Source organism: Sphingopyxis yananensis (assembly GCF_020687785.1).
Classification (GTDB): Bacteria; Pseudomonadota; Alphaproteobacteria; order Sphingomonadales; family Sphingomonadaceae; genus Sphingopyxis; species Sphingopyxis yananensis.
This window is the reverse complement of record NZ_JAJEWI010000009.1, coordinates 52,826-110,496: the sequence shown is the minus strand read 5'-3', so window position 1 is coordinate 110,496 and position 57,671 is coordinate 52,826. Positions and strand designations below refer to the sequence as shown.

Below are 57,671 nucleotides of genomic sequence, written 5' to 3'. Positions count from 1 at the left end.
CGGCACAAGGCATTGATATCGATCGTTCGACACTGGCCGGATGGGCCGGACAAGCCTCCCGCCTGCTGGACCCCATTGTCACCCGCATCCGCGAAGAAGGGCTGAAGGCGGCAAAGCTCCATACGGATGATACGCCTGTGCCTATGCTGGCGCCCGGCAAAGGGAAAACCGCGCAGGCCAGATTATGGGTTTATGCCGCCGATGACCGGGCATCGGGCGCTACATCACCGGCCATGGTCTGGTATAAATTTACCCCTGATCGCAGCGGTGTTCATCCACAGACGGAACTCAAAGATTTTGCCGGCCTGCTGCAAGCCGATGGCTATGCCGGATATGAAAAGCTCTACAGGGACCAGCGGATCAAAGAGGTCGCTTGCTGGGCGCATTTCCGGCGCAAGATATTTGAGCAACATCAGGCCAGTCCGACACCGCTCAGCACGGATCTGCTGCAACGCATTGCCGAACTCTATCGGGCCGAAGAGGATGTGCGGGGGCAGCCACCGGATATCCGCCGTCAGCACCGGCAGGACCATAGCAAAGCGCAAGTCGAAGCCCTGCGCAGCGTGATCGATAATGCACTGCGCCGATTGTCGCCCAAATCTGCGATGGCGAAGGCGCTGATCTATGGCCGCAAGCGCTGGGATGCGCTGACACTGTTCCTCGATGAAGGAATGGCGGAAATGGACAATAACATCGCTGAACGCGCGATGCGTCCGGTAGCGGTGGGCCGTAAGAACTGGCTTTTTGCGGGTTCAAAGGCCGGCGGCGAACACGCGGCTGCCATTTATTCCGTCATCGAGACCTGCAAGCTCAACGCTGTCGAACCACAGGCCTATATTGCTGATGTCATGGAAAAAATCGCTGGAGACTGGCCCGCCTCCCGCTGGGATGAACTCATGCCGTGGAACTGGAAACCCGAACCGAAAACTACGCGTCAAGCCGCATAACCGCGGCTTCCAGAATACGCTTACGGCTCCTGTCAGATCCGGTCGTTCGCGCTATCACGGGGGAACGGTGATACCTGGTCGGCAGCCGACGCCGCGTGAGCGTCTGCTATCCCCGCGATCAGGCTCCAATCTGGACATTCGCCTATCGGCCCAACAGCAGAATGTAATTACCTGCGGAGCTCACTTTGATCGTAGGGGCGTAGTTCTGAAATAGATTAAATTTCTCGGGTTCTGTCTGAAGAGATGGTTGGGATTATGGGCTGCCATGGTGATCCAAAAATCACGCAAAAAATATCTTGCTCAAGACGAATCAGTAGTGTTTAAGGAGTCTCAGATTCCCTGTTTAGGTGTCGAACCGCACCCATAAATGGTCGTCGGGGCTGGTGTCGGGGCTACATTTTCTTAAAAATTTAAGAAATTTTTTCCATTTCAATTCATAGCTTTAGAGCCGGTATTCCCGCTACCCGCTCCAATATTGTGTCCACTATCGTTCATTAACGTCAGGACACTTCCCCAAAATTGCAGATAATAAAGCATGGAGCGGCCGTAGCTGTTCGCGCTCGCTTGCTTACCGTTAGATCCTTCTGGGGGAAGCTTTGGCACCTCAAATATTGAGTGGATGGTAGAGAAACATTGATGCCGAGCGGGCGCTATCCTGATGCCAGTTTAAGCTACGCTCGACGGATGCGGGATGAAGCGTGCGCAGGTCTGGTGTGAGCAAAGACCCTTACTAGGAAAGGCAGCGCGCGAAGCCTTGTGCCCAAGCAGAAGGCCGCAGACAGCTTTTCTGCAATCACTGAAGAATATTGCATCAAGCGGAAGCAGATGGTGCAAAAACGCGGGCGGTCGCAACGGCGGGCAGCGAATATATTCTTGCGTTGGTAGCAGTCCGTATCGGCAAAATGGCGACCGCAGACATGGAAGGCGCAAAACCGTTACAAGTCTTTATATGAATGCCGAGGGGCGGAGGTCTTTATTTGGTGGTCCGTCCCAATGGTTCAAAGTTGTCGTCTTTCAAATATCGGTTGGCAGCGAAGGACAAGCTTTTTGCCATTGGGCGATAAGCTGATGTGGGGGTGGCGGATTGGTGCCGAGCACGAGATGACGCCCGGCGCCAAGGCCCAAATGATTGGGATGCGGCTTCTAAAAGAAAATAGGAGGCACCGGTGGGCACGGATCGGGATGCAAACGGCTTTGTCTATATTGCCCGCGAATAGATGGGCACACAGCTCAGCGACTTTATGGCGGTTTGCCTTTGCGTGGCGGCTCAAGATACTCAGGGCCTCACGCCGTGTAATGCATCACCACTCAGACGCTACTATCCCGCGAGAAGGGCCAGTGGGTTTTCTAGCAGACTTCGCAATTCCTGAATGAATTGGGCCGCATCATAACCGTCGACGACGCGGTGATCGAAAGAGGATGAAATATTCATCATTTTTCGAAGTTCCACGCTGCCAGCGCGTGCTATTGGGCGTTCGACGATCCGGTTAGGGCCGATAATGGCAACCTCCGGCGCATTGATAACCGGCGTGGTTGCGAGTCCGCCAAGCGTTCCGAGGCTGGTGATGGTGATGCTTGATCCTCCAAGTTCCTCCTTGCGAGCCTGTCCGTTCCGGGTGGCAGAGGCAAGACGGGAGATTTCTTCTGCCATATCCCAAATGCTAAGCTTTTCGGCATTTTTGAGCACGGGAACGATCAGGCCGTTGTCCGTTTGCGTTGCGATTCCGACGTGCAGCGGGGCATGATAGCGAACAATGCCGCTTTCATCATTATAGGTGGCGTTGATCTGTTCATAGCGCGGCAGGATTTGCGCCATGGCTCGGATCAGAAATGGCAGGAATGTAAGCTTCGGGCGGGAGCCATTATAGCGTGTGTTGAGGGATAGGCGTACATCTTCAAGCTCCGTTACATCCACTTCTTCGATATAAGCGAAATGTGGAATAGTGCGGCTTGATATTTCCATCTTCTCTGCAATTTTTCTCCGCAATCCTGTAAGCTTCACTTCGCGATAATCGAGCGTAGAAGAGGCTGTGGTGGCTGATGGAGGTAGGGCCGCAGGTGAGGGTTGCCCGACTTTGCGGCTTTCGCCGTTCAGATAGGCATCAAGATCGGCCTGACGGATGCGTCCTTGCGGACCGCTGCCGCGAATATCTGCCAGATTGACACCGGCTTTAGCGGCACGAGCGCGAACCGCTGGCGTGGTTTTGGGACGTGTCGCCGCTGGATCAACGGGGTTGGATTTTTCTTGATGGGATATAGCAACGGGAATGGCCGCAATTGTCGTTGCCCCCTCATCGGTAGCATCCCGTGTTGGCAAGCCTGCCGATGCGGCAACGGGTTGTGAAATTTCTGTTTCTGCAGTCGCTTCTGTTTCAAATTCGATTAAAGGCGATCCGACCTGCGATGGTTCCCCCAACGTTCCATGGAGAGCCAAAATGCGGCCGCTCACTGGTGCCGTCAATTCGACGGTGGCTTTGTCTGTCATCACATCGGCGACAGGCTGATCTTCTTCTACCAGATCGCCGATGGTGACATGCCATGCGACCAGTTCTGCCTCGGCTGTTCCTTCGCCAATATCTGGCAGCTTAAAAATGTGATGCGCCATGATCAGACCTCCACCACGCGTTTCAAAGCTTCGCCAACCCGAGCGGGGCCCGGAAAATATTCCCATTCAAACGCATGGGGATAGGGTGTGTCCCAACCCGTCACCCGTTCCAGCGGGGCTTCCAGATCATAAAAGCAATGTTCCTGCACCAGCGCGACCAGTTCAGCGCCAAAGCCGCAGGTGCGTGTCGCTTCATGAACAATCACGCAGCGGCCGGTTTTAAGAACAGATTGCGTAATGCTTTCCAGATCAAGTGGAACCAGCGTGCGCAGATCAATGATTTCTGCGTCAATGCCGGTGTCCGCGGCGGCGGCAAGGGCGACATGCACCATAGTGCCATAAGCCAGCACGGTTACGGCCCGGCCAGCACGGACGATTTTCGCCTTGCCCAACGGCACGGTATAATGGCCATCGGGCACTTCGCTGTCCGCGTGCCCAGCCCAAGATTGCACAGGCCGGTCATGATGACCATCAAAAGGACCGTTGTAGAGGCGCTTCGGTTCGAAAAACAGCACCGGGTCATCATCTTCAATCGCAGCGATTAACAGTCCTTTCGCATCATAAGGATTAGAGGGAATTACCGTTTTTAAACCAGCTACATGCGTGAACACGCCTTCTGGGGACTGGCTGTGTGTCTGGCCGCCATAGATACCGCCGCCATAGGGACTGCGAACGGTAATCGGGGACCACCATTCGCCAGCCGTGCGATAGCGCATACGGGCCGCTTCTGAAATCAACTGATCTGCAGCAGGATAAATATAGTCAGCAAACTGAATTTCGACCACCGGCCGCTTGCCATAGGCCCCCATTCCAACGGCCACCGCAACAATACCGCCTTCGGATATGGGCGCATCGAAAACGCGTGCGGCGCCATGGGTGCGTTGCAGGCCGTCGGTGGCTCGGAAAACACCGCCAAAATAGCCGACATCCTGACCGAATATGATAACAGCAGGATCGTGATGTAACGCAACATCCATCGCGCTGTTGATGGCTTCGATCATATTTTTATGTGCCATGATTTAATATCCTGCCTGTTTGCGCTGCGCTTCCAGATGCGGCGGCATAATTTTATAAACATCATCGAACATGCTGGATGGCGGCAGACGCTCACCTTCCTTCAGCGTGCCATGGCTTTCTGAGGCTTTGCCTGCTGCGCGCACCTCTGTTTCCAGTTGTTTTTGCAGCGCATCATGGGCTGCTATGCTCCAGGCACCGCGAGAGATCAGATGGGCTTTCAGTCGTTCAATCGGATCGCCAAGCGGCCAAGCGTTCGGTTCCTCCATAGGGCGATATTTCCCTGGATCATCTGATGTGGAATGCCCCTCTGCCCGATACGTGAAATGCTCTATCACCGTTGGGCCCATTCCGGCCCGCGCTCGCTCTGCGGCCCATGCGGTGGCTGCGAAAACGGCCAGAAAATCATTACCGTCCACGCGTAGGGAAGGAATGCCAAAGCCAAGTCCGCGGGCTGCAAATGTGGTGCGTTCACCGCCTGCTATTCCGGCGAAGGAGGAAATGGCCCACTGATTATTGACGATGTTGAGGATAACCGGCGCCTGATAAACACTGGCAAAGGTGAGGGCGTAATGAAAATCGCCTTCTGCCGTCGCTCCATCACCGATCCACGCGGCGGCGATCCGGCGATCCTGATCTGCCGCAGCAGCCATCGCCCATCCGACAGCCTGACTATATTGTGTGCCAAGATTGCCAGAGATGGAGAAAAAGCCAGCTTCCCGGCTGGAATAGAAAACCGGCATCTGGCGACCCTTCAGCCGATCTCGGCTGTTGGAATAGACCTGATTCATCATATCTTCGAGTGGCCATTCACGCGCGATCAGCAGACCCTGCTGGCGGTAGGTTGGAAAACACATGTCGGCTTTTTCAAGTGCCAGCGCTGCCGCAACGGCCACGGCTTCTTCACCGGTGCATTTCATATAGAAACTGCTTTTGCCTTGGCGCTGAACCCGCAGCATACGGGCATCATATGCGCGCGTCAGCATCATCGCGCGCAGGCCCCTGATCAGAAAATCGCTATCGAGCAGCGGGTTCCAAGGACCGATGGCCTGATGATCATCGTTCATAACGCGGATCAGTGCATAAGCCAGATCGCGGATATGATCGGGGTGAATATCCACTGGAGGTCGCTCGACCGTGCCTGCAAGCGGGATGGGTAGATCTGAAAAACTGGGATGATCGCCGGGGCGGAAAAGGGGTTCCGGCACATAAAGTCCGCTGCTGTTTTGAAGCATGGTCAGCAATCCTGTTCGGAAAAATAAATCAGTTATTTGTGGAAACTTCCACGCGATCGACCATCACGCTGGAACGGATTATTTCGGCTATGCTGGCCGCGACATTGGCGGAAAGGCACGACTGGATAATGACCACCACCATCTAGCCTGCTTCTGTTTGACATGTGATCGTCGAAGGAATCAGGTTGCGCTGCGCAAAATGATTGACCAGTCGCAATAAGATATGTGGGGATATCGCGGTGCGGATGACAAATTGATGGAAGTGCATCAGCTTGCCGCTGCCATCCGCCTTTCCGCAATAATCTGTTGGGCCATTCTGTCAGCCACCACATGAGGTGGCGTATGCTCATCCGCCGCGATTTGGAGGATGCGAGCCAGACGATTGCCGATTTGCAATACCCTGTTTTCCACCTGGTCGTCGCTTTCGCCCAGATATTCTGCTGCGACGTTGATGATGCCGCCGGCATTGACGACATAATCTGGTGCATAGCTGATGGCGCGTTGCATCAGGGCTTCGCCGTCTGCTTCGGTTGCTAGCTGGTTGTTGGCAGCGCCACAAATCAGTCCGACCCGGAGAGTGGGAATCGTTTTTTCATTCAGCACAGCGCCCAATGCACAGGGCGCGAAAATCTCTGCATCCACCCTTAGAATTTCATCGACGTTGAGGTGATGGGCACCCAGTTCTTCGGCGAGAGCTGCAGCCTTTTCGGTGTCAATATCGGCGATGATTAGTTTCGCGCCTGCCCGATGAAGGAGACGGCACAGGCCCGCACCGACATTGCCGACGCCCTGCACGGCCACTCTCAGCCCTTTCAGATCCGAACCGAAACGAATCCGAGCGGCTATTTTCATGGCTTCAAAAACGCCGAGCGAGGTCCATGGCGATGGGTCTCCGCCCGCGCGGCCGCCGTGCTGCTCTAATCCCGCGACATAATATGTCTGCTGCCGGACTGTGCGCATATCGGAGATGCCAGTGCCGACATCTTCTGCCGTGATATATTCGCCCTGTAGTTCTTCGACCGAGCGACCAAAAAGGCGAAAAAGAGCTGTCCGGTCAAATGGTTCGTCGGGTTTGCGTAAGACGGCTTTGCCGCCACCAAAGGGTAGTCCCGCCAAGGCATTTTTATAGCTCATCCCACGGGCCAGACGCACTGCATCTTCAATCATATTCTGATCAGAAGCATAATGCCAAAGGCGGCATCCGCCTGCGGCGGGACCCAATGCTGTGGAATGGATGGCGATAACGCCGCAGATGTCAGAATTGTCATCCCTGATCAGGTGAAGGCGTTCCTGCAGGTCGGACATTTTATGCGGATCATGTACCAATTTCTCTCTCCTGTTACGAAAAGAGATACCATGGGATGTTTTGATAAAAATTGCTTTTTTACGCTCGATATTGATATATCTGGCATTGATAATCTACTTTATAGGTAAAATGAGAATTATTAATGCCAGATTTTTTAGATGCCATAGATAAGAAAATCCTGATGCTGTTGCAGCGGGATTCCTCACGGCCGATGACCGAAATAGCGGAGGAGATTGGCTTGTCGCAGGCGCCATGCTGGCGCCGTGTTCAGCGAATAAAGGATGCAGGATATATAAAAGCGCAGGTCAGCCTGCTGGATCGCAGAAAGATCGGGCTGAAGACGCATGTGTTTGCACAGGTGAAGCTGACGACAGTGGGGCGTAGCAATCTGTCGGATTTCACTGATGCAATCAAAGAGTTTCCCGAGGTGATGGACTGTTTTGTTCTGATGGGATCGGTGGATTTTATGCTGCGCATCATTACAGAAGATATCGAAGCCTATGAGCGCTTCTTCTTTGAACGCCTCTCTCGTGTGCCGGGTGTGCAGGAAATTAATTCGATGGTCGCCCTATCTGAAATTAAGTCGACCACGGAGCTGCCCTTGCTTTGGTGAGTGGTGGCTGAGCATCGCTGTGGCGGGGCGAGAATGAATTTCATCCTCTCTTCCCAATATCCCCCCTTTGGTTGGGCTGTCAGGCACTATGTTGCCGTGCAGTTTAATGATGATCAATGGTTTAAGGGATATTTTCTATGGCTGCTTCCGTCCTGTTTGTTTTAACCTCGCATGCAGACCTTGGCGACACTGGGCAAAAAACCGGAACATGGCTGGAGGAACTGGCTGCAGCTTATTATGTGCTGGTCGATGCCGGTTATACGGTGCAACTGGCGTCAGTGAACGGCGGTGCTGCACCTCTGGACCCCGCCAGCTTGGATGATCCTTGGCTGACGGATGCTGGCAAACGTTTTCAGGCTGACGAGGCGGCCTCTTCAGCTTTGGCATCGACGCCTCGTCTTGCCGATATTACGGCGGATGGTTTCGCTGCTGTCTATTATGTCGGTGGGGCCGGTGCGGCCTGGGATTTTCCTGTCGATGCCGATGTACGCCGTCTAGCCGAAGCCATTGACCGTGCAGGAGGTATCGTGTCCGGCGTGTGTCATGGGGTTTTGGGGCTGACCAGCGCTCAGGCGGCAGACGGGTCGCCACTGGTTGCTGGCCGCGCAGTGACGGCTGTCAGTAACAAAGAAGAAGAATTGACAACATTTGATAAGGTTGTGCCCGTTCTGCCCGAAAGTCGACTGGTTGAACTGGGCGGAAAATATAGCTCTGCGGCGGAGCCTTTCGGTGCCCATGTGGCGTCGGATGGCAATCTGATAACAGGACAAAATCCTGCATCTGCGCCGCTGGTAGCGCGCTTGGTGATGGCACGGCTGCGGGAAGATGTACCGGCCTGATATAGTCTGCAGAAAAGACGTTTGCCGCTTTTTGCAGGCGTGACATATTCTTTACTAAACGGAATAAAAGGTAGGCGTAGCGTAGGGGGGAAGACTATGACAAGGCAGACGGCTATCCCCGATCCAGTATCGGCATCCGCCCTTATCGCGGATAATCCTATGTCGTCTGCCTTGTTCCGACCTCCCCGGCTGAAGGGCTCCGCGGTAGAGGTGGAGCGCATCCGTGTGCTTCTTGATGATCATGCAGATTCCGTGAATTTGCTGTTGGGGCCGCCAGGCTGCGGGAAATCCACCGCCATGCTTCAGCATTATCAAAGGCTGGAAAAGCGTGGGCTGAACGTCCTTTGGATTAGTTTAACTGATCAGGACAATGAAACAGATAGTTTGATCGCGAAGCTGGCTATGGCTGTGTCAGGAGTTGGCCGCGACCCCCGAACGGTCGGATCAGGGGGGTGGCCGTTCAAGCGGGCATTGGATCTTTCCGAACTGCCCAACCTGCCGACAGGCACACATATATTTCTGGATGGGTTTGAACGGATATCCAATGCGGCGGCGCGAACGCTGATTGAAACCTTCATCCTTGCCATAGCCGAAGACAGTGGTTGCTATATTACGGCCCATTCTGTGCGCAGCGGAATGCTGCATGATGCAAGGCTGCGCGGTGTGGTGCACTGCGTGACCCATGATAATTTTCGCTTCACTGATGATGCGGCTGGGCAACTGCTGGGGGATGAATGGCCCAGAGCTCAGGTTAATCAGATCAATCGTATCGTAGATGGCTGGGCAGCCGGTCTTCGTTTTCTGGCGCAGGATAGCGATGCGACCCGGCGTATGCTGGAACAGGGAGCAAAAGGGCCGATCCCAGTTGCAATGGCGCATTATTATGATGATGTGGTCTGTGCTGCCATTCCACCCGTAACATTAGATGCCCTGATGGACGCCAGCGTATTGAATCGTTTCAATCCGCAGGCTTTTGCCAGTATCCCCGATCAGAGCTGCGGCTGGCAGGTCATAGAAGATCAGCTGAGGGCGGGACATTTTCTTCACCATCTGGATAGTGCTCGGCAATGGGTAGTTTTCCATCCTACATTTGGCCAGCATCTGCGTGATCGTTTACGCTGCGCTGATGGGCGACGGTTTGAACAGTTGCAGCGTTTCGCGGCAATCTGGTTTCGCGACAATGGTTTTCCGATGGAAGCCATGCGTCATGCTGGTCGTTTGACAGATGGAACGCTGGCGACCCGTATCATCGAAGATGCCGGAGGCATATTGGCGGAGTTGGGACGCGGGCCATTTATTGATTTCGAGCAGCCAGTCGGGCCAGGTCAGGCTATTGAACTGCCGATGGTTTTCCTAAGTCAGGTGTATTTGCAAGTACGAACTGGGCATGTCGTGCAAGCCCGACAGGCCTTTGAGCTTTTCCGTACACAGACGGAAGGCTTCACAGTGTTGAACAGCAATGTGGACGCCAATATGGCTCGTACATTCGCTCAGATCGTCGAAAATGTTATCGATATAACGGAAGATCATCCGGTTGACGCTGATCGCATCGTAACACTCGAAACGTTGATGGCGGATCATCTCGGTTCGGATCCGGTGATCGCTGCCAGCATCGCCTCTTTGCTTTCGATGGCTTATATCGAACTATCGCGTTTTGCAGAGGCCTCGACAATCTGTGACATTGGTTTCCATGCGCTGCGACAGGTTGGCCCAACCAAAGTGGCAATTTTCCTGCGTATTCAGCAAGCCAATATTGCACTGGCTCACGATACTGTCGGCAAGGCTGTACTTTGTATTGAAGATGGTTTGCGGCTTGCCCGGCTGGAGGGAGATTTTGGCCTTTATGAGGTTGTGGCGACCCAAATTTTGAGGGCCGAACTTCATTATGAGGCAAACGAACTGGAGGCTGCGCATGCTTTAATGGATGCCTCCATGGCACAGATCACGCAGGTTGGCAGTTGGATGGCTTTATGCGTTACTGGCTATACAATTGCGGCGGCGGTTGCCGGTATCCATAAGAATTATGACGCGGCTAATGAATTTTTGGTTGCGGCAGAAGCCGTGGCACGCCGTCGCGGTCTGCCGCGTCTGGCGCAATCCATGGCCATTGCTCGGATGCGGGAATTGATACGCGCGCGTATGTGGAAAGAAGCGGCATTATGGTTCGACGACCCGCTCTTTTCTGATCTGATCAGACGGGATTGCGGCAGTCTGCCTGAATTGCGTCTTCAGGCACAGGCTTTGATGGAAGCCGCCCGTTTCTCTTTGGATATGGGGCGTCCGGCAGAGGCGCTGGGTTGGCTGGAGCGGGTGAATAAAGATTATCTGGATGATAGCGATGTTCGCCATCGCTTCACTTTCCGTATGCTGACCATGCGCGCGGCTTTTGCGTTGCGGCGCTATAATGCGGCAGTGGATCATATGCTGGTAGCCATTGGATTGGCTATGCAATCTGGCCTGATGCGACGGGCCGTGACGAACCGGCGGGCTTTAATCGAGGTTTTTGACTGGTCCATTCGCAATGGGCGGCATGTGCCAAAGGCGATAGCGGCCTTTGTGAACGAAGTGCTGCGCTCGGCGGGCGAACTGGATGAAGCTGATGATCTGTTAAGAAGGCGTCCGCGACGCGGCCCTGCGGTGGTGACACCGAACTTTGCCCTCAGTCCCAGAGAAACAGAGATTATGGCTTTGATTGCAGAAGGGCTCCTGACCAAAGAAATAGCGGTGCGTTTGCAGATTTCCGAAGGCACGGTGAAGAGCCATCGCAAGAAAATTCATGAAAAGCTGGGTGTCATCAGCAAATCGCAGGCGATATCCCGTGCTCGTGAGTTGTTGATTATATAGGAAATATTCATTCCGTTTTTGATGAAATGGTGGTGACGGGGAGCCGGTTTTCGGATCGTCGAGACTATACATGCCTGCAATTAAAAGATCCGGTTGCATCCTGCACAACATCCCCCTTTTTGAGGGCTAGGGGACAGGGTGCAGCCATGGTTTGAAGGTCCAAGAACAGGTTACATCTCCTGCATCGGGGGAGTGATCGGGTATAGGGCAAGGCGCAGATCTTGTTCGACCCGGCCGCGCGGAGGAACACGCGTGTTACAAAGGAGGGATCGATGAAGAAATTTGTTATGATGTCATCGCTTTTGGCATTGGCTGCTGGCGGCAATGAAGTGGCGCTGATTCAGAATGCGTCGGCTGCGGAAGCGAACCGCGGTGATTCAGGCTTTGGCGATATTGTCGTGACGGCGCGTCGCCAGAGCGAAAGCCTGCGGGATATTCCGGATGCGATTCAGGCTTTCGGCAGCGAAGCGCTGGAGCAGGCGGGCGTGACTTCGGTGAATGACCTTTCTAGTTTGGTTTCGGGCTTTCACGTCGTGGAAGCGCAGCAGCCGGGTGTTTCGATGATCAATATTCGCGGGATCGGTCAGAGCCGCTTTGGAGAACCGCCTATCGCCGTTGTTATCGATGGTGTGCAGCAGGTTTCTGCAAACCAGCTGACACAGGACTTGTTTGATATTGAACAAATCGAGTTTTTAAAAGGTCCGCAAGGAGCGCTTTATGGGCGTAATGCGTTGGGGGGAGCGATCAATATCGTAACGCGCAAACCGGGCGACCATTTTGAAGGCAGCCTGCAGGCCAGCTATGCAGAAGGTGATGATTATAAAATTGGTGCTTTTGTTTCTACACCGATAGGGGAAATGGCTGGCCTGCGACTGGCAGCAAGCTATCGCAATCGTGATGGCCAGATTTATAATCAGACGCTGGATGACTATGTTGATTATGATGAAACCTATACGGTGCGTGGCTCGCTGCTGCTGCGCCCTACGGATAGGGTGGAAATCGACTTTTCTGGCAGCTATCTCGATCAGAAAGGCGGAGCGGCTTATTATGTGCCTGGGCCGCCCAATGCGACCCGTGAACCGGTACAAGGCAATCTGATGGGCCTTGGAAAGCGCAAGCTCGGCGATGCGTCAGTCAAATTTAAACTGGATGCCGGGGATGTGACGCTTCAATCTGTCACGGCCTATTCTTCGGTGCAGTCCTATATTTTTGAGGATCTGGAGTGGTTGCCTGATGACCTGCTGAGTGCGACGCAGGACATTCGGGTGAAGGCCATGACACAGGAACTGCGCCTTTCTTCCAACAATTCTGCGGCGCGCCTGCGCTGGGTTGCTGGCCTTTATTATCTTCATATTGACCAGCGGATTGAAACCAATGTTTTCCTGCGCCCAGATCTGACCGGCCTTGCGGATCCGCTGCTTGGTTCCCGTATTTCTACCAAAGATGATAATAATGCTTATGCCATATTCGGACAGCTGGTTTATTCTTTGACGGACCGGTTCGAGGTAACGGCGGCTCTGCGTTACGACATTGATGATCGACGACAGACGGATTATACCACGCTATCCGGCGATCCGGTCATCTATGATGCGACATTCCGATCTTTGCAGCCCAAAGTGTCGCTTGCATATAAATTTGACAGCGGCGATCTTCTTTATGCCACTGTGGCCAAGGGTTTCCGCAGCGGCGGTTTCAACAATAATTCGGCGATTACGCGCAAGTTTAATCCGGAAGAATTGTGGAATTATGAGCTAGGTTTCAAAACTGTGCTGGCTGACCGCAAATTATTTGTGAACGGAGCAGCATTTTATACGCCGATCACGGATCGTCAGGTTTATGGGATTGATCTGCGCACCGGTGCCGATCAATTCATCGTTAATCCTATTCCCAAATCTCATATCGTCGGTGCCGAACTCGAAGTAACCGCGATGCCCGTGCATGGCCTGACTCTCAGCTTTGGCGGAACGGTGCTGCGGACCAAGATCGACGAATATGATCCAAGCATTTTGTCCGTGACGAGCATGAACGGCGATTATCGCGGCAATCGGCTCAATCAGGTGCCAGAGTGGAGCGTGAATGCGGCCATTCAATATACGGCTGACCTTGGCGGCGGCGGAAAAATAATTCCGCGCTTCGATATCCGCGGTTCGGGTGGAAATTATTATTGGGAAATTGATAATGCGGACAAACGAGATACGGTTTGGCTCGCCAATGCACGCCTGACTTATAGCAGTGATCGTTTCGAGATTGCTGTCTTTGCGAACAATCTGTTCGATGTCGAATATGATATGGAATATGTTTCTCCAAGCGCAAGCGGTCATATCGCGGGCATGGGGATTGGCGCACGCAACATGCCACGGCAGTTCGGCGTCAGCAGCCGGGTGAATTTCTAACCTGTCGTTTGAAACCATGGCTGATCGGCACCGCATAATGTTTGAGCAGGCGTTGTCGATCAGCCGGTGAAGATTATATGTGCTCTGCCGAGCCGCATATTTACTTCTATATGCAAAAAGAAGCTGTTGAATGATGGCAATATCTGGCCCGCAAGCCCTGTCCGCCGCGCTATGGCCGCACCAGACTTCCCCTTTTGATCGCGGGTTGGCCCTGCGGGGAAGCCATATGGCTGACGTAGTCATTATCGGTGCGGGATATTCGGGCTTGTCTGCTGCCCTGCATCTTGCGGAGCAGGGTATGGATGTCGCCATCATAGAGGCCGATCAGCCAGGTGGCGGAGCGTCGGGCCGCAATGCGGCAGGGTGGTTTCCTGTTTATTTCGATAAGGGACCGGATGATATTACGCGTGAATTAGGACCGGTGCAGGGCGATGCGCTCAATCGCATGGTCGTTGAATCTGCAAGGCTTGTGCCAGCTCTTGTTCAAAAATATAAAATGGATGCGGATTTACGCCAATCGGGCATCGCTATCCTATCGGAATCGCCGAAAGCGGCACCTGCTCAGCGGCATCTGGCACAGCGCTGGAATGATTTTGGTGGGAATGTCGATTTTCTTGGGTCGGAAGCTGTGCGTTCTATTGTGGGCAGTGATCGGGCGGCCCATGCCTTGCTGTTTCGCGACGCCGGAACTTTAAATCCTTTTGCTTATGCCACAGGTCTGGCTAATGCCGTGGTGGATGCTGGCGTGCGTCTGTTTACCGGCGCTCCGGCAACGCATATGGAACAAAGCTCTGACATATGGCGTGTCTTGACATCTCATGGCTCGATAGCAGCGCAGCATGTGCTGATCGCGACCGAAGGATATGAAGCGAATAAGACGCTGTGGCCGGGGTTGGAGAAACATCATTATCGCCTGCCTTTCGCGATAGTCGCTTCTGATCCTGTTCCGGAATTTGTTGAGCGGATCATGCCAGCCGGAATTCCCATGACCGACACAAACAAAGCCAATCCCTTCTGGCTTATGGCGGATCGGGATGGGCGTCTGGTGGCATCGCTATTGCCGCCGCTGCGTGATGCCGCTTCTGCTGCGGATGTGGCGCGGCCATTGGAAAAAAAACTCGGCCGTTTATTTGGTGCGTTGCCTGCATTGAATTGGTCGCGTTTCTGGATCGGGACGGTGGCGGTATCTGCGGAAAAAATCCCGCGTTTGCTATCTCTGGCGCCGGGTGTTCATGCCATTGGCGGTTATTCGGGGCAGGGTATCGGTGCTGCCACTGCCGCCGGTCAGGAATATGCCAAGCTGATTGTTCATGGGGATCGGACGGCATGCCGATTGCCTTTTTTTGATCCGCGCCCAGTGCCTTTGCGCCGGGCGTTTCCGTTCATCGTACGAAATTTTGCCGCTCCGCTGGGGCGGGCAACCGACCGATCCTATCGCGCTGCGCCGAAAATTTTTGTGGAGAATTGACTATGGCTGTCGCAACCGTTGCGGAATATATCAATGCTCCGGCACAGCAGGTGTGGGAACATATCAGCTGGCATGGCGTAGCAAAGCTGGAAGGTGGTTTATTTCAGCGAATAGAGTTTTTTGGTGACGAGCCTGTGGTCGGCATCACCAAAATGCTGCACTTGGCAGAGGGTTTACCCGTGCTGGAGCGTCTGGAAGCGGTGGATGAGGCTGATCGTACCTATCGCTATCGCGTGATAGATGAAGGCGATCTGCCGGTTACGGATTATTGCGGCTATGTGCGGGTGACACCCTGTGGGCCTGATGCCTGTCATGTTAAGATTGAAAGTTCATTTACGCCTGTGTCTGTTACAGAGCAGCAATGGGTTGCGACATGGACGGGAATGGAACAATCCCTTATTGCGCAGATCCGCGAAATTCTGGGGGTTTAAAAACCAACTTCACCTGCCTTTGACAGAGCAGGGCTGAAAATGTGACCGGACGCAGTGCTGTAATCGCGGATCTGTAACCGCAATTTGGGCGGCCTTTTCGCGGTGCATAGCGCTGTGGGCGATGGTTGCATTTCGTCTCTTACCATTGACGACAGAGCGGACCGTTCGGGCAATGGTCGCGCTTGTGTGCTGTGCAACATGGAGAGAGGCAGGGGGGATAGGCAAGCAGGGGTAATGTCTCTCCCCCCTTTGGTTGGCTACGCTCGGTTCCTGCTGCTCATATGATCAGACACACCCGAACCCGCGTTAAAACATCGCGGTGCATTCGCAATCATGATCAGGAGAGTTAAGATGAACGCGACCGTCGCCAATCCGCAGGACAAGCTTTATATTCGCAAACCCATTCCAGTGGCAGAACGTAAACGTGTGATTGGTATGCACGTGCCTCGCGAAGGCGAGGATGGATTGTTCAGCCAGTCTTGGTTTCCGATTGCCTTGTCTGATGAAGTGCCGGTGGGCGGAATTATTGGCCGTGATTTTCTGGATGGCCGCGTGGTGATTTATCGCGGCGTAGACGGTGTTGCGCGTATTCAAAGTGCCTATTGTCCGCACATCGGTGCAGACCTTGCTGTCGGAACGGTCGTGGAAAATCGCGTTCAATGTGCATTTCACAAGTGGGAATATGATGAAAATGGCATGTGTGTGAAAACCGGTGCTGGTTTTCCGCCTCCGGCCAATGCCTGTCTCTATACGTTTCCGGTGACGGAGCGGTTCGGTATTATTTATGTTTTCAACGGTCATGAGCCACTCTGGCAACTGCCAGATTTTGAATATGCAGATGATGAGCTTGTCGCTAGCCCCTTCACATCTGAGCTATATAATTGTGATCCTTGGATTTTTGCGTCCAATACCCCAGACACCCAACATATTTCTGTCGTACATGGGTTTCGCTTTAAAGCTGATGATCCTTCCAAAACCTGCGAATGGGAGGATTGGGGCTTTCGCATGAAGATTGATGCTTGGCATCAGGACAATGAGGAACTCGCTTGGGAAGCGGGCATTTATGGCAGCAGCATTTTTCTGCAACAGGGCATGACCGATGGCTGGTGGCTGGGTATTGCTGCGGGATTTTCTATGCCCCGTCCGGGCAATCATGTGGTGTATATCTCCGCTTTGGTTCGTAATGTGGAAATGGAAGGCGGCAAGACGATTCAGGAACGACTGGATTATGGCAAGATGCTGCTGGCCCGCACGGCGGCAGAAGATAAGCCGATCCTTGATTCGATCCACCATCGTGTCGGCTTTTTGACTAAGGCGGATACAGCGCTTGGCAAATATTTCCGCTTTCTGCAAAATTACCCGCGCGCGCACCCTTCCGCAGACTTTATTCGCTGATCCAGATTGCGGGCGGTTTCTGATCTGATGTGATCGCAGGCCGCCCAGCCTGATCAGCAATTTTCCCGTCATTTCAATTTAAAATGGTCAGCCGATCCGGCTGATGGCCAGTTTTAACGGAGGAACATCATGTCCAATATCGCATCCGACGCAGTCAAGAGCGTCATCAAAGAACGCAGCGATATATTTGAACGGAATTTTGCCAGCGGCGATGCCGCGGCTTTGGTGCGCGACTATTATGTGGCCGATGCGCTTGATCCTGTCGTTTCGGCAGGCGATGGACCGGCGCTGGTGGGCCATGCCGCGATCACAGAATTGTTTGAAGCTTTTGTTGGTGCATTTGAAAAAGCACGGCAAGTTCCCCGCTTTATTCGGGCTGAAGGGGATATGGCGTATGAAATCTCCAACAGCTATCTGACCCCCAAAGGCGGCGGTGATGAAGTGGAATATCGCTATGTCGCCACATGGCGCCGCTGCGAAGACACATGGCGGGTCGATTCTGATTTCTTTGCCCCCGGCCCATTGGTCTGAGATTATGGCAGATTTTGAAATTGCGACGCGCTTTAATGCGCCTGCCGACGTCGTCTGGTCCTATGTCAACTGGGCGGGCATGCCACGGCTGACAGAAGGCGGATTTTTTACCAGCGCCGATTTTCCCGAAGGTCCGGAAATTCGTCCCGGTGCATTGCGGCGGGTGACGACGCCGGACGGATCGGCTTTTATAGAGCAGTTAGTCGAGGAAGTGAGCAATCGGATACATGTTTGCCGCTACACATTGGTGGATACTGGTCCGTTTCCGTTGACCGATTATAGCGGTATCGTGGTGGTGACCCCCGCTGGCGATGGTTGCTGCCTAAAGTTTGGGCACCGCGCGACGCTGGTTGATGTTTCAGAAGAGGAGTGGCGGTCTTCATGGCTCTCAATCGAGAATCAGGTCTTTGATTTTATTCGTCAAAAAGTTGAATGCTCCTGAGCATAAACTGCGCCCTGAAATGATAAAAGAAAGCAAGGCCGTGTAACGCGGCCTTGCTTTCGCCATAAATTTCCCTTTCTTAAGCTCGCTGGCCTGGTCATTGTCAGGCAGTGGGCGCCCAAACCAAGAAATGCCCATGCGGGGGCGTTCAGCGTGGCTCTACAGGTTCAACTGACCGCTTTGGACGGCGGCGTAGACGGCCTCGCCACGCGAATTGACTTCGAGCTTGCGGTAGATCGCCTTGACATGGCCGCCCACGGTCAGCGGAGAAATGCCGAGTTCACGCGCTGCGGCCTTGTAGCTATGGCCGCGCGCGAACAGTGTGAGCAGTTCGGTCTCACGCGGGGTCAGCGGCTCACCCTGCGGCATCGGACTACCGGAAACGTCCGATTGCCTCAGCCTATCGAGCAGGAAGATCGCAGCATCTGGGCTGATCGGCGCTCCACCGGCCAGCGTGGCACGGATGCCGTCCAAGATTGTTTCGGCGGTGCTGTCCTTCAGCAGATAGCCGTCAGCCCCAGCGCTGAGCGCCGAGACCACGGTTTCCCGATCACCGAATGCGGTGATCACAAGAGAGAGAATGCCAGCTTCCTTGAGGGGAGGGATCAGGGTAAGTCCAGAGCCATCGGGCAGGCCGAGGTCGGTCAGGACCAGATCGGGCTTTTGGTCAAGAAAGGCCGCCGCTTCCCCCAGCGTATTCGCGATGCCACCCAATAACAGATCGTCGGCGGACTGGATAATCTCGGCGAAATAGTCGCGCACTGGCGCGCTGTCTTCGAGGATCGCGACGACATGTTGTGTGTGCTCGGTCATGCTACGGCCCGCAACATGGGCTGGGCCGCGACGCGCAAGACCAAGCGCAGCCCCGGCGCGGCATCCTCATAGTTGATTTCACCACCGATCGCCTCGGCGCGTATGCGCATATTGCCAAGACCGTGGCCGCGACCAAGTTCTTCCGCCAGTCCCGTGCCATCGTCCGCAATTATAACGCAGAGTGCATAGTCGGGTGTATCCAAGACAGTGATGCCGATCCTACTTCCGCCCGAATGCTTCAGCGCGTTGGTCACAGCCTCTTGCATGATCCGAAGCAGGTGCAGCACTTGCCGGGGAGGCAGATCGGGTGTCTGTGTCATAAGAACGTGCCAATCGAAGGTGAAGCCAGCGTCTTCGACACGCGAACGGGCGCGCGCCTCGAACAGCTGGAGCATCGTCGCGAGCGACGTCACAGTGGAGTCGACGGAATCGATCATCAACCGAACCTCGTCCATCACTTCCTGCAACTTCTCGGCGATCCGCGCTTGGTTCACAGCGCCGCGGCGGACAGAGAGCAGCAGCCCCACCAATTGCCCGCCGACCCCGTCGTGCATGTCGCGCATCAGGCGGCGGCGTTCCTCGCTGCGCGCTTCGCGGCCGACCAACTCACGTTCGCGTTGGTGCGCGGTGGCAAGCTCGGCCTCGCGCGCCTTGACCGTTGCCTCGAGCAGATTGTTGAGCTCAATCGCCGATTGGAAAAGCGTGAAATTGCGTTGCAGAAAGGCGACGACAAACGCGAGTAGGAGCAAGGGGGCGCTGTCCATCAGATAGCCGCCCGCGAGCAGCCCGAAGCGTTCGCCGATCGCATCGAGCGCAAGGCAGACCGCACAGATCGACAGTAGGGCGGCTTCGAGATGGCGATCCTCGGGCGCGCGGGCGAAATGCCAGACAAGCCGGACGACAACAGAAATGCCCAAGAAGAAGGTCAGCCAAGTCCAGCTTTCGTTGATCACGTCGAAGCTAAGCGGCATCGCCAATGTGGTGAGCGAGGCGACGCATGCTGTATTGAACGCCAGCCAGATGCCAAGCAAGGCGGGCTGGAGATAGCGCAGGGGACGGCGAGTCCAGGCATCGATAAAGCCAAGCAGGCTTAGGGCGATTGCGGTATTGACTGCGTAAAAGAATAATATGCGACCGATGCCACCGAACGGCAGGGTGAAATAGAGGCCGTATGCAGCAAAGGCGGTCCACGACCAGCACAGGACCACCAGCCAGGCCGCGAAGCGGCGATCGCGTGAGCGGAACAGCAGGATCAGCGCAAACAGCCCAAGGATGAACGTCATCCAGCCGCCGAGCATGCGAAGGTCGATCGTCTGCCAGAAACGCATTTCTGTCGCCGTGCGCACCTGTTCATAATGCCCCATCAGCGGAGGATAGAGATCGGTATAGGGATAGCCGTGCCGCACGGAGATGTAGGATAATTGGTTCGTGCCGGGCTTGAGCAGGCCGGCCGGAATATGGATCAAATAGGCGCGCTGGCCATGGAAGGTCTGCTTTCCCGCTTCCATCACGCCGAGCTGATGGACGATCGATCCATTGGCGCGGATGATAAAATTATCCGCCTGCTGGAAGGCGATCAGCCCCAAACCTTCGGCGGGCACCTGCGCCAGATCGAAATGAGTCCGTAGGGCTAGATATGCGGGGTCGCAGCAATCAGTGTAGGGAAGCTCAACCGCCTTATATTGTCCCGCATCGGCGGCGGTAGGGGTGGGTTGCGACAATTCCGCGATCTCGAACCTCGAAAAAGCGATTTGGTCGATATCATAGCCGGTCGAACCGAGCCCCCAAGGGGAATAGAAGACGCCCCAAAACAGGGCCTGTGCGGCAAGGATAAACAGTCCTAGACGGAAAATGTGGCGAAATCCCCGACCTGCAGGCTGGTGTTCGTGTTGATCGCTCGAAACATCTTCGCTGACTGCCACCCGATACACTCCGACCACGCCCGATCCAGACAGCAGGCGCCATAAGGATGGTTCGTTCGCGAGGCAATATGTTACCCCCCATATCTATGGCGCAGATTGATGGCGGGCGAAGACCCTATCGTGCGGAGATTATGTTGGGGACGCGCTGCGTTCCCGCCATGCCCGTATTTCGAGAGTATTCATGTCCGATCCTATCACCATTACCACGCACACATCTTGGTTTTCTCGGCTTGGCTCCGCGTTTCGCGGCGTCGCAACCGGCATCGTCATCATCTTGACGGCTCTCGGTTTCCTGTTTTGGAACGAGGGCCGCACGGTCGACGGGATCCGCAAGAACAACGAGGGTTCCGCCGCTGTTGTTCCGGTATCCCCAAGCTGGGTGGACCCTGCGAATGAAGGCCGCCTGATCTATCTTACTGCACCGGTACAGGCCAAAGACATGCGGCAGGACAGCACAATTGGGATCGGTTCGGATGCGCTAATCCTTGCCCGTAAGGTCGAATATTATCAATGGCATGAGGCTCGCAAGCAAGAGACCCGCACCAAGCTGGGTGGCGGTGAGGAAACCATCACCACCTACAGTTATGATCGCCAATGGAGCGACGTGCCACAGGATAGTTCGGGCTTTCAACAGGCCGCCGAACACCAGAACCCGACGCCGACGCTAAGGAATGCCGAATTCCGCGCAGAACGGGGCACGGTCGGTGCGTTCGCGATCGATGATAAGGTGATCAATAGGCTGACAGCCGATCAGCCGCTCTCGCTACTTCCCCAGCAGGTCGAGGCTGCGGCTAAGGCCTTGTCGCGCCCTGTGATCGCGGCTGAGGGCGGGCTCTATATTGGCGATAACCCCGCCGATCCTAAGATTGGCGATATGCGCATTTCCTATACGACAGTACCGCAGGCAACGACGATCAGCATCGTAGCGGCACAGACTTCGGCTGCGCTGCAACCCTATCCCACCAAGTCGGGCTCGCCGATTCTAATGGTGCGCACCGGCACGGCGTCGGCGGACCAGATGTTTGCTCAGGATAAGGCGAGAAACAAGACGCTGGCCTGGCTGTTTCGCGGGATAGGTTTCGTCTTGGTCATTACGGGGCTCAAGATGCTCCTCGGCCCGCTCGGCGTGATCGGCGATGTCGTCCCGTTGATGGGATCGATCATTCGCATGGGTACCGGCTTCATCGCCACGGTCGTCGGCCTAGCGCTGGGAACGGTCACTATCGCGGTGGCCTGGCTCTTCTACCGCCCAATCCTCTCGATCATGCTGTTCGCGATCATCGGTGGCGCGGTCTATAGCGCGATCTGGTGGCGCAATAAGCGCGCCCCAACGCCCGTCGTCACTGGCGCCGCCTGAACAGGGACAGACATTATGCAGCGCGCCGTCTTGTTTGCCATGGCCTTTGCCGCCGTCCTGACTCTGGCCCTAACATTGGCGACACCGAGCAAGGGGAGTGAGCAAAACTCTGATCCCTTCCACGCCATGGGTGTTAAAATCTGTACGCAGATGCTGGACGGCACATTGGGTGAGGGGTTCCATCCGCGTTATTATCGGGAACGGCTTGCAGCGGGGCATTTGCAACGCGATGCTTTCTGCCACTGCGTCGGCAGCATCTTTGCCGATGATCCCGATGATCGCTTTGGCCTATTTTCAGCGACCGGCGATGCGGAGGCCGCGGCAATGACGGCCAAGATCACAGATGCCCTTGAAACCTGTAATGCCATGGACGGTGATCTGGTCGATATGGATAGTCCAACCGACCCTTATAATCTGGACGGGGATCTGCCCGACTATGTCCCTGCCGACACGCGGTTGGCGGTTGATGAAAGCGGTTACGAGATGTGTCGTATGTTCGTGGATGATGCGACGCTGATCCCCGGATTTACTTCACAAATCGTGAACCAGCGGTTGCAGCGCACGGGACAGTCCGCAACCGACTTGTGCAGCTGTTCTGCCCGCAAGATGTCGGCCAAAGCCGAGCAGTTGGAAAAGGAAATCCAGGATGCCCCCAATCCCTCGGTCGTTTATGCCAGCACATTGGGGGGAGTGATCCATAGCTGCCTCAAGTAGCAAGCCCCCACATCTATGGCATGGATTTCGGTCCAACTGGGCTCCTAGATCAGCACCAGTTCAACCGTGCGGCAAATGCTTGTTATCGCGGCCGCAATCTGGAGCTTTGCACATGATCAAGAAAATTGGGGGCCTCGCATTCATCGTTGTCGGCGCGTTCACTATAATGCCGGCCGCCGCACAGTCCGGCCCGACCAATAGCCGTGTGATGCCGATGGAGGGCGCCACTGTTTGTCCGACCGGCTGGATGGAAGGCAATGGCACGTCAGGCCGACCCGCGCTTAAGCATTGCTATCCGCAATCGAACGGCCAGTCGCCAATGGCCTATCGCTATCGCGGTTCGTGCATGGAAGGATATGGTGTCAATGGTACCGAGTGGTGCGTCAGGGGCTTTGTCACGGTGCCTGAATATGCGGCCGCCAATAAAATCAATAAGCGCGATATTCGCGATCGCTGTCCGGCCGGCTATCACAGCTATAAAATGGTCTGCTCAAGCGAATATGCCGAAGCGCCGGCCGCCCGCTGGAAGGGGGCCAGTGCATGCAATGCCAGCGAATTGGTTGAATGGGGCGTCTGGTGCGTATCAAATTATCAGCGGTTGAGCGCTATTCAGGTCAGCAGCGCAGCAAAGCGCGATTGGAACAATATCTATACCGCGACGCAGGGCAAGGCACCGACCCAAAGTCCAGACGATGACTATAGCGAATTGTACAAGCAGCTGTTTGGTGCACCCGGTGCTTCGCAAAGCATCAACGAACGTGTGGCGCCTGGTTCTGCCGCTACCGCACCGAGCTCTGTTGCAATTGGCACGCCCTGTGCGACTGGCCGCGCGGTTGGCGGTTTGTTGGGGGGCAAGCTCGGCAAGGCGATTGGCGGATCCGCCTGCTAAGCTGCTGACCTGAGTCTGCTTGGCACGTGAAGTCCTCATATATAGGATATATGGGCGTCGTGGCTGGGATCAGTAACGACGCCTCCATCTTAACTTTCAATCGCCGGAAGATGTTGTAGGAATGTCTCGCCTTAGGGCATGCTGACGATCGGCGGGTTCCCATTCGCCGAACCAACGGTTTTGGAAAAAGCGACTGTTCACACCCACGCCTTTGGACAGCGCGAATTGGGTCACAGCACTCGTCAACAATGTGTGTCCTGTCATCCTCAAAGCTGTTGGTCGCAATCTCCAACAATTTCTCACGCGGCGGGGTGTGCTGGGGTCGCAGGCTGCCCGTGGGATGGCGTGTGTCCGTAGTTGGATTGGGTCTTGCTTCCTTGTTTCCTTGCTTTCCTTTCAAGCCAATATCTTGTTCGCAGCATTGGTTCGATATCATCATCTGAGCGTCTCGATGCTGTGCGGTGCTGGTGAATGCTTGCTGTTCTGATGATGTGCTGTACCATCCTGTGGTCATTGGGGCGCGATATCAGTCACATGAGATATTTGTAGAGGGATAGGCCGGTTGGATTGGTTCGTATTTCTTGTCGTCATGGCGATGCTCTTTGCATTCAGAAATCTTTGGATGAGACTGAAAGCCAGCGAGAAAAATCTTCAAACTCTCTCGCGCCGCTTGGCCCAGCTTGAAAAAGAGGTGGCGGACCGGTTGACTGCCCAAAGCCGACCGACAAGGAGTATGGCAAGGCCGTGGTCCCATAATGTGGCGGCGAAAATCTCGGTTGATCAAGCTTCTATACCCGAGGCACCTTCTGATAGCGGTGTGCAGCCTAGCGATCCGCCTTCCTTGGCTGACGCGCCAACTGCTGTTGCGGCGGCGACAAGCCTGCCGCCTGTTGTCGGCGCATCGGAAGAGCAAATCGCCCCTGCGCCAACCGCGCCGCCATTGGCGGCAAAAACTGCCGCCAAACATGGTGATGCAGCGCCCGCGCAGCCCCTCGTTAATCGATTTGAGAATCTTTTCGGGCGCACTTTGCCGATATGGGCGGGCGGTTTGACCTTGGCTATCGCGGGTCTGTTGATCGTACGCTATGCGATTGATGCAGGATTTTTTGCCCAAATTTTTACGCCAACGGTTCAGATATTTGTCGGCGCAATTTTTGGCGCAGGCTTGATTGGTGCGGCGGAATATGCGTGGCGCAATGATGATAAAGTTCGTGATCCCCGCATTGCACAAGCCTTGTCGGGGGCGGGCATTTCCACCCTATATACAGCGATTTTGGTCGCGGCGAATGTCTATGGCCTAATTGGGCAAGGCGCGGCGTTCATCTTGCTGGCGATTGTAACGGCGTCGGCCATGGGGCTGGCCATGCGGTTCGGCTTGCCCACGGCGATCCTCAGCCTGATTGCAGGCCTGTCCGCGCCTGCTTTGGTCGGTTCGTTGGAAGATAATATTCCAATCCTCACCCTATATTTGGCTGTGACGATCGCGGGGCTGGCGGGTGTTTCGCGGGGCAAAATGTGGCCTTGGCTGGCGCTCGCTGCGCTGGTTGGCGGGATGGGCTGGGGGCTGTGGATTATCGCGGCCGGCACGGCGCTGGACATGATGAGCAGTGTGTCTGTTGGTTTGTTCATTCTCCTGTTGGCGGTGGCATTCCCGATGTTTGCCTATCACGGGCCGCGTTCGGCCGCTGTGCAGGTGGTGGCTGCGGGCATCGGCGCATTGCAATTGGGACTGTTCGTGACAGCGGGCGGTTTCTCTTTGCTGCATTGGAGTTTTTTCGTGCTGATCGCGGCCGCGGGGCAATGGCTGATATGGCGCGACCGCAGCCTGTCGATCATTGGCAGTATCAGCCTGCTCTTGTCTTGGGCGTTGCTGTCGCCCCTATGGCCTGACCCCAGCCCGTTTTGGTTTGCGATCATTGGCGGCGCATTGCTGATGCTTCATGCGGTTCCGCTGGTCGCAAGGCTGTGGACAGTGGGCGAAGGATGGCGTTCCACCGTTGAATATTGTTTGATCGGTCTGTCCATTCCTTTGCTAAGCAAGATGCAGTTCGACGCCATCAGCGATGCGGGATTGGCCTTGCTGGCAATGGGCGGAGCCGGGCTGATGGGCGTCGCTTTATGGCGCGGCTGGGCGGTCGACGAACGGCATCATGATGCGCGTTTTGCGGTCATCACTGGCACAGCGGGCCTTTTGGCCGCGTTGGCGATGGGCGTGCTGACGCCGCTTTGGATGCTGCCTTTGGTGATGGCCTTGGTGGCAGCGGGCGTCATGATATTTGCGAGCCTAGCGCGGGATCCGCGAACAGAGCGGGTGAGCGGCATATTCCTGATCATGGCGCTTGCTGGACTGTTGGCCACGCAGGCGGACAGCATGACCGCGTCCGGTCCATTTTATGCGGGCAATGGCCATATGCTCCAGTCGATGCTGCGTTGGGGCGCATTGGCTGCGGCAGGCTTGTTGTTGATGCTGCGGGCGGGGACTATGGCTGTCAGCCGCGTTGGGCAAATTATAGCGGCGGCAGGCTTGTATTTCACCTGTTCTGAGGTGGTTCCCGCGCCATTCATCGCCTTGCTATGCGCCCTTGGCGGCGCTGCCTTGCTAGTGAGCAGCCGCCGATATCGGCCCGAAAGGCTGATGACGGCGGCCCTGGTTTTTGCATTGATCAACCTAGCGTGGGCATCAAAATCCATTTCCGCATGGGGCGGCGAGGCGGCATCGTCGCTGGTTGCTGTGCCGTTTGACATTCGGGCTATACCCCTGAGCTTGGGTGATGCCGTGCAAATCCTGTTGCTGCCGTCCGCAGTTTATGCGGCTGCGCTGGTTTATTGTGGGGATCGCTTGGCGTGGATTAACCGTATTGGCGCGATGGCGCTGGCTGGCGTGATGGGCAGTATGGCGCTTCATATTTGTTATCGTTGGATATTCTTGTCCGTGATGGGCGACGAATTCGTGACCAGCGGCGTGTTGCAGCGTATGATCTGGAGCGGGCTAGTTATGGCGGTTGGTTGGTGGCTGTATCGGCGCGGGCACGTCGCTGCGGCGATGGCCGCCACGGCGGCGGCGACGGTCTATTCATTATTCTACAGTCTTGTTTTGCACAATCCATTGTGGGCGGACCAAGCGGTGGGGGTTTGGCCGCTCGTTAATCTGCTCTTGCCGCTTTATGGGCTGGCAGGCTGGGGTGTCTGGCAATTGGTCCGAATGAACCCATGGCCATGGTTGAAAGTGGAACGGGCAGGGCAAATTATCACCATGTTGTTGGTGAGCGGTTTTGCATGGTCTGTTTTGCGCCAAATTTTCCACGGCAGTTTGTTGACGCAAAGCGGCGTGACGGGGCCGGAAAATATTTTGCGTTCGGTGCTGTTGGTGGCTTTGGCGATTGGATTTTTATTATGGGGTATTCGCCGACAGGCGCATGATTGGCGCATTGCGTCGCTGATTTTGATGATTGGCGCGGTCGGCAAAGTCTTTTTGTTCGATGCGTCTGGGCTGGAAGGCTTGGCCCGAATTGCGTCCTTCATCGTCTTGGGATTCAGCCTGATTGGGATTGGCTGGCTATATAGTCGCCAGCTTGCCCCTGATCAGGCTCGGCGGGATGGGGAGCCGATTGGGGAACTGTAATGGGCTGTGGATGACCGCGAGCGGATAAGAATGGGTCGGCCTACGCTCGCCTCATGTCATGACGTTGCGGCGCATATTGGTCTGAAATCACATGTGAAATACTACCCATTGATGCTGACAGGCAATATTGCGGCGTCGGCTAGGCTTGGGGAGCCTAGCCGACGCCATTGGGTTTCAATTCTTAGCTGTGTTATGGGTTGACCAAGGTTATAGTAGGTCTTTGAGCGCAATAGATGGGTCGGCCAGCTTGGCTTTGTTGGGGCGCGATTTGGCTTCGACCAATTTTCGGCCTTGGACATAATCTTTGACACGGTTCACACAATCCAGCGCCAATATTTGTCCGTCCTTGAGGTAGATGACGCTGAAAGAGCCGCTGTCGGGTTCACCGCGCACGATGGTGTCATCATAGCCGATGTTCAGCCCCACCGTCTGTAATTTCAGCCCATATTGGTCGGACCAGAACCACGGCGTCGCGTGATATTCGGTTGGCTGACCGCAGATGTTTTTTGCAGCGCAAGTCCCCATGTCATTGGCATTTTGCACGGATTCTACGCGCAATTTCTGTCCATCGGCAAAGGCGCAGGAAAAAGCCGCACAATCGCCAATGGCATAGATGTTGGGCAGGCTGGTACGGCAATAGGCATCGACGTCCACGCCATTGTCGCCTGCGGCACCAGCCGCCAGCAGCGGCGCGACGGCGGGGTTGATGCCAATGCCAACAATCACGGCATCGGCGGCCAGAATGTCACCATTGGACAGGCGCACGGCGCGGACATGGCCATTGTCGCCTTCGATGCCAGCGACCATCGCGTCGGTGCGAATGGATACGCCGTTGTCGCCATGTAAAACGCGGTAATAATCGGACAAGGGAGCCCCCGCAACGCGGGCGAGCAAACGCGGCATCGCTTCGAGCAGGGTAACGCTCAGCCCCATTTTGCGCAGCACGGCCGCCGCTTCAAGGCCAATATATCCGCCGCCGATGATGACGAAATTTTGCGCGCCAGCATCCACTGCCGCCATTAAGGCATCACAGTCTGCGCGCGTGCGGACAGGATAGAGGCCGCCGAGGTCCGAGCCTTCGGACATCAGGCGGCGGGGGTCCCCGCCCGTGGCCCATATCAGGTCCCCATAGGAAATGGTGGCACCATCGGCGAGGGTTAGGGATTTGGCCTTTGCGTCAACGGCAACAACTTCGCTGTTCAGGCGAAACGGAATGTCGCGTTCGGCCCAAAAGGAAATAGGGCGAATATAGAGCCGTTCAAATGGCTTTTCGCGGGCAAAATATTCTTTGGACAGCGGCGGGCGTTCATAGGGATAATCGGCTTCGCGGCCGATCACCAAAATGCTGCCGGAAAAGCCATTTTGCCGCAGGGCGGCAGCGGCCTGTGCGCCGCCATGTCCCGCGCCAACAATCACCACATCAGCGTGGTCGGCGGATGTTTCGGTCATGATGATTATACCCGTTCCAAAATCACGGCCAAACCTTGACCCACACCGATGCACAAAAAGACCAGCGCATAACGGCCCTGTGTGCGGTGCAATTCTTCGGCGGCGGACATGGCGATGCGTGCGCCGGACATGCCCAGCGGATGACCCAAGGCAATCGCGCCGCCATTGGGGTTGACGCGGGGGTCGGCGGGGTCGACATCCAAATCGCGCAAGCAAGCAATGGCCTGTGCAGCAAAGGCTTCGTTAAGTTCGATCACATCCATTTGCGCCATGGTCAGACCCGTGCGCGCCAGCAATTTGCGTGCGGCCTCGATGGGGCCAACCCCCATGATGCGCGGAGCAACGCCAGCGGCGGCCATGCCGATGATACGCGCGCGGGGCGTCAGGCCGTGGCGGGTCGCCGCGCTTTCGGATGCGATCACCATAGCGGCAGCGCCATCATTGAGGCCCGAGGCATTGCCCGCCGTGATGCTGCCATCAGCCTTGACCACCGGCTTGAGCTTGGCCAGCGCGTCTAGGCTGGTGGCGCGCAAATGTTCGTCGCGGGTAAAGAGGATCGGGTCGCCCTTGCGCTGGGGCAAGGTGACGGAAATGATTTCGGCATTAAAGCGGCCCGTCTCTTGGGCGCGCTGTGCTTTTTCTTGGCTGGCGAGCGCGAAAATATCTTGGTCTTCGCGGCTGACCTTCCATTGCGTGGCAACATTTTCGGCAGTTTGCGGCATGCTATCCACGCCATAAGCCGCCTTCATCGCTGGGTTGATAAAACGCCAGCCCAGCGTGGTGTCTTCGATTTTTTGGTCACGGCCAAAGGGGCTGCCAGCCTTGCCCAGCACATAAGGGGCGCGGGTCATGCTTTCTGCGCCGCCAGCGATCAGGAAATCTGCGTCGCCGCTGCGAATGGCTTGGGCAGCGATGCCGACCGCATTCAGGCCAGAGGCACATAAGCGGTTAACCGTGGTGGCGGGCACGGTTTCCGGAAGGCCGGCCAGCAAAACCGCCATGCGGGCGACGTTGCGATTGTCTTCGCCAGCTTGGTTCGCACAGCCCAAGATAACGTCATCAAGGGCAGCCCAATCGATCGCGCTATGGCGTTCCATCAACGCCTTGATAGGCAAAGCGGCAAGATCATCGGCGCGAACGGTTGAAAGCGAGCCGTTCAACTTGCCAATGGGCGTGCGAACGGCGTCGCAAATAAAGGCGTCTGTCATGATTAAGCCGCTTTCATAAATTGGAGGATGGATTGCGCCAGCGCTTCTGGTGCTTCTAGGGGCGCAAGATGCGCCGCCTCTAGGGCTTGATGCTGGGCGTTGGGGATGGTCGCGACCAGATAGTCGGCGTGACCTTCATAGGGGGTGCTGGTGTCGAGGGTTCCGCTGATGACCAAGGTCGGCGTCGCAATATTTTGAATGCGGTGCGACAGGTCCATATCGCGAATGGCGGTGCCGCACGCGGCATAGCCTTCGGCATTCATGGCCAGCAATTGACGGCGCACCGCTTGGGTGATCGCGGGTTCGGCTTGATCGGATAAAAAGCGCCCCATTGCCAAATCGGCAATAGCGGCCATGCCATCGCGGCGCACGGTTGCGACGCGATTGTCCCATGACGCGCTGTCCATGGTGGCGGATGTGCAAATGGGAAATAGCGCCGTCAACCGGTCAGGAGCGCTTAGCGCGGCCTCCATCGCGATCATGCCGCCCAGTGATACGCCCGCGATGGCAAATTGCGATAGTCCAGCAGCATCGGCAACGGCCAATATATCTTGCGCCAAATCGGAAAGCTGGATGTCGCCTGTTACGCAGTCGCTCGCGCCATGGCCACGTGTGTCGATGCGCAGCAATTGCAAATGCGGGCGCAAATAAGGCAGCATCGCATCCCATAAATCCATATCGGTGCCGATGCTGTTCAGCAGGATCAGGGCAGGGGCACCATCGGGGCCGTCATGTTTCCAGTAAATATTGGCGTTGGGGCGAGCGGTAAAAGGCATGGGAGAAAAGCTCCGTTAAAAAATCGGCCCAAATAGACATCGCTGGCGCCATTTTATGGGCTGCGCATAGGCGCGCGCAAATGGGGCGCCGAAGCAATATGGGTGTGCCGTGGGGTTTGGGGCGAGCATGACCCCACGGCAAACTGGTTATACCAAATCTAGCACGGCGAGTTTCGCGCCGGTTTTGTCGATCACCTCTTGGACCGTGACGTCTGGGGCCAATTCCACAAGGGTCAGGCCGCCATTTTTGCGGTCGACGGCGATCACCGCCAAATCGGTGATAATCAAATCGACACAGGCTTTGCCGGTTAGCGGCAGGCTGCATTTGTCCAAAATCTTGGGCGTGCCGCTTTTGGAGACATGGTCCATGACCACAACCACGCGCTTTACACCAGCGACCAAATCCATCGCTCCGCCCATGCCCTTGACCATTTTGCCGGGCACGGTCCAATTTGCGAGGTCGCCATTGGCGGCCACTTCCATCGCGCCCAGTACGGCCATGTCGATATGGCCGCCACGGATCATCGCAAAACTATCGGCGCTGGAAAAGAAGCTGGAGGTTGGCAGGGCCGTGATGGTCTGCTTGCCAGCGTTGATCAGATCGGGATCTTCTTCGCCAGCATAAGGGAAGGGGCCAATGCCCAACATTCCATTTTCACTTTGCAGCGTCACCTTCATGCCTTGGGGCACATGATTGGCGACCAAAGTGGGAATGCCGATCCCCAGATTCACATAAAAGCCATCGCGCAATTCTTGGGCTGCGCGGGCGGCCATTTCGTCGCGGGTCCAAGCCATTATGCTGTCTCCTTATCCGCATAAGATGCGGTGCTTATGGGGCGTTCGCGCGTGGTCAGCTTTTCGATGCGCTTTTCATTGAGGGTGCATTTCACGATGCGATCCACAAAGATTCCGGGGGTGTGGATATTGTTGGGATCAAAGCTGCCATCCGGCACAATTTCTTCGACCTCGACTACGGTGAATTTGCCAGCGGTGGCCATGTTGGGGTTGAAGTTGCGGGCGGTGTTGCGGAACATCAAATTGCCCTCGCTGTCCGCACGCCATGCTTTGATAATCGACAAATCGGCACGCAGCCAATTTTCGCGCACATATTCTTCGCCGTCGAAAATATCGGTTGGCTTTCCTTCGGCCACCACCGTGCCGACGCCGGTCTTGGTGTAAAATGCGGGAATGCCAGCGCCGCCTGCGCGAATGCGTTCGGCCAGCGTGCCTTGCGGGGTCAGTTCCAATTCCAGCTCGCCTGACAGATATTGTGTTTCGAACAGCTTGTTTTCGCCCACATAGGACGCGATCATTTTCTTGATCTGGCGGGTTTGCAGCAACATCCACAGACCAAAGCCTTCGGCGCCGGCATTGTTGGAAATGACGGTCAAATCGCGCACGCCCGATGCCTTGATTTCAGGGATCAAGCTTTCGGGATTGCCCGACAGGCCGAAACCGCCCGACATGATGGTCATGCCGTCAAATAACAGGCCGTCCAATGCAGCCTTGGGGCTATCAAAAATCTTGCTCATATTATTTCCTTTGCCCGATCAGCCAATATCGCCGCCAGCAACTGGCAAAGTGCTGCCCGTGATATAGCTGGCTTCGTCGGAAGCGAGGAACAAAATGGGGGCGATTTGTTCTTCCAGACTTCCGTAGCGTTTCATGAAAGCGGACCCAGTGACCTGTTCTACGGCCTCTGCCATCCATGCTTGTTCTTGCGCATTGTCGCCTTCGGCGTTGCGGGGAACGCGGCGCTGCGGCGCGCTGGTGCCGCCGGGGGCGGTGGCGACAACGCGAATATTATGTTCGGCATATTCCATCGCCAAGGCTTGCGTCAGGCCGTTTACGCCGCCCTTTGCCGCGGAATAGGGCACCCGGCGAATGCCGCGTGTGGCGTTGGACGACAGGTTCACAATGGTGCCGCCGCCTTGGGCCAGCATGACATCCAGCACCGCGTGGCAGCAATAAAGGGTCGGCATCAGGGAGCGGCGAATTTCGGCGTCAATTTGCGCTGGTTCAAAGGCCGCATAGGGGCGCATCCGAATGGCACCGCCGACATTGTTGATCAAAATATCCACACGGTCATAAACATCGCGCGCGGCCTGAATGGCCGAGGCTGCGCCATCATAGCTTTCAAGGTCGCACATATGGGATTGGGCGGTGCCGCCCGCTGCGATAATCTCTGCCGCCACCTCTTTGACAAGGTCAGAACGGTCCACCAACAAAAGGCTTGCCCCTTCGGCGGCAGCACGGCGTGCAACGCCCGCACCAATGCCTTGGGCCGCGCCCGTGATAACCATGATTTTATTGGCAAACCGCCCTGCAAAGATCATCGGATCAACCCTCAGAGATGGTAAATATCAACGACTTGGTGGATGTAGTCATCCTTCAAGACGATTTTCTTTTTGGTGATGACAAAGCCCACATCGCTTTCTTTCAGCGTCACGAACGCGGTGCCGAAAAATTGCTGCGTCTTTTGATAGCGGTGGCTGAGCGTTTGCCAATTATAGCGGACATCCACTTCGCCATCCCGCGCGGCCAGCACCTCGATATTCGCGAGGAAGTGGCTGGTGCGCGCTTCGGGTGTGCTGGCCGAGCTACGCTCGGTCTTCAGGCGATAGACACGATCTTCCAATCCGCGACGATTGGCATAATAGATGAGCGAGATTTCCCGCTGCGGATCAGTGGTGAGTTCATCATCATCCGTCCATGCAGGCACCCAATATTCCACCTGATCATCATAGCAGGCGAGCCATTCGTCTAGATCACGATCATCGAGCAGGCGCGATTCCCGAAAGAGAAATTCGCAAATCTGGCGATAGTCGTTGAGGCTAGGCTGGGCCGCAGGGCCGGTGGTGCTTTGCGCCAGAAGGGTCATTCTGCTGCCTCCAATTGCGTGATCGTTTCCGCTTCGACTTTCAGGCCAGCCGCGATGGTGGCGGCCCAATATTCATGCTGGGTAACGAACAGTCCTTCATCTTCGCTGCGTTCGCTGGACAACAGCGGGTTCATGCCCATGGCGGTAGCATTGGCATCAGGGCCGTGAATCCAGCGCTGCGCACCGCGCGACAGATCGTTCCACAATTGGCCTGCGCCTTCATAGGCGGATTGGCAGCTGCGGAATTCTTCCAAATCATCAGGCGTGCCCATGCCGGTAACGTTGAAGAAATCTTCATATTGGCGAATGCGATGGGCGCGATCTTCGGCGCTTTCGCCCTTGGGTGCATAGCAATAGATGGTCACTTCGGTGGTGTTCACATCGATCGGACGCACAACGCGGATTTGCGTCGAAAATTGATCCATCAAGAACACATTGGGATAAAGCGCCAAATTGCGGGTCTGTTCCAAAATGAACTTTGCGTTGTCCGCGCCCAATTGTTCGGTCAGCGCATCCTTGCGGTTCCAAATGGGGCGTACTTCAGGGTTCAGCACCTGTGTCCACAGCAGGATATGGCCGTTTTCAAAACCATAAACGCCGCTGGCAGGGGCCTTGGACCAACCATTGGCGTCCACTGCCTTGGTGCCGCCTTCGGCGCGGCGTCCCATGGTCGATTGGTAATTTTCGTGCACGCTGCTGACATGATAGCCATCGCAGCCATTTTCCATCTGCATCTTCCAATTTCCGTGGAAGGTGTAGGTGGAATTGCCGGTCAGAACCTCAAGACCTTCGGGGGCTTGGTCGACCATTTGGTCGATAATCACCTTGGTTTCGCCCAGATGGTCGACCAATGGGGCAACGTCATGGTTGAGCGAGCCAAAGATGAAACCGCGATAGCTTTCGACCCGTACGCGGGTCAGGTCGTGCGAACCATCTTTGTTAAAGCTATCGGGATAGGCACCGGTGCTGACATCCTTGGCGCGGAGCAGCGTGCCGTCGGTCTTGAAGCTCCAGCCGTGGAAGGGGCAAACGAACAGCGGCAGATTGCCACGCTTGCGGCGGCACAGCTTTGCGCCGCGATGCGCGCAAGCATTGACCACGCATTGCAGCACATCATCCTTGCCGCGCGATAGGATTACTGGCGTATGGCCGATCCATGTGTTGAAAAAATCATTCTTTTTTTCAATCTGGCTTTCATGGGCCAGATACACCCAATTGCTCTCGAAGATATATTTCATCTCCATTTCGAACAATTTGGGATCGGTGAACACATCACGGCGGCAACGGAAAACGCCGCTGTTGGGATCGTCTTCGACGGCGGTTTCCACCCGGTGGATCAGATCGGCATACATATCAGGCAATCCTATATTAAGCGCGGCGCTTAGGCGCTGGGTGTGTCGACTTCGGCACGGCGGCGAACCGAGAAATGTTCGTCATCGGCGCCGGCTGCACGCTGCATCTGGAAATCAAAGGCGATATAGGCCGTGTCGCCTTGGCGATTGGGCACAGGCAGCAAACCTTCGCGGGTCCCAAAGGCAAAATCATCCTTGGCGAACGGATCATCGCCAAAATTGATCTGCGTTGTCAGCGTGCGATAGCCTGGTGCTTCGATGAAGAAGTGCACATGCGCGGGACGGTTGCCGTGACGGCCAATGGCCTGCATCAAACGGTCGGTCGCTCCGCCGGGAGGGACGCTATAGCCGCTTGGTTGCTTGCTGTGGAATGCATAATGGCCATCATCGCCCAGCTTGATGCGGCGGCGATTGTTGAACGGCGTTTGTTCCGTCGTCGGGTCAAAATGCGAGTACCAGCCCTTGCTGTTGGCATGCCATACATGGACGATGGCGTTTTTCACCGCTTCGCCATCGGGGCCGGTAACGGTGCCTTGCATATGCAGCACTTGGGCACCTTCGTCGGGATCAACCGTCAGATTCACATTGCCTTCGACCAAGGGGGCCCCGGCAACATAGAGCGGGCCTTCGATGGTGCGCGGGGTGCCGCCCGTCAGGCCAGCTTCGGCATCCTTGGCATCCATATAAAGGTCCATGAAATGCTCAAGGCCAACGCCGGGGATGATCAGGCCGATTTCGTCGATGCCATCAACAAAATATTTAATGGCATTCCAAAATTCATTTTCGGTCACATCATATTTGACGATGGTGGTCATGATGGATTCCGTCAGGTCGCGCATTATGGCCTTTAGGCGAACATCGCCTTGGCTGTCGTTCACGCCTGCTGCACGGTCCAGCAAGGTTTGGATCGGTTCAGATTTTACGAAATTAATGTCCACGGACACTCTCCTAAAACTTATAATATTCAGCGATTAGAGGGAGAAGGCTTGTGGCCTTAGCGATCATCGGCATGCGCAGACGATGGATGGCGGCACAAAGGCGTGATCTTCATCGTCATGAATGGATAGAGCGGCAGGCCCATCAACAGATCGTGCAGCGCGGTGTTGCTTTCCACGTCAAAGATCGAGACGTTGGAATATAGGCCCACTTTGCGCCAGATATGACGCCATGTGCCGGCGGCCTGCAATTCTTGGAAATAGGCTTTTTCGGCCGCTTTGATGCGGGCCGCTTCGGCGGCATCAAAATCCAATGGAATGTTGACGTCCATTTCAACCATGAACAGCATGACTTATGCCTTCTCAGTTACAAGGTGGGTGGTGGGAGCAGTAGAATCGCGACGGAAATGCGCGATCTTGTCGTCGTCGAGGGTGACGCCAAGGCCTGCTCCTTGCGGAATGACCAGCGAGAAATCTACATATTGCAAAGGCTCACTCAGAATGTCGTCGGTTTGCAGCAACGGACCAAATAATTCGGTTCCCCATGCTAAATGCGGCAAGGTGGCAAAAAGCTGCGCCGACGCTGCGGTGCCCACGCTGCCTTCCAACATGGTGCCGCCATACATGCCAATGCCTGCTGCATGGCCAATAGCGGCGACCTCTGCGGTGGCGAACAAACCGCCAGATTGCGCGATTTTGAGGGCGAAAACACCAGCCGCATGGGCGGATGCAATATGAAAAGCGCTGCGCGGACCATGTAGTGCTTCGTCGGCCATCAGCGGGATAAGCTGTTGTTGGGTCAGGCGGGCCATCGCTTCGATATTGTCACCAGCGATAGGTTGTTCGACCAAGTCGCAGCCGACATCATGCAGCATGGACATGCCCAGCTTGGCCTGTTCTTCGGTCCAATTTTGGTTGACGTCGACGCGCACACTGGCCCGATCACCCAAGGCTTTGCAAATGGCGCTGACATGAGCGACATCATCGCGCACATCGCGTTTGCCAATTTTCAGTTTGAAGATGCGGTGGCGGCGCCGATCCAGCATTTCTTCGCCTTCGGCAATGTCGCGGGCCGTGTCGCCGCTGGCCAAGGTCCATGCCACAGGCAGGGTATCGCGCACCGCGCCGCCGCCGATCAACTGCGAAATGGGAACGCCAAGGCGTTTTCCGGCCAAATCCAGCAAGGCTGTTTCCACCGCGCATTTGGCAAAATGATTGCCGCGTACAGATTGTGCGATTTTCGCCATGGTCGCGCCAACTTGCGAAATGTCACAGCTTTCGAGCACTGGCAGAATATAGGTGTCGATAGCGTTTTTGATGCTTTCGGGGCTTTCGGGCCCATAGCTTAAGCCGCCAATGGTGGTGCCTTCGCCAAAGCCTATTATGCCATCAGAGTCCGTCAATTTTACGATCACCATCGACTGATAATGCATCGTGGCCATAGCCAGTACATGCGGCCGAATGGTTGGAATATCGACGATAAAGGTATCAACTCTTCGCAAAGAGACCATCGCGTCCAGGCTCCCAACTATGTTAAGAAATACTTGTAAGTTCATGTTGAAGCTAGTGGATGATTCTCTGCCCCGCAAAGATCAATGCGGTAAGTTGTCCATACTTAGAAGGTATATGTCATGATTGATCTGCGGCTTTTGCGCTATTTTGTGGCGGTAGCAGAGGAAGGGAATTTCAATCGCGCGGCAGAGCGATTGCATATCGCCCAGCCGCCTTTGTCCCGTGCGATGCAGCAATTGGAGGCCCATTTGGGGGCAGAGTTAATTGATCGGTCCGAGCGGCCTTTTCGCTTAACGTCCGTTGGGCGCTTGCTGCATGGGCAGGCCTTGCAAATGTTGGCGCGCATGGAAGATGTGGAGGCGATGGTCAGGGCCACCGCATCCATGGGCCGGCGACGCTTGGTGATCGGATTTGTCGCGTCGACCATCTATGCCCGCTTGCCCGAATTAATTCGCGCTTATCGCAAATTGGACGAAAGCTTGGAATTGGTTCTGGTCGAAAGTTCGACGCTTGATCAAATCTCCGCGCTGAAGGAGGGGCGGATTGACATTGGCTTTGGTCGCATTCGCTTTGAAGATCCGGCTGTGCGCCGTATCATTTTGCGCCGTGAAAAAATGATGGTCGCGCTGCCCGCCGCACATGTGTTGACGCAACGTGTGGGGCCGATATCGCTGAATGAGTTGGCCGAATATCCGCTAATCCTATACCCCAGCAGTCCACGGCCAAGTTATGCTGATCAGGTTTTGGCGGTGTTTCGCGATCATGGCAGCGAGCCCAAGGTGGCGCATGAGGTGCGCGAACTGCAAATCGCCATCGGATTGGTGGCGGCAGAGGAGGGGATATCCATTGTGCCGGAATCCGTCCAGCGCGCCCGTAGTCATGATATTGTTTATCGCGATTTGGTGGAGCCCGCCAGCACGCCGATCATCATGAGTTACCGCGTCAGCGATCGTTCGCCCGGCGTCGCGTTGATGGCCCATGTCATTGCCAGCAAATATAAAGATTGGGGTTATGATGTTCCGGCGGCGCTGTTGCAGGAATTTTAGCGACGGAAAGCCCAAGCTTTCCGTAGCGGCAAGGAAAAAGCATACCTTGGTGATATAGTCGCCGGACTTAAACGGTATTTGTCGCGATAATTTTGGTCTGACAGGTTGTTCCTTAACTAATTGGTTTGAGGGAGAGTCTGACATGGGTGTTGTTAACGCCAGCCAGATTATTGATGAAGCAAAATTCAGTAAATTTCATTTAAAAATTATCGCCGCATGTGCATTGTTACTGATTGTTGATGGGTATGATGTATTTATCTACGGGGTTGTTCTTCCAAGCCTGATGCAGGATTGGCAGTTGACTGCTCCGGAAGCAGGGGCATTGGCCAGTTGGGCCTTGCTGGGGATGATGTCCGGCGCGCTTCTATTCGGGCCGCTAGGGGATCGGATTGGCCGCAAAGCCTGTATCGCCATTTGTTTTATTCTGTTCAGCGTGGCGACCTTCCTGAGCGGATTCGCAACAACACCCGTCATTTTCGGCCTGTTGCGCTTTGCCGCTGGTTTGGGATGTGGCGGGTTGATGCCCAATGCGGTGGCGCTGACCAATGAATATGCGCCCAAGCGCATGCGCAGCACCTTGGTGGCGCTGATGTTCAGTGGTTATGCCATTGGCGGTATGGTCGCCGCGGGCCTTGGCATTTGGATGCTTCCAGCCTTTGGTTGGCAAGCGATGTTCTTTGCTGCGGCTGTTCCGATGTTGGCTTTGCCGTTGATTTTGCGCGGCCTGCCGGAATCTATCGGCTTTTTGATCCGCAAGGGCAAAGATGACGCCGCGCGTGCGGCTTTGACCAAAATCGTTGGTGGCCCCGTGGGCAATGGCGCATTGCAATTTGAAGATAGCGGTTCGCAGCGCGCGTCGATTGCGGAATTGTTTCGCGACCATCGCACCGTCGGCACCTTGGCGATGTGGGTCAGCTTTTTCTGCTGCTTGTTGATGGTCTATGCGTTGGGTTCGTGGTTGCCGCAATTGATGCGCAGCGCGGGCTATAGCTTGGGCAGCAGCCTGTCGTTCCTGCTGGCTTTGAACTTTGGTGGTATGTTTGGCGCGATTGCGGGGGGCCGCTTGGCCGATCGCTTTGGCCTGCCGCGTGTCGTGATCGGCTATTTCCTGTTGGGCGCGATCTGCATCAGCTTGCTGGGCTTCAAACCGCCAATGGTCGTGCTGTACTTGCTGATCTTTATCGCAGGCGCGGGTACAACGGGTACGCAGATCTTGCTTTATGCATGTGTGGCAGATTTTTACGCGCTGGCCGTTCGCTCGACCGGATTGGGCTGGGCGTCTGGTATGGGCCGTGTTGGCGCGATTGTAGGACCGATGCTGGGCGGTGGTTTGTTGGCGGCACAATTGCCGATGACCCTGAACTTTGTGGTCTTTGCTATCCCAGGCGTCATCGCGGTTGTGGCGACGATCATCTATTCGATCAGTCGCCGCAAAGCGCAGGCACGGGCATTGGCCGTCGCGGCCTAAGCAAAGATAAAGATAGCGAATCATGCTGACCCAATCTGCATCCAAGCTGTCGATCAATGTGATTCCGGCCATTATCGCCGGAATCATTGCCACCACCATTTCCTATGCGGGCCCCTTGGTGATTATCTTCCAAGCGGCGCAAAGCTTGGAACCAAAGCTGGTCGTTTCTTGGATATGGGCAATCAGCATTGGCAGCGGTTTGCTGGGCATCATCATGAGTTGGCGCTGGCGTGTGCCAGTGGTGATTGCTTGGTCCGCCCCAGGGTCCGCTTTGTTGGTGACGATGTTGCCCCACACCGATTTTGCGACGGCTGTGGGGGCCTATATCATCGCCAATGCGGCGGTGCTGATTGTGGGATTATCGGGCGCCTTTGATCGACTGCTACGTTTGTTACCTGCCGCGATTACGTCGGCCATGTTGGCTGGAATATTGTTCCGATTTCTGATCGATATGGCCGGCGCCAGCACATCTGCTCCGTTGATGGTCGGCGCGATGATGGCCGCATTTTTCGCAGGGCGAATTATCGCGCCGCGCTATGCGGTGGTCGCCGTGTTGGTAACGGGCTGTGTGATGACGTGGCTGGCAGGTAATATGTCAGGACCATTGCTGTCGCTGGAGGTAGCGCAGCCGGTGTGGACCACGCCCAAATTTGATTGGGCTGCTACGCTGAGCATCGCCCTGCCTTTGGCAGTGGTGTCGCTGACCGGACAATTTTTGCCGGGCATCGCCATGCTGCGATCGCATGGATATGATCGCCCAACAGCCAAGCCCTTATTGTCCTTCAGCGGTCTGACATCGATCCTGTTGGCACCTTTTGGGTGTCATGGCCTGAATGTTGCGGCCTTTACAGCGGCAATTTGTGTGAGTTCCGAGGCGCATGAAGACCCTGCGAAACGCTATGTTGCGGGTATTTCTGGCGGTGTCACCTATTTGGTTTTCGGCTTGTTCGCGGCCAGTGTGCTGGCGTTATTTGCGGCGTTGCCCGTCGCGCTGATCGCGGCCTTGGCAGGTTTGGCGCTATTTCCGGTGGTCGCACAATCTTTGGGTGATGCGATGCGCGCCGCCGAAGGGCGGGACGCAGCATTATTCACCTTCGTCATTTCTGTTTCCGGCATCAGCTTTGCCGGACTGGGCTCGGCCTTTTGGGGGCTGATTTTCGGCCTTCTCGTGCATCTGCTTCAACGCAGCGCGCACAAAATTTTTATGAAATAAATTTAATATATTACGGGAGTTAATCTATGTTGTTCGCAACCACCCCTTTGCTGGCGGCTGCGTTGGTGCAGCCTGCGCCTTATGCTGCACCTGCTACGACCATCGCCGCTGACACTGTTGTTGTTGCTGGCACGTCGGCTATTTTGACGGGGCCTGCGGCGGAGACGGCATCCACGGTCGCAGATGCACCCGCTTCTGTGCCGCTGCCGGCCAAAGCGCCCAAGCCCGCCTTTAAGCCGATTAATCACGAAGAAGATTACTCTGCCTTTCGCGCGGTTCGCGACCAAAATGACTGGACGCGGTTAAAATATATCCCCTTGGGCGGTGATAGTTATGCCAGTTTGGGCGGCGAATTGCGCCTGCGCGGCGAATATCGTGGCGGGGAACGTTATGGCATGATCGCACAAGATGATGACGGTAATTTCCAAATCCGCGCGCGCCTGTGGGGCGACGTGCATGTGGGCGGCGTGCTGCGCGCCTTTGTTGACATAGAACATGCGCAAAGCTGGGGCTTGGACAGCCTTGTGACCCCGATTGATCAGGGTAAGGCAGATATCCACCAAGCCTTTATCGAAGCGCGCTTGCCTGTGGGCGAAGGGCAGATTAGCGCCCGCTTTGGCCGCCAAGAAATGGGCCTTGGTAGCTTCACGCAATTTGATATGCGCGAAGGGGCCAATGCCCGCCGTTCGCAAGATGCGCTGCGCATCATGGGGAAATTTGGTCGCTGGGATGGCGGCTTATTTAGCGGCTATGCCGTCACCGAGAAATTGGGCAGCTTTGATGATGTGCGGAACAAGGATTTCCGTTTTCGCGGCGCGCATTTGACCCATCAATGGGGCGGCGGTGCAGAAAGCCTGCGGGTTGAGGGGCTGTTCATTTCGTCGGACCGTGCGACCTTGCGGTTCAACAATCTGCCCTTGGGGCATGATGACCGCAAAACTTTGTCGTTGCGTGCGGTCGGGGCAAAGCAAGGCTGGACCTTGGAAGTCGAACGCCAGCAGCAATGGGGCGATTATGGCGCGCTGAGCATTGACGCCAATTTCACCAGCGCGACCTTGGCGCATAGCTGGACAGACGGTTGGAAGCCGCGTGCGGCATTGCGCTTTGATCGCGGTTCGGGCGACAAAGATCGTCATGATGACAAGGCCGGCACCTTCGCACCGCTTTTTCCTCGTCCGCTGACCTATAATGGCGATTTGGGGTATCAAAATATCACCGTGCTACAGCCGATGATCAGCTTTTTCCCTGCATCGCGTTTAAAGATGGACGCATCGGTGGCTGGGCTGTGGCGGACGCAAAGTGACGACGCCATTCACGCTTTGTCGGGAGCGATTATTTTCGATAGCGCGCAAAGCGACGAACGCTATTTTGGCACACGTTATACCTTGTCGGGGCAATATAGCCTGAACCCGTTCACTACCCTTGGTTTTTATACCAATTATACAGATGTGACGCGGAATTTGGTGGGCGGAAAGGATTTATTCTATGCCGCCACTTATTTGACCTTCCGTTTCTAAGCATCATGGCCCGTAACGGCGGGCAAGCCAGAAGCTATGGGCGGGACCGACAATGCTAGGGGCAGGGCCTATGTATTTCACGTTCGAGGCGTCGAAATGGCGAAGATATCAGGTTCGGGTGGACGCAGCGGGTAGCATCGCTACCCGCAAGGACGAACGAGCCTGAGATCGAAGCCATTTCGGCGTTCCGTAGGGATTTGACCGATAGGCCCCATGGCTTCGTCGAAAATCCTTGGAATATTTTCATATTCCTTCGTCTTCCCTCCTCGCCCTGCGGCCTATCGCCTCAAACCTCGATCGCGAAATACATAGGTCCTGACCCTCGAAAGGCCATGCATCCCAGATGCCAACCCCAATGCGTTATTTTGCTGGGCTCTCCATCGCGGACAGCGCTTGTGTCCGCCGGTTCGTTAAGGGGACCAAAGTAGGTCTGGTCCCAATTGGGCGGGGGATGTGCGGCCAAGCTGTGCCATCGCCAATTCCAATTCCGCGCGCAGCAAATGCAGCATATGGGCGCAGCCCGGCATGGCGGCGACGGCCAGCGCGTGGAGTTGCGGGCGACCAATAAGCACGGCATTGGCGCCCAGCGCCAAGGCTTTGACGATATCGGTGCCCGTACGAAAGCCGCTGTCGATCAACAGGGGGTAATCTGGCCCCATCGCCTGCCGTATGAGCGGCAGGGCCGACAAAGGCGACAGCAGGCCGTCCAGCACGCGGCCACCATGATTGGAGATGACAATCGCGTCCGCGCCATGGTCGGCGGCTTTGCGGGCATCATCGGCGGACAATATTCCCTTGAGGATCAGGGGAAGGTCCGTGGTCTTGCGCAGCCATGACAGGCTGTCCCATGTGGGGGCGGATTGCATCAATGGTGACCCGAATAAAATCTGGCCATCATCGGGGGTAGAACTGACGCTGATGCGTTGCATATCGCGCAGATTTTCGGCAGTAATGCCATGGGGCAGCGCGAAATTTGACCGCTTTATGGCCGCGTCGATCGTCAGCACAATATGGCCATAGCCTGCGGCTTCTGCGCGGCGGATGAGTCGTTCATTATCGGCCCTATCGGCTTGCCAATAAAGCTGGAACCATAAGGGCGGGCAGGGGCGGTTTAGCGCCTCGGCCGCTGCACGGGCGGCGTCAGCGATATCCTCAAGCCGGAAACTGGACAGGGTGCTGACCATCATGGGCACGCCTATGGCCGTCGCCGCGCGGATTGCCGCGATTTCGCCGTCAGGGTGGGCCAAGCGAAGATAAGCTACGGGTGCCAGAAATAGCGGAGCGGCGTAGGATTGGCCCAATAAGTCGATGCGGGTAGAGGCCCCCGTCATGTCCGTCAGCATTTGGGGAATAAGCTGAAAACGATCAAAACAACTTCGGTTGTCGATCAAGGATTGGCCGTGACCCGCACCGGATTGAATATGCCGCCATGTTGCGGCGTCCATATGATGCGCCGCAAGACGCTCATAATCCGCCAGCGTTTCGATATGCGCGGGAATTTGGTCCAAAGGCGGGTGGGGCGCGGCGGATGCAGAAGCACTATGTGCGACATCCATATCCATCGTCAATTTTCGACCCATGAACGCATCAAATTATGATAAACGCCGGTCAGCGATGCAATCGCTTGATTTTCGCCCATGGCCTCGGTCCGCGCCACATCTTGATTCAAGGATTGAATTGCCTGATCCATGGTGAATAAAATGTCGCGCTGTGCTTGATTGCGGATCAAGCTTTGAACCCAGAAAAAGGAAGCGAGCCGTTCGCCGCGTGTTACCGGTTCAACGCGGTGCAGGCTGGTACTGGGGTAAACCACCATATCACCGGCGGCCCATTTGATGCGCGTGTCTTGGGCATGGTCGGTGATGACCAATGCCCCGCCGTCATAATCCTCGGGCTCGTTCAGAAAAAGCGTACAGGACAAATCGGTGCGGACATAGCCGCTGCTGTCCGGAAGGGGGAAAAGCGCATTGTCAATGTGATTGCCATAGGTGCCGCCGCCAGTGTAGCGGTTGAAACGCGGCGGCAACACTTGCTTGGGCAGCGCAGAGGCGATGAACAATGGCGCTTGGCCCAAGCGCGCGATAATCAGTTTGCCAATTTCATTGGCGGCGGGGTCGTCCAGCGCCAATTGCTGATTTTGTTTGACCTGCACCGCTTGGTGTCCCGCCGTTGCGCGCCCATCTTGCCATGTCGCGGCCGCCAATTTTTGACGGATATCGCGCAGGTCGTCGGGCGAAAGCAAGGATGGGATTTTTACGATCATGTCAGCTTTGGTTCCTCATGCCAGCATCAGGGGCCGGAGCGGTCGCAGGGCAGCGGCAGGCCCAGCGGCGATGATATTGACCTTAGGGCTTTTCCTGCAAAATGAACGGGATTTCAACCAGCCCCTGAACGATAACGGGCGCACCGTTGCGCAATGTGGGCGACCAACGCCAGCGGCGGACCGCTGCCAAGGCGGCTTGGTCCAATCGCTGATAGCCGCTGCTTTTGCTGACGCGAATGTCCGAAACTCGTCCATCCAAGCCCAGTACGAGGCGCAGAATAACAATGCCTTGTTCGCGAAAGCGCCGTGATTCCGATGGGTAGCGCGGCGGCGTGGCCGAAATCATACTGCTGGACATGTCGCCGGCATTTTCCACGGCGGGCGGGCTAGGCACCGCAGCGGGGCTAGGCGATGCATTGGGCGCTGGGCGGTCATTTTGTACTGGCGCGGGCGCGGGCGGGGGCGGTGTATGGACCGCGACAACAGCCTCTATACGCGGGGCATCAACGGGCGGCGGCAAGGGGGTGGGCGGCAAGGTGATTGGCGGGGGCGTCAGCTTTTGCGGTTGGGGTTCTGGTGCTGGGGGCGGGGGCGGCGGCGCTTCGATGGATAAGACGTTGAGCCGTTCGATTTTGGTTTTCGTGACCATGCTTTGGCCCGCCATCACGGCCGAAAAAGCCAAAGCGGCGATGCCAATAGCAGCGGTCAGGGCGGGGACATTGGTTCGTTGGTGGGCACCATAGCGCGTCGGCGCGGGCAGGGGGGAGTAGGCGGTGTTGCCCTTTGGCGCTGCGGCAGGGGCAGGGGGGGATGAGCTCCGCTGGTCGGACGGCGGCATGGCGTGAAAATTGGCCTTCCCATTTCCTGCTCCGCTGGATGCGGAGCGAATATCGGAAATCATCATATTATCACGAGGCTTGGTTGTGCCCATGGCCAATTGTCCAACTAAATGTGGCAACCCAAGGCATGATCATGCCTTAGGTTGCCATTTGCTATGGTGTGACAGGGCCGGCATGTCGCTTGGGTCCTGTCACGATGTGACAGACGTCAATATTTCAAGCTAAGCGTTGCAAAAGCGGAACGTCCAGCCGCGATTTGGGCGAAGTGCGTGCCATAGGTGCGATCATAATAACGCTTGTTGGCGAGATTTTGCACATTGACCCGCAATTCGACATTTTTCGAAAGCTCTGCCGAGGCTGTTGCGTCGAAGCGCCAGTAACCTGGTACGCTGCGGTCCGCCACGCCAACATTGGCAATATTTTGGAAGTTTCCATATTGCTTGCTGTTGTAAATGGCACCGCCGCCAATTTGGAACTGCTCTGTCACGTCAAAGGTCGTCCATGCGGTGAAGCTGTGCTTTGGCGTGTTGGGGAAAGGGCGACCATTGCTGACATTGTTGGGACCAGCATAGCGTATTTTGGCATCCATATAGGTATAGCCGCCAAAGATATTCCAGAACGGCAAGGGTTTGCCGTTAAACCCAAATTCGACGCCATCGATACGGCGTTCGCCGATATATTCCAAAAAGCCGTCGCTGTTGGTGGTGCGGGCATTGGTTGTTTCGGTGCGGAACAAGGCCAGATTCAACGCCAATGCGGCATCGAACAATTCCCATTTGGTGCCGATTTCATAGGATTTGCTATTTTCCGGCTTCAAATCCTCGAGCGTGATTTTACCCGCTGTGACGCCAATATTATTCCCATCGGTGCTTTCGCCAACCATCGAACCAACGGGCGTGGTCGATTTCGCGAAGTTGACATAGATGCTGCCGTTGGGCGTTGGCTTGAACACCAAGCCAGCTTGATAGTTGAAAAACTGGTCTTTCAACGACAAGTCGGCACCGCCCACAGTGCGGCTGCGGGTGCTGTACCAATCATAGCGGGCACCCAAGTTTAGCAACAAGCTGTCGGTGATGGTGACCGTATCCGCCGCATAAATGGCGTAGGTGGTCGCGGTGGTGAAGTTATTGGCGGCATTTTTGGTGATGGGCGTTGGGGTTACGCCGTCAGCCGCATAATTCACCCAAGGATCATAAGGGTTGGGGTTGAACAGGCTGGTGCAGTTATAGTTTGAGCCTGCGCCAACTTCGGTCGTCTGGCCTGCGCCCGCTCCGGCATTGTTGCAGCGGCGCGATGTAAAGCTGGGGTTGGACCCGTTGGTGATGCTGGTGGTGGTGCCGGGCAGGGTGGTGGAGCCCGTGTTCACCGCATAGGTGCCGCGCTTGGATTGTTCCCAACTGAAATCCAAACCAGCCGAGAAGCTGTGCCGGATGCCGCCGGTTTCAAACTCGCCCGACAGGTCGAGTTGGTCCGCAAAACTGTCGACGACAGAATGGCGGGTGTTGGTACGGCGCCAGACCTTGCCATTCGCGACATTGCCCTGACTGTCGTCCGGCTGGGTCAGGATATAGGCTTGCTGAACATTGGCATATTTTGCGGTGTTGCGAACACGCAATGTATCGCTGATGTCATGTTCAAAGCGGAACATCGCTTCGTCAACATTGGTGATACGAAAATCGCGGTTGGCGACGCCGTAAAAATTGCGGCGCGACACATGTTGACCGTTCACCATCTCGGCCGGACCAACATGCAAGATGCTGGGGTCCGCTGCCACGGCGGCTGCCGTCAAATTGGCTGTCGCGCGTTCAAATGGCATGCCGGGGTCGGGCATGTCGTCCGACTGCATGTGATAATAGTTCAGATAGGCACGGGTGGAGGTTCCAAGGCCAAGCGCCACCGAAGGCGAGATGCCCCAACGCTGATTGGTCACAACGTCGCGGCCTGCGACATCGGCATCATGATACATGGCGTTGAGGCGAACCGCGATGGTTTCGCCAAGCTGCATATTCGCATCAAGCGTTGCGCGCTTGTAATTTGCGGTCCCATAGCTGAGGTCCGCGCGCACATCTTGGCCCAAATGCGGCAGTTTGCTGACCAAATTGACGCTGCCGCCAGCGCCGCCGCGGCCGCCCATCGTGGAATCGCTGCCCTTTACAACCTCAATTTGTTCAATCGCAAAAATTTCGCGAGATTGGCCGCCGACACTGCGGATGCCATCCAAATAGGTGCTGCCTTGCGCGTTAAAACCGCGAATAATGGGTTGATCGCCTTGGGGGTTCCCGCCTTCGCCCGCGCCAAAGGTGACGCCGGGGATGGTCCGCAACGCTTCAACGAAAGTGGTAGAACCGCTTTCTTGAATGACCTGTGCTGGCAAAATGGTGATGGATTTTGGCGTGTCGACCAATGGCGCGGTATATTTGGGGGATGCAGGCTTGTCGATCTTATAGCCTTGCTCGTTCAGAACCGTGTCTGTGACCGTCACGCCACCCAGACGCGGTGCGTTGCTGTCATCTTGCTGGTCTTGCGCGACCGCGGGAACGGCCATCAAGCTGACGCAGCTTAATGCAAGATAGGCCGCATTTTGGCCGGCGGCGCGATTCTTTGTGCGAGACACTAGTTTCCCCTTGAACACGATAGGCGAGTCTGATTTTTCTTGAGATGCTATTGAGAATAATTCTCGTTTGCTGCAAGATGTTTTTCGAAATATTTGATGAAATATTTTTGATCTGAAATTTTTGTTCTGATTTTTTTATTTTATTTCGAATGCTTATGGGCCGAAATGCCAATCGGGAATGTGTGCGGCATATGGCGCACCTTGTGCATCGACCCGAATGTTGGGGTCTGCTATGCCATGATGTTTTCGTATATGAAAATATAATCACATTTGACAATTCCGCTATGGGGTGACTAATCCCTCTGCGCGGCGATGATGCAAAGGGTTTTGGGCTGATTGCCACGAAATCGGTGCCGCGCATGATGATGGAGGATAAGTCTGTGGATAGTGCGAATGCCGCTGATCATGCCTTCTTATTGCTCGACAGCAGCGACAATATTTTGATTTGCACATGCTCGGTGTCAGCGGGAACCATCGTGTCTTTTGAAGGCGCGGCGGTGCGTTTGCGGGATGATATTGGGCTGGGACATAAGGTTGCGCGTTTTGCCTTGGCGGCGGGTGACAAAGTATATCGCTATGGCTTTCCTATCGGCACGATGATCCATGCTGTGGAGCGCGGCGGCCATGTGCATCATCATAATTTGGCCAGCGATTATATTGCAGCGCATGGCCGCGATGCGTCATCTGCGGGGAATGAGCCATGACCGGTAAGGCGCAATTTGTGATGGATGACGAAGGCCATATTCAAGGCTATTTGCGGCCCGATGGCCGCAAGGGCATTCGCAATGTCACCCTTGTAATCTATTTGGTCGAATGTGCGCATCATGTGGCGCGGGCGATTGTGACCAAATGCGATGACCCGTCGGTTCACCTGATTGGTTTTCCAGGTTGTTATCCCAATAGCTATGCTTTTCAGATGCTCAGCAGACTGGCCACCCATCCCAATGTTGGCGGCGCTGTGCTGTTGTCCTTGGGCTGCGAAGGCTTTGACCGCGCAAAATTGATGGAGGATATTATAGCCAGCGGTCGGCCCGCCGAAAAGCTGGTCATTCAAGAGCTAGGCGGCACCCGGGCGACCATAGAGGCTGGGATTGCAGCGGTGGCACGCGTTAAGGCGAGGGTCGAGACCGCCCCGCGCGCGGTCATGGCGGTCAGTGAGTTGGTGGTCGGGACCATATGCGGTGGGTCAGATGGTACGAGCGGGATCACCGCCAACCCTGCGGTTGGTCGCTGTTTCGACCAACTGATTGACGCGGGTGCGACCTGCATATTTGAGGAAACAGGCGAATTAATCGGCTGCGAACAAATTATGGCGGAGCGCGCCATAACGCCGCAATTGGGGCAAGAGATTGAGGCTGCGGTCGCCAAGGCCGCCGCCTATTACACTATTTTGGGATATGGCAGTTTTGCACCGGGAAATGCCGATGGCGGATTGAGCACCCAAGAAGAAAAATCGCTGGGCGCTTATTCCAAATCGGGGCGGTCGCCCATATCGGGTCTGATCAAGCCGGGGGATATTCCGCCATCATCTGGCTTATATTTGATGGACGTTGTGCCTGACGGAGAGGTGCGTTTTGGGTTCCCTAATATTTCGGACAATGCCGAAATCGTTGAGATGATCGCATCGGGTTGCCATTTGATTTTGTTCACGACAGGCCGTGGGTCAGTCGTGGGGTCGGCCATTTCGCCGGTCATCAAAATTTGCGCCAACCCCGAAACCTATGACCGCATGGCCGAGGATATGGACGTGAATGCCGGACGCATTTTGCGTCAGCAAGCCAGCCTTGATGCGGTGGGCGACGAAATTTTCGACTGGACGCGAAAGGTAGCGAGCGGCACGCAAAGCGCGTCCGAAGCGATGGGGCATCAGGAGTTTATCCTGACTTACAAAAGCTTTGACGCGGTCGGGCCAGCCTGTTTGCCGCGTGCAAATCGGGTCTAAGATTTTTTGTTAACCGTATGATTGAGATCTTTGGTGGGTGTCTGTTCTGCTGGCGGCAGAATGGCGCTGCGCGGGAATTCATTCTTTCATCCCTTCGCAAACTGCTTTAGCGCGCGGGATAGCTGCCCATTGTGTCGGTGGCTGGGCTTTCTTGCTAGGAATCTGAATTGCGTAGCGTTTTTTATCCAACCGTCTTGATGGCGATGGTTTGCGGTTGGGCGGGGCCATTATATGCTGCGGAGGATATGGGCGCTGATGCGGATCAGCAGGCGTCAGACGCCATCGTTGTCACCGCCAAGCAAGCTACGACCGCGCTGGATGATTATGCGGGCAGCGCCGCCGTGTTTGACCAAAATCAACTGCTGGGGCGGCATGTTGATACGTTGAGCGCGCTGAGTTTTGCGGTGCCCAATGCGTCTTTGGATGACATTGGGACTTTTCGTGGAACGGCCAATTTTGCCATTCGCGGGCTGGGCGTGAACAGTTCCATCCCGTCGATTGACCCCGCTGTTGGGCTGTTTGTCGACAATATGTTCATGGGGATTAACGCTGGCGCAGTGTATGATGCGCTGGATTTGGAAACGGTGCAGGTGTTGCGGGGGCCGCAATCCGTGCTGTTTGGGCGCAATACCACGGGCGGCGCGGTGTTGGTGAAGACGGGCGAGCCGACATGGACGTGGCAAAATAGCGCACGGATAAACTTTGAAGCGCCCTTGGCCAAAGGTCGCGGTGCGCCCACCGCCAGCATTCGGGCGGTCGCGTCAGGGCCGCTGAGCGAGCGTGTGGCCATTCGGATCGCAGGCCTGCAATCCAGCGATGGAGGCTATTTCCGCAACGATTATGATGGCCAGCCTTTTGGCGCGTTTGATACCAGCATTTTGCGCGGTAAAATGCTGGTTCGGGCGACGGATCGCTTGACGCTGAACCTGAAGGCGGAATGGATGAAGGCCGATGGCGAAGGGGCCGCTTCGCATAATAATGGACTTTTCCCACGCGATAATTTCCGTTTGTCGCTGAATGAGCGGGGGTTCCATCATTCCACATCGCATATTTTGTCCCTGACGGCGGAATGGGAAGTGGGGGCTGGGCAGTTGACCAGCATCAGCGCGTGGCGCGACTATCGGCTGCGTACCCGAAATGACATTGATTCCTCGCCAGAGACGATTTTCCATTCGGATACCGGTACCCAGCAAGACCAATGGTCACAGGAAATTTTCTATCGTCATCAAGCCAATGGGCATGATCTGTTGTTCGGGGCTTATGCCTTTGGTCAGAAACAAGGCTATGATGAGGACCGCAATTTGGCGGGCTTTGGTCAGCCGAAAAACTATGGTGGGGGCCGCCAACAGCATCAGCTTTATTCGCTTTATAGCAGCGCGGATATACCCCTGAGCAGCAACCTAACCCTGAATGCGGGGCTGCGCGCATCCTATGAACGCAAACAAGCGCAGATTACCTATGTTCGGGCGCGCGCCGCTTGTTCGGCCATTTCGGCCACCTGTCCGGTCGACGGAGAACGGGTGGATGGTGAAAATAATGGCTTTACGGACAAGCGCGATTGGACATCTTGGTCGCCGAAACTGGGCCTGAGTTGGCGCGCGGCGGAACGGACGCAAATCTATGCCAATTGGCAGCGGGGCCAACGCTCGGGCGGCTATAATTTGCGGATTACCCAGCCTGCCGCTTTTGAACAAATTGCCGCTGCCAATGGTAGCCCTGCCTTTGGGACGGAGCGGGTCGACAATTTCGAGGTCGGCGTGAAATGGCGGTCTGATGATCGCAAATTTCATGTGTCGGGCGCCATTTTCTGGACCGAAGTTGGCGATATGCAGCGCGAAATTAACATGGCCAGCAGCACATCTGGTTTGGCGCAATCCATCTATAACACCGCCGATGCGCGCATTAGGGGCGCGGAGTTGGAAGGTGAATTTTCGCCCAGTGCGGCGCTGCGCTTGCGAGCGAATATCGGCTATATTGATGCGGATTATAAACACATATTCTATGACATTTCAGGTGATGGGGTCATTGATGGTGCCGACCTAGCGCTGCACCTGCCACGTGTGCCGACATGGACATGGGGCGGCGGGGCCGAATGGCGGCATGCACTGGGCCGGAATATGTTGATGGTACAGAGCGATTTTCAGCATCGCACACGCTATGCCTACACCGACAATAATTATGGCTGGGTGGATGCGATTGACAGTTGGAATGCATCCATCGCGCTGGATTTGCAGCAACCCGCCATGCGCTTTAGCCTTTATGGACGCAATTTGCTGGATCAGGTGCAATTTGGTGGTGACACACAATTGGCCTTTGCGGGCGGACCCAATTCTGATGGACAGGATAGCCCCTTTGACCCGCGCCCAGCGGCGGGGACATTTTCACCCATGATGAAGGGCCGCCAAATTGGTCTGCAATGGGACATGCGCTTTTAGGGAAGGTATAGCAGGTGGGGGCGGGACGTGACGACGGTTGGTGGCTGCCTGTTTATCGCAGCGCTATTTCGCCATGATCGGGGCCATATCTATAGTGGCTGGGCCATCTGTTTCGGCTGTTGGCGTGTTGATGGTGCGGGTCACAAGACATTACACCCAGCAGCGACGGGCCCAGTCTATGTTTGATGTCACTATGATTATATAAATTGGCACGAGACTGGTGACTATTCTGAAGAATTTCTCTTGCGAGTAGCGACAAAAGAAACGAAGAGTCTGTTGCTGTCGAAACGCGATGACGGGTTGAGGGGCCTGTGCGTTTAGATTGCAAGGGGAAGGGGGCGGATGCCCCGATTTACGGCCATGGGATGGGAGCCTTGATGAGCGATCAACGATCTGCCGATGACAGCGATGAAAAGGCGCTCGGCGGACCTGAGCGCCGCAGCGGTGAACGCTATCGTTCGGTATGGCGGATCGCCAAAATTACCCGCGAGCATGATTTGGGCCTGTGGCGCGTTCGGAATATTTCGACCAATGGGATGATGCTATCCGCCGATGTAGCGGTTGATATTGGCGAGCCATTGCTGATCGACTTGTCGGAAAATATCCGCATGACGGGTCAGGTCGTCTGGGCCAAAGATGGGCGCTGCGGCGTGTCGTTCGATCAACCTATTGATGTGGGGCATGTTCTGACATCATTGGCCAGCGAGCAACGCGAAAATGGCTATCGTCAGCCACGTTTGCCCTTTGATCATCGTGCCGAATTATATGTGGATGGCGAAACGCATCAAATTCAGTTGGTCAATCTGTCGCAAAGCGGCGTGGGCTTTATTTTTCACGGCCAATTGGAAGTGGGCAAGCCATTGGGGCTGATGATGCCAGACAAGATACGCCGCACCGCCGTGGTGCGTTGGATGCGTGACAACCAAGGTGGCTTGTGGCTGACCGAACCCTTGGCCCATAGCCAATTGGAAAGCATCAGCTTGTTGGAAATCGGGCCGAAGGAAGGGGCCTAGCGATAGGCACCACGAGTGGTGCAGGCCGCGGTTGCGGCGCTGCCCCATCGGGGCAAGCGCCAAATTGGATTAGATATCCTCGGTCAAGCGGCCATAAAGATGGGGACGGCGATCACGGAAAAAGCCCATGCCTGCACGGTGTTTGGCGGCGCGGTCCAAGTCCAATGTCTGAACCAATACACCGGTTTCCTCTGCGCCAAATATTTGCGTTAAATCGCCCCATTCATCGCTGATGAAACTGTGACCATAGAAATGGGCATCGCCTTCATGGCCAATGCGGTTGGCGGCGATGACCGGCATGCAATTGGATACAGCATGGCCTTGCATGGCGCGCGTCCACATGCGGCTGGTGTCCAAATCTTGGTCATAAGGTTCGGAGCCGATGGCGGTGGGATAAAATAAGACTTCGGCGCCCATCAATGCCATCGCCCGCGCGCATTCGGGATACCATTGGTCCCAGCACACACCCACGCCAATGCGGGTGCCAAAAACATCCCACACTTTGAACCCTGTGTTGCCGGGCCGGAAATAATATTTTTCCTCATAGCCCGGGCCATCGGGAATATGGCTTTTGCGATATTGGCCCATAATCTGGCCGTCGGGGCCGATCATCGCCAGCGTGTTGTAATAATGGTGGCCGTCGCGTTCAAAAAAGCTGGTCGGGATGGCGACGTTCAGCTTTTTGGCCAGATTTTGCATCGCCAATACGCTGGGGTGGCTGGTGGTCGGGTGGGCGTTGGCGAACAGTTCTTCTTCTTCGACCTGACAGAAATAGGGGCCTTCGAACAGTTCGGGCGGCAAGATGATCTGCGCGCCCTTGGTGGCGGCTTGCTCGACCAATTCGGTCACGGCCTCGATATTCGGGGCCACGGGGCCGGGCAGGGCAAGCTGCAAAGCGGCGACGGTGATTTGGCGGTTCGTCATGGCAAAACCTTATGCGGGAAGCTGTTGGCTGGAACAGTGGAAGCTGCCACCACCAGCGATGATGCCCAAGGCTGGCACGCCAATGATGCGGCGATCCGGAAAAGCTTTGGCCAGCGCGTCTAGTGCGGCTTGGTCATTGGTCACGCCATAAGTGGGCACGACGACAACGCTGTTGCCGATATAAAAATTCATATAGCTGGCGGCGACCAATTCGCCGTCAATTTCGACGCGGCCGGGCGAAGGAAGGTCGAAAATATCCACCCCGCCAAAGGCCAAGGTGCGGGCGCGGGCGTCGGCGTAAATATGGGCGTTGGGGTCGTCCTCGCCCGTCGCGACCGGCAAAGCGAGCAGATTCTCGCCAACGAAACGGGCCAAATTGTCGACATGACCGTCGGTATGGTCGCCCACCAAGCCATTGCCCAGCCACAAGGTCCGCTCCACGCCCAAGCTGTTTTTCAACACCGCCTCAATATCTTCGCGGCTGCGCGTGGGGTTGCGGTTGGGGTTCAGCAGACATTCTTCGGTGGTAACGCACAGGCCGGTGCCATCCACGTCAATGCCGCCGCCTTCCAAAATCAAGTCATGGTGATCGACGGGCAGGCCAGTTGTTTCGGCTAAAATACCGCCAATTTCCAGATCACCCGGCATGATGAATTTTTCACCCCACCAGTTGAAGCGGAAATTTTGTGCCCGCCGCGCGGCCCCCGTCCCAGCGATAATTGGGCCGGTGTCACGCAGCCAAATATCACCAATTGGGTGGGTGATGATGGTGACGCCGTCATCCACCAAGGATGCAGCCAAGGCGGCCTGATCGGCGTCATTGGCGACAAGGCGTACCTCTTCGCCTTTACCATTGTCGTAAACGGCGTTGGCAAAGGCGGCAATGTCACGGCGCGCGGCGTCAATATGGCCGGACCATTCGTCGGCCATATGGGGAAAGCCAATCCAAACGGCGCTGTGCATGGCCCATTCGGCGGGCATTTTTACGGTCATTTGATCCTCTTGCTTGCGCGGATTATTGGGACTTGGCGCTGGACGCAGGGCCGGATGCAGCCACTGGGGGCGCAGCGCGGCTATCGTCGCGGGCTTTGCGGAATTCATCGCCTTGCAGCCAATTGGGCCATGCGGACGTCATCGCCAACATGCGGCCCACGGCATAATAGAGGCGCAAGTCGGCCATCATGCCGTCCCAGCTGACAATGGCTTTCATATCGTCGGATGGTGCGTGATAATGGCGGGCGGTATATTCTTCGGCCCATGCCTTGCCAGCCGCAACGCCGCCGTCCACCAGATTTTCGCCGCTGTCGAAATAGATCATCGGTACGCCCAGCTTGGCAAAGCTGAAATGGTCGCTGCGATAATAAAAACCCTTTTCGGGGTTGGGGTCGTCCACAATGGTGCGATTTTCGGTGCGAATAGCCTTTTCAAGATAGGCTTCGAGTTCGGATTTGCCGCGCCCCAAGACGACCACGTCGCGAGCGGTCCCTGCACCGGTCAGCGCGTCCATATTCACGCCGCCCACGGTTTGGGCCAATGGGAAAACGGGGTTTTCGGCATAATATTTCGAACCAAGTAGACCAGATTCCTCGGCCGTCACGGCCAAAAAGACCAAGCTGCGATCGGGTGCGCCAGCATTTTTATGCGCTTCGGCCAAGGCGACCAAGGCCGCTGTGCCGGTGGCATTGTCGATCGCGCCGTTGCAAATGCCGTCGCCGTCAACGGGCTGGCATTTGCCCAAATGATCCCAATGGGCCGTGTAGAGTATATATTCGTCAGGGCGCTTGGCACCCGGCAAAACGGCCACAACATTGCGCGATTTTTTATGCCCAATTTTATTGTCAAAGCTAACATTGGCTTGAATGCCGCTAAGCGGAACAGGCTTAAAGCCTTTTTTGCGGGCGGCTTCTTTGAGGGCGTTAAAATCTTGCCCTGCCGAAGCGAATAATTCTTGGGCCTTGGCCAATTGCATCCAGCCATTGGCAATGGTTTGGTCTGCGCCCTTATTGGCGCTGTCGGCCAGATATTGGGTGCCGGACCAGCCGCTTTCCACGACATTCCAACCATAAGCGGCGGGTTCGGTTTCATGGACGATGATAGCGGCGGCGGCGCCCTGACGCGCGGCTTCTTCGAACTTATAGGTCCAGCGGCCATAATAGGTCATGGCGCGGCCATTAAATTCCCCGCGTGGTTCCTTGGATTGCCAATCGGGGTCGTTGATCAGGATAACAACCGTTTTGCCTTTGACGTCCAGACCAGCATAGTCATTCCAGCCCTTTTCGGGCGCATGAATGCCATAGCCCACAAAGACCACATCGCTGTTTGCGACGGCGGACTTGGGTGTGACGCGGTAGCTGCCGATCACAAAGTCGGAACCGAAGTTCAAACTGAGCGGGGTTTTGCCGCCCGTAAAGGTCAGCGGCGAATGATTTTGGGACGTGATTTCCACCAAGGGAACATCTTGTGTCCATTTGCCATTGTTACCTGGTTCAAGGCCTGCTTGGCGGAAACGCTCGATCAACAGGTTGACGGTTTTCTGCTCGCCAATCGTGCCAGGGGCGCGGCCTTCAAATTCGTCAGATGCCAATTTCCCCACCACATCTTGCATGGTTTTCAAGCTGATGTCGGGAATGGTGACGTCAGGAATGCTTTGTTGTTCCGCTTGTGCCGTCTTTGCGCTGTCGGTGCCGTCGCAGCCCGCGACCAGTAATAAGGCGATGATTCCCAGCGAGGCGGCGGTTTTGCGAAGCATAAGCTTTCCTTATTTGGATGGGGATTTTCAAGGCATAGTGCCAGTAGCGGCCCCGCCGCGCAACCCAACAAGGACGGTTAAGTTAGGATAAACGGCCGAAAAATGAATGTGCTGCAACAACATCGCTGTTGCTTGGGCCGGGGTGGCCGCAACCA

General features: G+C 55.8%; 46 protein-coding genes (1 of these 46 cut by a window edge). 22 read left to right on the top strand and 24 right to left on the bottom strand.

Annotated features, from left to right (window positions below):
• Positions 1-947: the 3' portion of an IS66 family transposase gene (gene tnpC, locus LKO31_RS11615; protein WP_227690737.1), read on the top strand. 571 nt of this gene lie to the left of the window's left edge; the window shows 947 of its 1,518 coding nt (coding positions 572-1,518); its start codon lies beyond the left edge, outside the window; its stop codon occupies positions 945-947.
• A gap of 1,318 nt (positions 948-2,265) precedes the next feature.
• Here tnpC and LKO31_RS11610 read toward each other — a convergent pair.
• From LKO31_RS11610 to LKO31_RS11595, 4 genes are all read right to left on the bottom strand, one after another.
• Positions 2,266-3,552, bottom strand: a complete 1,287-nt coding sequence (locus LKO31_RS11610) for a dihydrolipoamide acetyltransferase family protein (protein WP_227690730.1) — start codon at positions 3,550-3,552, stop codon at positions 2,266-2,268.
• A 2-nt stretch (positions 3,553-3,554) separates the two neighbouring features.
• Entirely contained in the window at positions 3,555-4,568 is a 1,014-nt protein-coding gene (locus LKO31_RS11605) for an alpha-ketoacid dehydrogenase subunit beta (RefSeq protein ID WP_227690729.1), read from the bottom strand.
• Positions 4,569-4,571: 3 nt separating this feature from the next.
• A complete protein-coding gene (locus LKO31_RS11600) occupies positions 4,572-5,801 on the bottom strand; it encodes a thiamine pyrophosphate-dependent enzyme (RefSeq protein ID WP_227690728.1) in 1,230 nt (409 codons plus the stop codon).
• A 267-nt stretch (positions 5,802-6,068) separates the two neighbouring features.
• Positions 6,069-7,106, bottom strand: a complete 1,038-nt coding sequence (locus tag LKO31_RS11595) for a Leu/Phe/Val dehydrogenase (protein ID WP_227690727.1) — start codon at positions 7,104-7,106, stop codon at positions 6,069-6,071.
• 143 nt (positions 7,107-7,249) lie between these two features.
• Between LKO31_RS11595 and LKO31_RS11590 the strand changes: the two genes are divergently transcribed.
• The 9 genes from LKO31_RS11590 (at position 7,250) to LKO31_RS11550 (ending at position 18,063) form a co-directional block, all read left to right on the top strand.
• On the top strand, positions 7,250-7,720 hold the full coding sequence (locus LKO31_RS11590; protein ID WP_227690726.1) for an Lrp/AsnC family transcriptional regulator: 471 nt from the start codon (positions 7,250-7,252) through the stop codon (positions 7,718-7,720).
• A gap of 137 nt (positions 7,721-7,857) precedes the next feature.
• Positions 7,858-8,559, top strand: a complete 702-nt coding sequence (locus tag LKO31_RS11585; RefSeq protein WP_227690725.1) for a type 1 glutamine amidotransferase domain-containing protein — start codon at positions 7,858-7,860, stop codon at positions 8,557-8,559.
• Positions 8,560-8,769: 210 nt separating this feature from the next.
• Positions 8,770-11,403 (top strand): LuxR C-terminal-related transcriptional regulator, encoded by a 2,634-nt coding sequence (locus LKO31_RS15120; protein ID WP_227690724.1) that lies wholly within the window; start codon positions 8,770-8,772, stop codon positions 11,401-11,403.
• Positions 11,404-11,675: 272 nt separating this feature from the next.
• Positions 11,676-13,796, top strand: coding sequence for a TonB-dependent receptor (locus LKO31_RS11575; RefSeq protein ID WP_227690723.1), 2,121 nt, complete (start codon positions 11,676-11,678; stop codon positions 13,794-13,796).
• A 226-nt stretch (positions 13,797-14,022) separates the two neighbouring features.
• Entirely contained in the window at positions 14,023-15,264 is a 1,242-nt protein-coding gene (locus LKO31_RS11570; RefSeq protein ID WP_227690722.1) for an NAD(P)/FAD-dependent oxidoreductase, read from the top strand.
• Positions 15,265-15,266: 2 nt separating this feature from the next.
• Positions 15,267-15,695, top strand: a complete 429-nt coding sequence (locus tag LKO31_RS11565; protein WP_227690721.1) for an SRPBCC family protein — start codon at positions 15,267-15,269, stop codon at positions 15,693-15,695.
• 351 nt (positions 15,696-16,046) lie between these two features.
• A complete protein-coding gene (locus LKO31_RS11560) occupies positions 16,047-17,090 on the top strand; it encodes a Rieske 2Fe-2S domain-containing protein (RefSeq protein WP_227690720.1) in 1,044 nt (347 codons plus the stop codon).
• 129 nt (positions 17,091-17,219) lie between these two features.
• Complete coding sequence (locus tag LKO31_RS11555) at positions 17,220-17,621, top strand: YybH family protein (RefSeq protein WP_227690719.1); 402 nt, start codon at positions 17,220-17,222, stop codon at positions 17,619-17,621.
• 4 nt (positions 17,622-17,625) lie between these two features.
• The gene (locus tag LKO31_RS11550; protein WP_227690718.1) at positions 17,626-18,063 is read left to right on the top strand and encodes an SRPBCC family protein; all 438 of its coding nucleotides are present in this window, start codon (positions 17,626-17,628) and stop codon (positions 18,061-18,063) included.
• A gap of 159 nt (positions 18,064-18,222) precedes the next feature.
• Here LKO31_RS11550 and LKO31_RS11545 read toward each other — a convergent pair whose 3' ends face one another.
• Positions 18,223-18,876 (bottom strand): response regulator, encoded by a 654-nt coding sequence (locus LKO31_RS11545; protein WP_227690717.1) that lies wholly within the window; start codon positions 18,874-18,876, stop codon positions 18,223-18,225.
• On the bottom strand, positions 18,873-20,798 hold the full coding sequence (locus LKO31_RS15115; protein WP_227690716.1) for a sensor histidine kinase: 1,926 nt from the start codon (positions 20,796-20,798) through the stop codon (positions 18,873-18,875). The genes LKO31_RS11545 and LKO31_RS15115 overlap by 4 nt, the downstream gene beginning before the upstream one ends.
• Positions 20,799-20,979: 181 nt before the next feature.
• On the opposite strand from LKO31_RS15115, the gene LKO31_RS11535 reads away from it, so the two are divergent.
• The 4 genes from LKO31_RS11535 to LKO31_RS11520 all read left to right on the top strand — a co-directional run bounded on the left by LKO31_RS11535 (position 20,980) and on the right by LKO31_RS11520 (position 27,380).
• Positions 20,980-22,155: a TMEM43 family protein gene (locus LKO31_RS11535; RefSeq protein ID WP_227690715.1), complete on the top strand. Its 1,176-nt coding sequence runs from the start codon at positions 20,980-20,982 to the stop codon at positions 22,153-22,155.
• Between the two features lie 15 nt (positions 22,156-22,170).
• Entirely contained in the window at positions 22,171-22,869 is a 699-nt protein-coding gene (locus LKO31_RS11530; RefSeq protein WP_227690714.1) for a hypothetical protein, read from the top strand.
• A gap of 112 nt (positions 22,870-22,981) precedes the next feature.
• Complete coding sequence (locus LKO31_RS11525; protein ID WP_227690713.1) at positions 22,982-23,758, top strand: hypothetical protein; 777 nt, start codon at positions 22,982-22,984, stop codon at positions 23,756-23,758.
• A gap of 622 nt (positions 23,759-24,380) precedes the next feature.
• The gene (locus LKO31_RS11520; RefSeq protein WP_227690712.1) at positions 24,381-27,380 is read left to right on the top strand and encodes a DUF2339 domain-containing protein; all 3,000 of its coding nucleotides are present in this window, start codon (positions 24,381-24,383) and stop codon (positions 27,378-27,380) included.
• Positions 27,381-27,587: 207 nt separating this feature from the next.
• On the opposite strand, the gene LKO31_RS11515 is transcribed toward LKO31_RS11520, so the two are convergent.
• From LKO31_RS11515 to LKO31_RS11465, 11 genes are all read right to left on the bottom strand, one after another.
• A complete protein-coding gene (locus LKO31_RS11515; protein ID WP_227690711.1) occupies positions 27,588-28,829 on the bottom strand; it encodes an NAD(P)/FAD-dependent oxidoreductase in 1,242 nt (413 codons plus the stop codon).
• A 5-nt stretch (positions 28,830-28,834) separates the two neighbouring features.
• On the bottom strand, positions 28,835-30,037 hold the full coding sequence (gene pcaF / locus LKO31_RS11510; protein ID WP_227690710.1) for a 3-oxoadipyl-CoA thiolase: 1,203 nt from the start codon (positions 30,035-30,037) through the stop codon (positions 28,835-28,837).
• Between the two features lie 2 nt (positions 30,038-30,039).
• Positions 30,040-30,813 carry an alpha/beta fold hydrolase gene (locus LKO31_RS11505; protein ID WP_227690709.1) on the bottom strand — a complete coding sequence of 258 codons (774 nt, stop codon included), beginning with the start codon at positions 30,811-30,813 and terminating at the stop codon, positions 30,040-30,042.
• Between the two features lie 147 nt (positions 30,814-30,960).
• The gene (locus LKO31_RS11500) at positions 30,961-31,608 is read right to left on the bottom strand and encodes a 3-oxoacid CoA-transferase subunit B (protein ID WP_227690708.1); all 648 of its coding nucleotides are present in this window, start codon (positions 31,606-31,608) and stop codon (positions 30,961-30,963) included.
• Complete coding sequence (locus LKO31_RS11495) at positions 31,608-32,345, bottom strand: CoA transferase subunit A (protein WP_227690707.1); 738 nt, start codon at positions 32,343-32,345, stop codon at positions 31,608-31,610. Before LKO31_RS11495 ends, LKO31_RS11500 begins: the two co-directional genes overlap by 1 nt.
• A gap of 18 nt (positions 32,346-32,363) precedes the next feature.
• Complete coding sequence (benD, locus tag LKO31_RS11490; RefSeq protein WP_227690706.1) at positions 32,364-33,149, bottom strand: benzoate diol dehydrogenase BenD; 786 nt, start codon at positions 33,147-33,149, stop codon at positions 32,364-32,366.
• An 11-nt stretch (positions 33,150-33,160) separates the two neighbouring features.
• On the bottom strand, positions 33,161-33,694 hold the full coding sequence (benB, locus tag LKO31_RS11485; RefSeq protein WP_227690705.1) for a benzoate 1,2-dioxygenase small subunit: 534 nt from the start codon (positions 33,692-33,694) through the stop codon (positions 33,161-33,163).
• Positions 33,691-35,046 carry an SRPBCC family protein gene (locus tag LKO31_RS11480; protein WP_227690704.1) on the bottom strand — a complete coding sequence of 452 codons (1,356 nt, stop codon included), beginning with the start codon at positions 35,044-35,046 and terminating at the stop codon, positions 33,691-33,693. The genes benB and LKO31_RS11480 overlap by 4 nt, the downstream gene beginning before the upstream one ends.
• A 29-nt stretch (positions 35,047-35,075) precedes the next feature.
• Entirely contained in the window at positions 35,076-35,984 is a 909-nt protein-coding gene (locus LKO31_RS11475) for a dioxygenase family protein (RefSeq protein WP_227690703.1), read from the bottom strand.
• 56 nt (positions 35,985-36,040) lie between these two features.
• On the bottom strand, positions 36,041-36,331 hold the full coding sequence (gene catC / locus LKO31_RS11470) for a muconolactone Delta-isomerase (RefSeq protein ID WP_227690702.1): 291 nt from the start codon (positions 36,329-36,331) through the stop codon (positions 36,041-36,043).
• Positions 36,332-36,334: 3 nt separating this feature from the next.
• Positions 36,335-37,492, bottom strand: a complete 1,158-nt coding sequence (locus LKO31_RS11465; RefSeq protein WP_227690701.1) for a muconate/chloromuconate family cycloisomerase — start codon at positions 37,490-37,492, stop codon at positions 36,335-36,337.
• Between the two features lie 123 nt (positions 37,493-37,615).
• On the opposite strand from LKO31_RS11465, the gene LKO31_RS11460 reads away from it, so the two are divergent.
• The 4 genes from LKO31_RS11460 (at position 37,616) to LKO31_RS11445 (ending at position 42,737) form a co-directional block, all read left to right on the top strand.
• A complete protein-coding gene (locus tag LKO31_RS11460; protein WP_227690736.1) occupies positions 37,616-38,539 on the top strand; it encodes a LysR family transcriptional regulator in 924 nt (307 codons plus the stop codon).
• Positions 38,540-38,681: 142 nt separating this feature from the next.
• The gene (locus tag LKO31_RS11455; RefSeq protein ID WP_227690700.1) at positions 38,682-40,007 is read left to right on the top strand and encodes an MFS transporter; all 1,326 of its coding nucleotides are present in this window, start codon (positions 38,682-38,684) and stop codon (positions 40,005-40,007) included.
• Between the two features lie 22 nt (positions 40,008-40,029).
• Entirely contained in the window at positions 40,030-41,220 is a 1,191-nt protein-coding gene (locus tag LKO31_RS11450; RefSeq protein ID WP_227690699.1) for a benzoate/H(+) symporter BenE family transporter, read from the top strand.
• Positions 41,221-41,246: 26 nt separating this feature from the next.
• A complete protein-coding gene (locus LKO31_RS11445; protein ID WP_227690698.1) occupies positions 41,247-42,737 on the top strand; it encodes an alginate export family protein in 1,491 nt (496 codons plus the stop codon).
• Positions 42,738-43,147: 410 nt separating this feature from the next.
• Here LKO31_RS11445 and LKO31_RS11440 read toward each other — a convergent pair whose 3' ends face one another.
• The 4 genes from LKO31_RS11440 to LKO31_RS11425 form a co-directional block, all read right to left on the bottom strand.
• Positions 43,148-44,317, bottom strand: coding sequence for an alpha-hydroxy acid oxidase (locus LKO31_RS11440; RefSeq protein ID WP_227690697.1), 1,170 nt, complete (start codon positions 44,315-44,317; stop codon positions 43,148-43,150).
• Positions 44,302-45,000: a Fe2+-dependent dioxygenase gene (locus tag LKO31_RS11435; protein WP_227690696.1), complete on the bottom strand. Its 699-nt coding sequence runs from the start codon at positions 44,998-45,000 to the stop codon at positions 44,302-44,304. The genes LKO31_RS11440 and LKO31_RS11435 overlap by 16 nt, the downstream gene beginning before the upstream one ends.
• 82 nt (positions 45,001-45,082) lie before the next feature.
• On the bottom strand, positions 45,083-45,931 hold the full coding sequence (locus LKO31_RS15010) for an energy transducer TonB (protein WP_265104631.1): 849 nt from the start codon (positions 45,929-45,931) through the stop codon (positions 45,083-45,085).
• 116 nt (positions 45,932-46,047) lie between these two features.
• The gene (locus LKO31_RS11425; RefSeq protein WP_227690695.1) at positions 46,048-48,453 is read right to left on the bottom strand and encodes a TonB-dependent receptor; all 2,406 of its coding nucleotides are present in this window, start codon (positions 48,451-48,453) and stop codon (positions 46,048-46,050) included.
• Positions 48,454-48,833: 380 nt separating this feature from the next.
• On the opposite strand from LKO31_RS11425, the gene LKO31_RS11420 reads away from it, so the two are divergent.
• The 4 genes from LKO31_RS11420 to LKO31_RS11405 all read left to right on the top strand — a co-directional run bounded on the left by LKO31_RS11420 (position 48,834) and on the right by LKO31_RS11405 (position 53,843).
• On the top strand, positions 48,834-49,157 hold the full coding sequence (locus LKO31_RS11420) for a UxaA family hydrolase (protein ID WP_227690694.1): 324 nt from the start codon (positions 48,834-48,836) through the stop codon (positions 49,155-49,157).
• Positions 49,154-50,395 carry a UxaA family hydrolase gene (locus tag LKO31_RS11415; RefSeq protein ID WP_227690693.1) on the top strand — a complete coding sequence of 414 codons (1,242 nt, stop codon included), beginning with the start codon at positions 49,154-49,156 and terminating at the stop codon, positions 50,393-50,395. Before LKO31_RS11420 ends, LKO31_RS11415 begins: the two co-directional genes overlap by 4 nt.
• A 167-nt stretch (positions 50,396-50,562) precedes the next feature.
• Complete coding sequence (locus LKO31_RS11410; RefSeq protein ID WP_227690692.1) at positions 50,563-52,830, top strand: TonB-dependent receptor; 2,268 nt, start codon at positions 50,563-50,565, stop codon at positions 52,828-52,830.
• Positions 52,831-53,207: 377 nt separating this feature from the next.
• Positions 53,208-53,843 (top strand): PilZ domain-containing protein, encoded by a 636-nt coding sequence (locus LKO31_RS11405; protein ID WP_227690691.1) that lies wholly within the window; start codon positions 53,208-53,210, stop codon positions 53,841-53,843.
• 69 nt (positions 53,844-53,912) lie between these two features.
• Here LKO31_RS11405 and aguB read toward each other — a convergent pair whose 3' ends face one another.
• The 3 genes from aguB to LKO31_RS11390 are packed head-to-tail and all read right to left on the bottom strand — an operon-like array spanning position 53,913 to position 57,516.
• Positions 53,913-54,767 carry an N-carbamoylputrescine amidase gene (gene aguB, locus LKO31_RS11400; RefSeq protein WP_227690690.1) on the bottom strand — a complete coding sequence of 285 codons (855 nt, stop codon included), beginning with the start codon at positions 54,765-54,767 and terminating at the stop codon, positions 53,913-53,915.
• Positions 54,768-54,776: 9 nt separating this feature from the next.
• Positions 54,777-55,760, bottom strand: a complete 984-nt coding sequence (locus LKO31_RS11395; RefSeq protein ID WP_227690689.1) for an agmatine deiminase family protein — start codon at positions 55,758-55,760, stop codon at positions 54,777-54,779.
• 22 nt (positions 55,761-55,782) lie between these two features.
• Positions 55,783-57,516 carry a M28 family metallopeptidase gene (locus LKO31_RS11390; protein ID WP_227690688.1) on the bottom strand — a complete coding sequence of 578 codons (1,734 nt, stop codon included), beginning with the start codon at positions 57,514-57,516 and terminating at the stop codon, positions 55,783-55,785.
• Between the last annotated feature and the right edge of the window lie 155 nt (positions 57,517-57,671).

Coding starts and splice junctions, on each gene's coding strand:
- LKO31_RS11525 (WP_227690713.1), top strand. CDS start 22,982: ATGATCAAGAAAATTGGGGGCCTCGCATTCATCGTTGTCGGCGCGTTC.
- LKO31_RS11495 (WP_227690707.1), bottom strand. CDS start 32,345: ATGAGCAAGATTTTTGATAGCCCCAAGGCTGCATTGGACGGCCTGTTA.
- LKO31_RS11610 (WP_227690730.1), bottom strand. CDS start 3,552: ATGGCGCATCACATTTTTAAGCTGCCAGATATTGGCGAAGGAACAGCC.
- LKO31_RS11455 (WP_227690700.1), top strand. CDS start 38,682: ATGGGTGTTGTTAACGCCAGCCAGATTATTGATGAAGCAAAATTCAGT.
- LKO31_RS11405 (WP_227690691.1), top strand. CDS start 53,208: ATGAGCGATCAACGATCTGCCGATGACAGCGATGAAAAGGCGCTCGGC.
- LKO31_RS11555 (WP_227690719.1), top strand. CDS start 17,220: ATGTCCAATATCGCATCCGACGCAGTCAAGAGCGTCATCAAAGAACGC.
- LKO31_RS11435 (WP_227690696.1), bottom strand. CDS start 45,000: ATGATCGTAAAAATCCCATCCTTGCTTTCGCCCGACGACCTGCGCGAT.
- LKO31_RS11395 (WP_227690689.1), bottom strand. CDS start 55,760: ATGACCGTAAAAATGCCCGCCGAATGGGCCATGCACAGCGCCGTTTGG.
- LKO31_RS11575 (WP_227690723.1), top strand. CDS start 11,676: ATGAAGAAATTTGTTATGATGTCATCGCTTTTGGCATTGGCTGCTGGC.
- LKO31_RS11535 (WP_227690715.1), top strand. CDS start 20,980: ATGTCCGATCCTATCACCATTACCACGCACACATCTTGGTTTTCTCGG.
- LKO31_RS11560 (WP_227690720.1), top strand. CDS start 16,047: ATGAACGCGACCGTCGCCAATCCGCAGGACAAGCTTTATATTCGCAAA.
- LKO31_RS11570 (WP_227690722.1), top strand. CDS start 14,023: ATGGCTGACGTAGTCATTATCGGTGCGGGATATTCGGGCTTGTCTGCT.
- LKO31_RS11545 (WP_227690717.1), bottom strand. CDS start 18,876: ATGACCGAGCACACACAACATGTCGTCGCGATCCTCGAAGACAGCGCG.
- LKO31_RS11515 (WP_227690711.1), bottom strand. CDS start 28,829: ATGACCGAAACATCCGCCGACCACGCTGATGTGGTGATTGTTGGCGCG.
- benD (WP_227690706.1), bottom strand. CDS start 33,149: ATGATCTTTGCAGGGCGGTTTGCCAATAAAATCATGGTTATCACGGGC.
- LKO31_RS11590 (WP_227690726.1), top strand. CDS start 7,250: ATGCCAGATTTTTTAGATGCCATAGATAAGAAAATCCTGATGCTGTTG.
- LKO31_RS11530 (WP_227690714.1), top strand. CDS start 22,171: ATGCAGCGCGCCGTCTTGTTTGCCATGGCCTTTGCCGCCGTCCTGACT.
- LKO31_RS11550 (WP_227690718.1), top strand. CDS start 17,626: ATGGCAGATTTTGAAATTGCGACGCGCTTTAATGCGCCTGCCGACGTC.
- LKO31_RS11595 (WP_227690727.1), bottom strand. CDS start 7,106: ATGTCCGACCTGCAGGAACGCCTTCACCTGATCAGGGATGACAATTCT.
- LKO31_RS11390 (WP_227690688.1), bottom strand. CDS start 57,516: ATGCTTCGCAAAACCGCCGCCTCGCTGGGAATCATCGCCTTATTACTG.
- LKO31_RS11585 (WP_227690725.1), top strand. CDS start 7,858: ATGGCTGCTTCCGTCCTGTTTGTTTTAACCTCGCATGCAGACCTTGGC.
- LKO31_RS11445 (WP_227690698.1), top strand. CDS start 41,247: ATGTTGTTCGCAACCACCCCTTTGCTGGCGGCTGCGTTGGTGCAGCCT.
- LKO31_RS11465 (WP_227690701.1), bottom strand. CDS start 37,492: ATGGTCTCTTTGCGAAGAGTTGATACCTTTATCGTCGATATTCCAACC.
- LKO31_RS11440 (WP_227690697.1), bottom strand. CDS start 44,317: ATGGGTCGAAAATTGACGATGGATATGGATGTCGCACATAGTGCTTCT.
- aguB (WP_227690690.1), bottom strand. CDS start 54,767: ATGACGAACCGCCAAATCACCGTCGCCGCTTTGCAGCTTGCCCTGCCC.
- LKO31_RS11605 (WP_227690729.1), bottom strand. CDS start 4,568: ATGGCACATAAAAATATGATCGAAGCCATCAACAGCGCGATGGATGTT.
- catC (WP_227690702.1), bottom strand. CDS start 36,331: ATGCTGTTCATGGTTGAAATGGACGTCAACATTCCATTGGATTTTGAT.
- LKO31_RS11600 (WP_227690728.1), bottom strand. CDS start 5,801: ATGCTTCAAAACAGCAGCGGACTTTATGTGCCGGAACCCCTTTTCCGC.
- LKO31_RS15010 (WP_265104631.1), bottom strand. CDS start 45,931: ATGGGCACAACCAAGCCTCGTGATAATATGATGATTTCCGATATTCGC.
- LKO31_RS11505 (WP_227690709.1), bottom strand. CDS start 30,813: ATGCCTTTTACCGCTCGCCCCAACGCCAATATTTACTGGAAACATGAC.
- LKO31_RS11450 (WP_227690699.1), top strand. CDS start 40,030: ATGCTGACCCAATCTGCATCCAAGCTGTCGATCAATGTGATTCCGGCC.
- LKO31_RS11480 (WP_227690704.1), bottom strand. CDS start 35,046: ATGTATGCCGATCTGATCCACCGGGTGGAAACCGCCGTCGAAGACGAT.
- pcaF (WP_227690710.1), bottom strand. CDS start 30,037: ATGACAGACGCCTTTATTTGCGACGCCGTTCGCACGCCCATTGGCAAG.
- LKO31_RS11520 (WP_227690712.1), top strand. CDS start 24,381: ATGAGACTGAAAGCCAGCGAGAAAAATCTTCAAACTCTCTCGCGCCGC.
- LKO31_RS11565 (WP_227690721.1), top strand. CDS start 15,267: ATGGCTGTCGCAACCGTTGCGGAATATATCAATGCTCCGGCACAGCAG.
- benB (WP_227690705.1), bottom strand. CDS start 33,694: ATGACCCTTCTGGCGCAAAGCACCACCGGCCCTGCGGCCCAGCCTAGC.
- LKO31_RS11500 (WP_227690708.1), bottom strand. CDS start 31,608: ATGGCTTGGACCCGCGACGAAATGGCCGCCCGCGCAGCCCAAGAATTG.
- LKO31_RS11415 (WP_227690693.1), top strand. CDS start 49,154: ATGACCGGTAAGGCGCAATTTGTGATGGATGACGAAGGCCATATTCAA.